The sequence below is a fragment of the Serratia sp. Ag1 genome (genome assembly GCF_000743355.1).
Taxonomy (GTDB): domain Bacteria; phylum Pseudomonadota; class Gammaproteobacteria; order Enterobacterales; family Enterobacteriaceae; genus Chania.
Genome location: NZ_JQEI01000041.1, coordinates 1 through 40,681, shown reverse-complemented (window position 1 = coordinate 40,681; position 40,681 = coordinate 1). Strand labels below are relative to the sequence as shown.

The window sequence follows — 40,681 nt, the reverse complement described above, 5'->3', positions numbered from 1 at the left end:
TAATTACGGGACACACCCTAGACCCAGCAAAAATTGATTCCTCAAAGCGTGCTGCTACTCTCGAAGAATATTTTCAAGCCAAGAATATGATCTGTGATATTGATAACGGTTCGGTAAACTTTGATGTTGACCGCATCCGTAAGTCAGATTTGGTTATAATGGACTATCATTTAGATAACAATGCACCAGATAAAACTATTACAATTTTAAAAGAATTAAAAAATTCAGATCATTTGAATATGATTGTTATTTATACAAGAGAGGAACTCAAAACTGTTTGGATGCAAATTACTTCTTCTCTGAGAGGGATCGAAAATTGTAATGACAAAATACTTGCAACAGAAAACGATGATTTAATTGAATACTGGCAGAGTATTATTTTACCTGATTTAATTCACAAAGGAGATAGGGCATTAACGAGGGATGAAACTGTACTATATATCCAAGATGACTGCCTATGTAAGCGCATTAAGAGAGTAATACGAAATGATGGAACCCTTACAGAGCAAAATGATATTAATTTTATTGCTAAGATGATTTCTGAATATTCAGTCGCTGAAAATGCCGTCATTCCAGATTATGATACAAAAAGTATGGTTGTAGGGGATACTGCCGGTATTAAATGGATTCAAAGTGGTAACATATTTATCAGTGTTTTCCATAAGGATAAAGATGACCATGAAAATGATGGTGAGAGAATTTGGCAAACACTAAATGAATCATTAATTGAATGGAACCCATCTTATTATCAAATCATCAAATCAGAGATTCAAAATACTATTGAAGCAGAAGCACTTTCTTTCAATAACCATTTGGCTAATGATGGTTATGGTCAGGCTGGATGGTTGAATCAAATATTAAATTCCTCGTCTGATGAAATTAAAAGGAAAAACATTGAGTTTGTTTTTAGTAATTTATCTGAAGAACTTTATGAAAGATTGAAGGGAAATAAATCTTTAGTAGGCTTCATTAATGATGTTTTTGAAACTTATACAACTGATTTTAAAAGCAGTGGAGAAGCGAAATCGTTTGAATATTGTTCAAAACAAATGAATTTACCTGCAAATGCAAGCTCATTTAATGAGATGTATCATGCTTTAAACATGAATCTGTCTTCTAAAAACTTTGAAGAAGGACATATTTCGACAGGTACAATTTTCTTCGATACTGAATCTGAAAAATGGTATTTATGTGTTTCTGCTGCTTGCGATCTTGTCCCTACTCAGGGTAATGATCCACACCATAAAAGATTAAGTCCTCATCGTTTAATTAAGGTGTTAGAACTTTTCAATGCTAACCAGAACAAAGCATTACCTAATGCAGAACAATCCAAATATATTTATGTGATCCATAAGAACACCAGAAAGTATTTATCTATATTTGAAGGCGATAAAACTTTACCAGTAGTTGATTATATGGTTGTTTTAAATCATGGGCGATCTGTTCCTGGGGAAGAAAAAAATATACTCTCGGCGGTATTCTTGAGTAGCATGGATGACAACGTACAAAATGTACCTGTTAAACTGAAATTAAAATCCCAGCTTCGAAGCGGTTATGCTGAACGATACCAAGCTATTGCATCGCAATACAGTTCTAGAATTGGTGTGGATTATGTATCTATGATGCCTTAACACATGAATAGCCGATATGATATAGGGGGAAGTCATATCGGCATTTTTACAGTACCAAGTTATTTCCAATACCCTCCAGAATTTTAATTCTTATCTCTGCTTTAATCTCCTAAGTTTCATTGACTCAAGAGAAAATAGCAATAAGGCTGTGCTATAGATAAATCCTGAGTTAGTCAGTAACCTGAGATTTAAAGCATCGGGCTGCTCACTTAAAAAATGAAATGCATATACTAAATAAATGGCTAATGCTGCCGTTCCAATTGTAGGGCCTATATCACCTTGATCATGGGGTTCCAGTGTGACATTGAACCTAAATATAAGCCATTCAAATCCCCATGTTAAAAAGACAACCATTAACATTGCAGATAAAAGATATAATATATTTTCTATATTAGGATTTTTTAAAGCTGATTTGTCTTGGAAAAACTCACATGCTGATAGGCCAAAAAATATATAATAAAGTGGCCTGGAACTGAATTTCTCAAAAATCTTAAATATTGTTTCCATATTAATTTATCTCCATTATGATATTAATGGTAGGGCGACTTAGGCTGCAATAGATTTAAATCTTTGAGTTTGAATATAATCACTCCACCACTGCATTAGTATATATCTCTCTTTTAAGTATTCTGCACGATTATAAGCGGCAATTATTTCATCCTTCTTTGAGTGTGCAAGAGCAGCTTCGAGGACATCAGTTCTGAACTTACCGGACTCCTCTGCGGCCGTTCGTGCAATAGATCTCATTCCATGAGCTACAAGCTCACCTCCGAATCCCATTCGAATAATAGCGGCATTAGCTGTTTGTTCATGCATGTGATTGAGTGGAGCCTTTATGCTTGGAAACACCCATTCACGATGTCCACTTATCGCTTTCATTGAATCCAAGACTCGCAAAGCTTCTTTGCTTAGTGGAACTTTGTGAGGCTTCTTCATTTTCATAAACTCAGCAGGGATGTTCCACATTGAGTTGTCAGTATCTATATCAACCCATCTCGCACGAACCGCTTCACCAGGGCGAACCCATGTGAGAAGTTGCCACTCAATCAGTAGCCTTGTTTCTAAACGGATAGAAGCATTGGTTAGAACAACCAGGAAGCGGGGGAGTTCGGAAGGGGGTAATGCTGGCATATTCTGTTTTTTAGGCTTACTGAACCGTTGCCCAAGGTTGTCAGCCGGATTGAATTCGATAAGTTCCTCAGTAGCTGCATAACGGAAAATTTCATTTAATCGGGAAATGATTCGCCGTAAAGTTTCGAGGACTCCTCGTTGCTCAATAGGATCAAGATGTTGCTTTAAGAGTTTGGGGCGGATCTCATTGACAGGAACATGACCTAAGCCGGGAAAGATATTTCTCTCTAGACTTCGCCAGATGTCTTCTGCATGGTCTTGTGAGATACCAGAGGTCTTTACCTTCTCATCTAACCATTTCCTTGCCACGGTTTGGAGAGTGTGTTCAGTAGCATTCTTTAAGGCATTAGCTTTATTGTTGTTATGGACTTGAGGATCAATGCCATTGGCAAGCAAGGAAAGATATTCATCTCGTAAGGCTCTTGCTCTTGCTAGTGTGAGGTGAGGGTAGGTCCCAAGGCTCATTTTGGTTCTTTTCTTACTCACCGGCACAGCATACCTGAAATACCAATTCTTCTTCCCTCCTTTCGAGAGGGGAGCGATTCGTAGGATCAAACCATCACCGTCAAACAAGTTGATTTCTTTGTCGGCTGGCTTGGTGCTTTTGATTTCAGTGTCAGTGAGCTTCTTAGCGATTTTTGCCATTTTGGGACCCTCGGTTTTTGGACCCTTCGTTGTGGGTCCCATTCAGGGTGCCATAAGTGATAGTTCTCAGCAATTCTCACTAGACTACAATAGACGTAAAAAAGCCCGCAAGGCTGGTTCCATGCGGGCTTAGTAGACTTCATTGTACTTCAAACAACTAAAAATTGGTGGAGCTGGGGGGATTTGAACCCGCGCATTAATTGATATTAATAAATTGATAATTATGATTTTATTTTAATCTCATTTTTAAAAGTGCATAAAAAGTGCATTTCACTGTCCTTGTTTTGTCTTAGTTTAGTCTCCTTCTCATTAATATTTTGTTACGTGCGCTAATTGGATAATTCAGTTTCCTTATAGGGAGTTGAATTGGCGTCCTGAATTTCCATCGTACTCAGCAAGATAAGAACCATAGTGGCGGAAGAGCATTTCTGGCCCTTTGTGGCCCATCTGTCCCGAAAGCCAAAACAGATTTACCCCCTGACTGATTAGGCGAGTGGCGTACGTGTGACGTGTTTGGTAGGCGTTACGGTACCGAACCCCGGCTTTTTTCAGTGTTGGCACCCAGGCTTTTTTCCGTATGGCATCAGCACCGGCCCACGGCTCACCTGTTTTTGGATCTTCAAAAATAAAAGCACCCTGTAAGAAGGTGAATGGCTTTTGTTCCGCCAGAGCCTTCAAGGCCTCGCTATCCAGTTCGATGCTTCTTTTCCCCGCCTTAGTTTTAGTGCCTTTTATCACCCCTGACACACTGGCCGATTTCACATGCGCCACTTTTCCAACAAAATCGATGTCATCCCAGCGGAGAGCGCACAGTTCAGAACTGCGCATTCCGGTATGCAGTGCAAAACGAAACAGGTTTTCCCACTGTTTATATTTAGTACCTTTATATAGAGCTTCAACTTCCAAGGGCGAGAGCGGATCGACTTCGTATTCCGAACTGGTTTCCGCTGTTTCCGTGCTATACCTAGCTGCGCTAACAAGTGTCACTGGATTTATGCTAATTAACCCATCCGTGACGGCTTCATCAATGGCGCTGCGGAGGAATGACAGGCGATTCCTAATTGTTTTCAGCGTGGTTTTTTGGAGAGTAATCCAGTTCTTTAATATTGCCGGTGTAAGTTCGGTTACCGGGAGTTTATGCAGCGCTGACAGTGCTGATTTGCATTTCCTGTAACCATCAATGCTTGAAGGTGACAGGTTCCGCTTTTCACAGATAACCAGGTATTCCGTCAGGTACTCGTGAATAGAGCGGCTTCGTTTGACGCTGCCGAACAGTGCCAACTTTTTTGAGTTGGGAAAGTATTCGGCATAAACAAATTGACCAGAGCTGATTTTATTTTGGATCTCCCCTAAAAGCCGCTCGGCGTATTTTATATTTTTCCCGCTGACATCGGTCTGGGAAAGGGATTCCCGGCAGAGAACCCCTTTATATGTGAAGGTAATAACCAATGTGCTTCCGGTTTTATGTTTCCGGATTGTTATCCCTCTTGGGAGTGAAGGCGATCCTTGTTCTTTCTTGCCCATTTTGAAACCTCGGCTAAGTCAATCCATCTTTCTTTTACGCCATCGACTTTTAATACATGGATACCCTCAAGCCATACTCCCCTTTGTATCCGTTTGTTAATGGCTTCTACCGTTTCGCCCGACTCCCGGCAGTAGGAGGAAATGGGTACACAATCAAGGTTCATCGCTTCATCTCCTGCAGTACAACGCGGTAAGCTCGCATCACTATCGGCGTTTTGCCACTGATTACGGTTTTCATGCGGAAGAAACCAGAGTGCGCCGCCGTAACGCTGGTCAGAAAGAGGGCGGTATCGACCACCCGGTTATGCTTACGGAATTCAAACACCGTGCTGGTGATCGTGAGGCTGGCGGTAACGCCATGATCCTGATAATCGATTTTCATTGCTTTGGCTCCACCGGGTTTAACTTTATGCCAATGTGCTTGGCATAGCGGCGCATGCTGCGATTCAGCGGCATCTGCACATTGCCGTCATTGGTGCGGTACTCCGCCACCGACTGCTGAACGTTGGCGTATTCATGAACCGGCTCCCTGGTCAGCCGGTGACCCTGCGCCAAGGTCACGCCGCACAAACCTTGGCGCGTTTTGCTGTTGCGTCTCTTTGGCATGGTTAACTCTCCGGTTTGCCAGTGTATTTCGCCTGCCCTGCACACAAATCGGCGTTATGAACACACAGATCACGCTCTTGCTCTGTGAGTCCTGCTGAGGTGTGCCCTCCACGCCAAACCTCGGCGGCCCGACGATAAAGGCTGCGTTCTGCCAAAGCTCCGGCCTTGGTGTGCAACTGCTGGAATGCGCTGCTCGGGCTTTTGGGCGTCTTGCTGTTGTAGACCTTTGCCATATCACCGCTCCCCGCTGGTGGTCTTGTTGATGTGGTTGCCGAGTGCCTCGGCCATCTTCTTCGCTTCTTTTTCGGCAGCAGCCTTCTGACGCCATGCCTCATAGCGTGTAGACAATGTGCGGCGCTTATCACAGCGGTCAGCTCTGCGGTCGGCCCATTCACGATTAACGAGCTTTACGGCGACTGCGCTGGCCTGGCGCCAGAACGTGGCCGCAAGGTCTAACTGTCCAGCCTTCTCGAATTTGGCCGCTTGGATCGCGTTGAGCATGTAGGGGCTTAAGTTCATTTCGTCTCCTCCACCGTCTTGCTATTGATGTAACCTTCAATAGCTTCGGGCACATCATCGAGGAGGGAGCTGAGCGCTCCGACCAACTTAATCAGTTCTTTATCCTCGGCGGTGCATGTCTCCAGCCAGATACCTATGACTGCTTGTGCTTGCTCCACCCGGCACTGAACGTCAATTAATTGCATGATCCCCCCCCCTCCGTTATGGTGCTGGCGATGTCATGGATAACTCCGATAAGTTCGAGCTGTACGCCTCGTTCGGTACTGTTTGCGGTGAGGCATAAAGCGGCCTCAGCTAGATCTTTGATCTTTGCCAGAGCATCAATTGCGCCCAGGTTGCATGGTGCTTTTTGAGAGTCAGTTGCCATCAGTGCACCACCTGCAGGGTCGATTTCCCTGGGTTTTCCAATGCATCCGATACAGCGGCTTTCATCATTTCTTCCATGACCGTGGTGCCGAGGGCTGTTAATTTGTGCTTGCAAGTCAGCATTCCGTGATAAAGGGTGGTTATGTGGGTGTTTCCAGCTTGCCGGCCAAATTCTTCATAGCCTGGATGCTCAATCAGGCTGACCATGCATTGCTCAAGGCTTTTCTGCGTTACGTAAACACGCACTACATTGTTTTTCGGCAGAACGATATCAGCCCACCCACCGCCATAATGGCCTTGGCAGAAACCTAAATAGGCGGTGATAATCCGGCGTCTATTTATTTCGATTAGGTTAATTCTCTCTGACATAGCTAATTACCTTTTCCTGAGTTTAGGCCGAGCGAATCCCTCAGCCTGATGGCTGTTATTAAATTTATTTCTGAGTTGCTTAATTAATACGGACGGCGTTTCATTAATTCATCGTGCTTGCTAGCCCAAGCGTCATATTCTTTTTGCCAATTAACTATCTCTCGGCGCTTGGCAAGTAATCGAAGAATTCGGCGCTTGGCGCGATCTCGGCAATTGAGGTATTCAAGCGTTAGATTGCCAAGCACCCATACATTTTTTTGCGGGTCAAAAGCAGAGTCATAACGAATCTCAAGCCCTTGGCGTTTATATACCTCTGTCGCCATAATGCGTGCCAAATTGTCGATGGCGGCGCCACGACTTAAAAAACGTTTATAAATGCCGTGGCGATATATAACGTAAACTGGCATATCAATTTTGCGCATTGCATCTTCAATGCCACCAGCATCCGCCACGTAGTCCTCACCCATACGGGCATAATCAATAACTTTATGGTTATTCATCTTTGCTTTCCTTCGGTGGTATTACCTTCCAACCTGCCTGCTTTGCGTAATGCAGGAACGTATCAAAAGAAGCTGTAATTTCGTCCTCACGAATATTGCGGAACGCTACGAGTTTCCCGTTTTCAATACTGAGCACAATCTTGGTGGTGGCGTCAGGAATTAGAGGGGTTATCACTTTTTCCTTGATGGAAACGATGAGGCTTGCGTGTAGGCTGCTCATGATTCAGCCCCCCCCCCCTTGACGCTTTCTCAATTCAAAAGCAGCGTTATCGCTATTTTGTTTTAGCACCTGACTCAGTCTCGGGAGACTCCTAAGCACTGAACCAATTAAAAGTAAATCTCGCTTCGCCTCGCTATCTAAATACTCCTCACTTTCTCCAGCTTCGAGAAGTAAATTACCAATGACACGCAATGCTGAGTTAACGCCTGAAGCAGTAGCGCTATAGACATGCTCAATATCTAGCAATTCTTCGTTGCTCACGGCTTTAAAATTATTAACCGACAGTAAATGGTAAATATCACGCATGGCTACCCCCTGAACTATATGCTTCCCAAGCCTCAAGGCGGCGCTGACTGCCAGGATCAAAGTATCCGCAACCTACCGACGCAGCTTCTTGCTCGATGCTTTCAGCGGTTTCTTGAGCCCTGTAAGAGATAAGGGTCAGTGTGTCTGCTATTACGCTCATGCGCTGATAGCTTTCGGGTGATTCCATCCAGTGCAGCAAAAGATCAGCAGCGGCGGCAATCTCCAAAAAGGCGCGCTTCGACAGTGCATCCATATCCGTAATCGCGGTACGCAGCCTATTTAAGTCGTGGCTGTCTTGATGATTAGACATGGCGCACCTCAATATTCTTAACTGGCAGGCAACCAGCGAATGCCAAAATATAATCACGCACCAGTTGGCGACGAGCCTCTTTCTCGCTGGTGGCTTTTACACGCTGCATGAAAGGACGTGACTTCATGTCACTGCGTAAAACTGATGCGAATAGATAAACCTTTGTGGGTTGGCTATTAGTTTTCATCTCACTGGCTCCGTTGTTGGCCGATGATTGAAATCTAACTTAACTTAGCTTTTAATTCAAGGTTAAACACCAAACTTTTCTTAGTATGGTGTTATGGCAATAACAATCAGAGATTAGAGTTCGTACTGAACGCCTTTAACAACGCCGATGATCAGGCAGTTACCGTTTATAGAAATGTTTGGATAGCGAGGATTTAAGGGGACTAAAAATTTTTGAGATCCATCAATTACTAATTTTTTTATGGTAGCTTCGCTAGTGCCATCCACTCTAGCAACAACAATTTTTCCGTGCACCGGCTCCACATCTGGATCGACGATCACTATGGCCCCTTCTGGTATAGTTGGTATGCCATGTGGATTTGTCATCGAATCCCCTTTCACCACTAATGCGAACGAATTATCGCCTGTTTTGAGGGATGTTTCTATCCACAGGTCTGTATCGTTACTCCATTCTACTGAATTGGTTTCTGTAAATCTCCCCGCCTGCACCCACGAAATAACCGGAACTTTACGCATCTTTGTTATGAGGTTGCCCTCAAACTCTGTGCCGTAAAGAATGTAATTTATTGATGTATTGAAAAATTTTGCCAGTTTAGCAAGGGATTCTCCACCAGGGGAGTTAATATCCTTCTCCCAATAACCAACTGCAACATCACTCACCCCGCAAAATTTACCTAACTCTTTTTGGGAGGTTTTAGTAACTCTCCTGAGGGCCCTTATGCGCTGACCAACCGTTTCCATCTGAACACCATTTTTATTGATAACTAAGTTATCTTAGTTTTAATTGACCAAAAATAACTTTGCAATTAATATCTAAAAAAACTTAGTTTTGAGGTTCGTATGACAACTGATGACATTGAAGGCTACTTCGGCAGCGCTGAGAAGGTCGCTGCGTTTTTCGGTATCACAAGCGAAGCTGTTTACCAGTGGAGGGGGAGACCTGGCCGTCTGATTCCAAAAGGGCGCGCCGCAGAGGCGGCATACAGAACAAAAGGGGAGCTGGCATTTCGTCCGGAACTTTACAAACGGTCAGTTAATCCCCCGAAAGGTGTATGACGTGACCCCCGAAGAATTCATTCGCAAGCATATCACCGCGACGCTGGTGGCTGAGGGCTTTCCTGAAAGTGTTGCCGGGGGGGGGGGCTGACTACGGCCTCGACCACTACCGCCGCATGTCGCAGGCAAGCAAGAAGGGCGCTGCGTTCGATGATTGCCTCTACCGCGCCAGAGTGTGGGCGCAGGGGCAGGCCGGTAAGGTCGAGCGCAAGACAGCCAGAAAGCAGCGTAAAGGTGATCTGCTGTGAATCAGCCTGACTATCTCACAACCATCATGCCTCGAGTGTACTGCCAGGCTGATGCAGCGTGGATTCAGGAGCAACTGCAGAAATTTACGGTATCAGCCAGGCATAAAATCGTGGCGCTGTATGCGGACGTTTATCAGGCGGCCTGGGATGAAGAACCAGTGTCATTCAAGCAGGAAAACAGGGCACGGCATGAGGCCAACACCCGACTGCGAAAGTTTGTAGAAAACCATGGCAAGGCATTGCAGGGGTACACAGCCGAACCACCCCTGGCAGGAAAAGTTAATCGTTCCTGAGGATAGCCAGGCTTAAAGGTGCTTGGTTTGGATGGCTAGATGTTTTTATCTCCAGACTCCTAAACCCCTATTTTACGGGGGAGAGGGAAGAGGGGGGGTAAGGGGGGGAGATGGGAGTAGGGGAAGGAATAGCCGCCTTTTCCAACAGACAACTCCATAGGTTAGGTAGATCTCGATCTGAGGGGTTAGCCCTTAAAGCGCCACTGCACTGTCGTTTGGTTTGCAGGGCAAACCGAAACCCGAGATGGGTTTTCCTTGGAAAAGTGAATTGGTGGGAGGTTGCACAATGCTGAGTATTACACCTAACTTCGCACAGGAACGCGCATTGAACATGCTGCGCCGTGATTGGAAGTCATTTAACTCTTTCATGGTCTATGCACCCACAGGCAGTGGTAAGACCGGGCTGGCGGCTTTCATCACAGCCGGTTTTGTTAGTCGTGGTATGCGTGTGCTTTTCGTTGCCCCGTTCACTGTGCTGGTTAACCAGACATCGCGCCGCTTTGTTGAATACGGGCTACCAGAGGATGAAATCAGCTTCATCTGGCGCGACCATCCGAGCCACGATCCAGCGCTAAAAATTCAGATCGCCAGTGCCGACACGCTGATCCGCCGTGATTTTCCGGACAATATCGACCTGCTAATCATTGATGAAGCCCACCTGCGCAGAAAGCAAATCCTGATTGAGATTGAGCGCCTTACACGTGAAGCAGGCGTGAAGGTCATTGGCCTGTCTGGTACGCCATTCTCGTCATTTTTGGGGCGCTACTACCAGCGACTGGTAAAGCCAACCACCATCAGTGAATTGATCCAGCGCGGCGACCTGAGTAGTTACGAATTCTATGCACCGTCCAAGCCTGACCTTAAAGGGGTAAAAACAACCAAGTCTGATGATTGCGGGCGAGACTACAACGAAGCGCAACTGGCCGAGATTATGTGCGGCTCTGATCTTGTTGGTGACATTGTCGATAACTGGCTACAGAACGGCAGGGATCTACCCACGGTGGCGTTTTGCGTTGATGTTGCTCATGCCAACTTCGTTACGCTTCAGTTCAACAAGGCCGGAATCAATGCCGAAGTGATGGTGGCCGAAACGCCCCATGAAGAACGTCAACTTATCATTCATCGCTTTGAAACGGGCGCAACGAAAATCATTGTCAGCGTCGGTGTGCTGGTAGCTGGCTTCGACAGTGATGTCCGGTGCGTGATCTATGCCCGTCCAACAAAAAGCGAGATCCGCTGGTTACAGGCTTTGGGAAGGGGATTGCGCACAGCTCCGGGTAAAGAGTCATGCCTCATCTTCGACCACTCAGGTACCGTGCACCGCTTGGGTTTTCCTGACGCCATCGAATATGACGATCTGCCATCCAAAAGTGACGGCATGAAGGAGGCTGCCGCCCGTGCAGCCGAAGAGCGCCAGGAGAAATTACCCAAAGAGTGCAGCGAGTGCCACTTCATGAAACCCGCTGGTGTGTATGTCTGCCCGAAGTGTGGATTTAAACCCCTCGCCGGGCAAGACGTGGAAACAGATACCCAGCGTGGACTGAAAAGGCTTGGCAAAGGAAAGCGCGTTCCCACCGATTCCGAGAAACAAGCCTGGTGGAGCCAGATCAAGTTTTATCAGCGTCAGCGTGCCTCGATGGGGAAACCCGTCAGTGACGGTTGGTGCTCTCACACCTTTCACGACAAGTTCGGCGAGTGGCCGAATAACCTGAGTGATTTTCCGATGGAGATCACCCCTGAGGTCAACAGCTACATAAAACACAAACGGATCGCCTTTGCGAAAGGGCGTGAGAAGGCTGCGGCGGCAGTTCAACAATCTCATGCCGGAAGCGCCAACACCACTATGAAAGTGATTAACGCCAAAAAACATCTTGAAGAAATGCGCAAAAGTCTGAGGAAGGCAGTATGAAGACATCCGAAGCGGCAAAGGGCCGGTGGGCTGAAATTTTTGAACATTTTGGGCTGCCGCCTATCACCGGAAAAAATCACTTTAAAGGCGAATGCCCTTTATGCGGTGCTCGCGGGAAATTCCGCATTGATGATCACCAAGGAACGGGATCATGGATTTGCATTTGTGACAGCGGCGACGGGATGAAGCTGCTTAACCTCACTCAAGGCAAATCGTTTGCTGAGTTATGTACCGAGGTAGATCAACTCCTTGGCAACAACTATCGACACATGAGTTTACCCGTCAACAGCTCGGCGGCAAAACAGCGGCAGCGCGTGATCAGCAAGTTTTCCAAGCTGGTGGGTCTGCGTGGCACGACAGCGGCCAGCTATTTACGCCAGCGTGGCATTAATCGATTGCCTGCTGAGGCTATCCGCTTTAATGACCGCCAGCGGCACGCCGGGCGGGTTTATCAGGCGCTATATTCACTGGCCACCGATGATAAAGGGGAGCTGTGCTACCTGCACCAGACGTTACTGGATGGTGAACGAAAGGCCGACATTGGCGAAAGCGCCAAACGCCTCAAATCGTTGCAGGAACAGAATTACCTAGATCATGCCCGTTCAGTAGCGATACGCATGTTCCCTGTAGCTTCAACGCTGGGTATCGCAGAGGGCATTGAAACCGCGCTTTCCTGCTATCAGGTATACGGCGTGAACACCTGGGCGACTATCAACAGCACATTCATGAAGAAATTCAGGGTACCGGCCGGCGTAAAACACCTGATTATTTTTGCTGACATGGATCTCCATTCAGCAACCGGCCAGGCAGCGGCCTTTGAGTGTGCTCATGCCAACCTATTGGCAAAAAACGATTTGATATCTGTAAGCGTTCGATGGTGTGACGCTGGTGATTTTAACGATCTCCTGATGAATGGTGATCAGGTTCGCGAGTTGGTTTATTACAAAAAGGTGGCCGCATAATGCGCAAAGACAATCCAGAGCATAAAACGTTATTCACGATCCCTACAGCAAAATACAGCACCGCACTGGCGACAACCAAACCACTCCCGCCACAGCGCGTTATTACCGGCCATAAGCAGACGGATGCGTATTTATGGGTGTTGGAGGTTATTCAACTGAATGAGCCGGCACACCTGCAGGCGGCGGAAGATGCGTTGAAAAAGCTAAAGATCACCCCCAAGCAGGCGCAGGAACGCTACAGCGCTTACCTGATGAAATCGGGCGTCCAACCATTCCAGATCGCCTTTGGCACAATGTCGATGGATAACCCGCAAGGCTATATCAATGGCGCAAAGCGGAATATTGAAAAGGCCAGCCAGGTACGGGCAACATTTGGCAGTTATGCTGCAGCCCTTGAGAATGTTGAGGCAGAGCGGCTGATTCAGTCATCAATAAACTATATCAGCGATCACCTGTGGGGATGGAGCCAGGAAGAGCGGGAGGCTAAAAGTATTGAAGGCGGTCGAAGCACGGAGATCGACAGAGAGCGCCGAGGGTATGTTGCCGGATACCAAGACGTGCTGCCAAGCCCCCACACCCTTTCGGACATAATTCGCGAGTTTGAGTATTGGGATTGGTTGTATTTAATGCGTGACAGCGCGGCACATGAAGAGGGCTGGGAGTATGGATACTCAGGGCATCATGAGTCAGTTTATGACCGGGAAGATTATCTCGAAACGCTGATGGCCACCATAAAGCCAGTGAGCCGCCAAGAGGCAACCGATGCATGCCGATGGGTGTTGAACAGTGAGAGATTGAATGATCGTGGAGAACTAACGGAGTCCATTATTCTCAATCTGGTTGGGGAGTGCGGCTGATGAAGCTTGAAGCATCTTTAAAGCATTTCAGCCCTCAGGGACTGACCATTACCGACACGCCAAACAGCACTAGCGCCGAACGGCTTACGGGCACCGATGTTATGGCGGCGCTTGGCGTTGTGCAATCAAAGGCCCGTTTCGGCATGGCGGCGTTCTTGGGTAAAACCGGTATCAGTGACGGCGATCGGGAGCAAGCCATTCATGCGCTGACGCAATACGCCAAACAGAATGCGCCAAAGCACGTAGGCAAGGTAGCAGGGCGAAAGATGGCTCAGTGCATGGTGATACTGGCTACGATGGCCTACGAAGAATATTCGCACTCTGCTGCTGGTGGCCGTGAGTGCGAGCATTGCAACGGCAAAGGCCTGCTGCCGGTTTACCGTGATGTCGTGAAATACCCTGGATACGTTGGTGCAGATGGTGAAGAGAAGATCCCACCACGAACTGAAAAAGAGCTGGTGCAGGAATTCTGCCAGCACTGCAACGGGAAGGGGGTAATCGCCAAGCGTTGCCGCAACTGTAAAGGGACGGGTAAAGCCATAGATCGAGAGGCCACCACGGCAACGGGCGCACCGGTAATCAAGGATTGCGAACGGTGCAACGGGAAGGGATTCAGCCGCATGCCTTCCTCGGTGGCTTATGGGGCTATCACGGCGCTGCTGCCAGAATTGACACAATCATCCTGGTCACGCAACTGGAAACCGTTCTATGAAGCGCTGGTGGCGAAATGCAACACAGAAGAGAGCGTGGTTGCCGCAGAATTCCAAAAAATAACTAAGTGAAGACGGCAATACTCAGCATGGACGCCGAGTGTAGGTGTGGAGTTTTTACTTTGTATTGTTTTGATTTCATTTGTTTTTAATGGATTGTTAATTTATACCATTCTGGTATAATTACTACCGATAATAATACTGTATAAATATACAGTTGTTTTTTTCTTGACTTTATGCTCATTAAACCCCATATCTATTTTGCATAACCCTTAACACTTGAAGGAGGTAAGTATGGCGTACCCAACTGCTGCTGTAGCTAACGCCTTCATTGATAAGGCTTTGGCAGGTCAAATTGATGACCTATCGCCCATGAAGCTTCAGAAATTGATTTTTTTCGTTCAATCATGGCATTTAAAAATTTATGATGAACCACTGGTTGATGAGTTTTTCGCCAAATGGCCTTACGGGCCAGTGATCCCTTCCCTTTACCATGACGTAAAGTCATACGGTTCAAGGTCGATCACCACACCGATTAGTACGTTAGTAAACGCCGAACCCGGTTTTAAGATTGTTACACCTAAGGTTCCGAGTAGCGATACACGGACAAACAAGCTCATAGACAAAATTGTGAGTGTTTACGGGCCTCTACGAGGCACTCAGTTATCTTACTTAACTCATCTTCCTGGAACGGCATGGTCTCGCACTGATGAGGACGGGGCTGTGATTGACAACCAGTTGATGAAAGAGTGCATCGAATAAGGATTGTTACTTGCAGTCACTGGATGACATCACTCTACCTGGTACCGCCGCAACAATTCCTGATGCCCCATCAGGGGATGAAATTCAACCATCCTCTGATGGTATCGGCAAACACCCCGCACTTATTGTCCAAGATATTGAAGATCGTAAAGCGGATCGCGCCCTTCGTGAAAAATTTGGAGAAAAAGCATATCGAGTGGCTAAAAAGTCTCTGTATGGCTGGGCGTGGCTGCTAATTGCTTATGCTGTATTCAAGTTTCGTTTTGGGAAAGAACTATTTTCGGACAATGTACTTATTGCTATCACCTCCGCTGTCACATTGAATGTATTTGCGGCGTTCCTTGGTGTTATCAGGGGATTATTCCCTGCAGCAAAAAACGGAAAACCTGAAAATTAATTCGTAGGTTGCATTTTGCATAAACATGGCGTAGATTCTTTAAAGAGTGGCATATCTCGCCTGAACACTACAGATAATTACCAGAACCCGCACCCAAGCGGGTTTTTGCGTTTCTGGAGGGAAGTAAAAATGATGCATTGCCCTTTATGCGGACATACGGCGCACACCCGCTCAAGTCGCTATTTGAGCAAGGAAACCAAAGAGCGTTATCACCAGTGCCAAAACGTTAATTGCAGTTGCACGTTTGCAACTCACGAAACGGTGGCGCGTCTTATTGCTCAACCGCAGTTGGTAGCAAAAAAATGCCCTGACTCGCAAGGGGGCGATTCGGGGCTAAATGTTGGTTCCAAAGTTTCTCATGCTGGCAGGGCGCCAACACACCATAGAGTGTAATAAAGAACGCGGTAATTGCACAAAGTATTTTTTGATTTTGAAAAATGATACCTACAGGCTCTTGATCAACTTACGCTTCTCCATCTCAAGCACTTCAGCGCTAATATGTGGTGATTCATATTTGAACTGCTCAATTTTTTGTTTTATTTGGTCAGCACCCAACTGGCTTGTGGGTATGATCGCAGAGATAAGATGAAGGGATAACTCAGATCGAACGAGAAGATGTTCTATCACCTCACTTTGTATAGATAACTTATTACGTAACTCATTAATGGCCTTTTCTGACATATTACCCTCCCACCTTTGGTTTAATTGCTTAGAAAATACCACTTCTCTATTTATCTGAAAACATGAATGTAAATCATTAGCTGCCTGAGGCAGCTTTTATCATATCTAACGCCCGGCGTTCGTCGAGCGACGAACAAAGGAGCAAAAATGGCAGAGCCTGTTACCACAACAACAACCGTGGCAGGCGGAGCAGTAACGGGGGTAGCGATCATGACGTTTTTCGCTGGGCTACCAGCAGACGTTGTACTGGGCGCTTTTGCTGGCGCAATCCTATTTGTTGCATCCGCTTCGGAATATGGCATTCGTTCCCGCTTAATCCTGGCTCTCGGAAGTTTCATTGCTGGGATAACCATGTACAAACCTGCTGCCGCATTAGTAATTGTGGCACTCCCTGCAACTTATGATCGTGGTGCCGATGCTGCTGGCGCTTTGTTGGCTGCGGGGTGCGTACTTGGCGTGTTGATGGGAATCAACAAAAGAAACGCAAAGAAAAAAGGGGGCGATGATGCTGATAACTCATGATCCAGAAACGTTGATTAATGCTGTCGTCTGCGCAGTGATCTTTCTTCGCCTGTTTTCTTTCCGTCGAAACGGTGCCGAATTCGTCCTGTGGGGTGGGTTCCTTGCGTGGGGACTGATGTTTGCCACCGGTTCGGTAACGCTCCGCATTGTGATGGGAGCATATGAGGGAACTACTGACCCCGCCGAGCTTTTTATAAACGTTGTGCTCTGCCTGCTTGTGTTGAGGGCAAAGGGCAACGTAGTGCAGTTGTTCAAGGTAAGGAGAGGTAGCGATGCCTAATTTCAGATTCAGCCAACGCAGCGAGGGCAACCTTGTTGGCGTAAACCCCGCGCTGGTAAAAGTGGTGCGCCGGGCGCTGGAGCTTTCGACCGTCGATTTTTCAGTGATTGAAGGTAAGCGCACGATGGAGCGGCAAAAGCAGTTAGTGGCCGCAGGCGCAAGCAAGACGATGGCCAGCCGCCACATCACCGGGCATGCGGTGGATCTCTTTCCCGTTGGTGGTGACTGGAATGATTATAAATGCTGGCTGCCAGTGCTTGATGCCATGCACCAGGCAGGAAAGGAACTGGGCGTTCCACTGCGTTTCGGTATTACTTGGACGGGCAACCCGCGCGATGTACCGGCCAAGTTTTTGGATGCGCCCCATGTGGAAATGCCAGCATAAGCAAATACGGATTAATAGGCCTGCTACTGGTGACTATCTGCCTCGGCTGGCTGGCATTTCACTATCATGGAAAATACACCGCCGTGCAGGACGATATATCCAGCCAGGAAACCATCACCGGTAACATCCTCACTACTATCAATCTGATGCAGGACATCGCAAAGGCCACTCATGATGATAAAAACGCGATCGCACTGGAGTCACAGAGAGCCAAGGCTGACATCAAAGCTGCTGTTACGGGTGATGCTTGCGCTGATAGCCCTGTGCCTGCTGGCGCAGTTAACAGGCTGCGGGACTACGCGAACAGTGTACGTTCCGGTACCAGCAGTTCCGCTACCCACTGAGTTAACCAGTACCACCCCAATCCCTGATATTCCCCCAGCAATGACATGGAGCCATAGCTTAGCGTTAAACGCTGAACTGATTGGGCTACTAGGGCAGTGCAACCGGGATAAGCGGGGCATCAGGGCTATTGAAGATAAGCGCAATGGCAGTTAGCTGCCGGGAGAAACCAATGAACGAAGCTAAACCGCAAGATGGCAGCACCGTAAAGGGTTATCGCACGTTGAATGACGCCGAAATTGATGCAATGAACCGCCTGAAGAATATCAGCAAGTTGTTCATTAAAGAGCTCGATTTGTTGGTGGAGTGCGCTTCTGCTGAGCCAGTAGAGCGAGGCAGTCATCGCGAGCTTGAGCGCCAGCAAACACTACGCTGGTTGGCTATTGCTCGCACTGATATGCAAACCGCGTGCATGGCTGCATGTCGGGCTGTAGCTCGCCCTGATGCCGATAGCTAATCTGCCAGCATCACAGGTGGCACTCAATGAGCGCCATCGATAATGCTGTATAATCCTCTCAACAGGAGGATCTATGACTCAATCTTACAATCTCGGCAATCTGCCAAAAGAAGAAATGGACAAGGTAAACGTCGATATGGCGGCGTCTGGCGTTGCGTATAAAGAGCGGATGAATATGCCAGTAATACCCGCAGAAGTGGCGGCACAGCAGCCTGCACACCTGCGCGATTACTTTCTTGAACGCCTAACCCATTATCGTGAGGTAAGCAAAACGCTGCCGGGTGGCACGTCACCGGTTTACCAACAGATGGCTGAGCAAAACGGCAAGAAATAATAGCGCCTGCATTTAGCGGGTACCGATACACAGCAACCAAGAGCCTCGGCATTGTCCGGGGCTTTTCTATTTGAGGTGATAATTATGGCAATAATTAAACCCGGCACTGAGTTTGTTGGTGTAGGGCTAGAAGATGCTGTTAGAAAGTCTGCGACGCTAGATCAGGTGATCGCTGGTACCGTGATTTTTAAATCGAACGTGTATTCCTATGGCGAGGTAATGATCCAGGCAGCGGCGGGCAAGCCGAATACACTACTCCGATTCCGCGATGAGTCCGGCGCTGACAAAGGAGGGATTTACGCGCAGACCGATACAGGGCAGCTAAACCTGCGATGGAATGGCTCAGCAAATGCTGCGCAATTCAAGCCAGATGGTACCGTTGTCTTCCCTTCCACCGTGTACTCTGGAACTACTGCGTTGATTAAGGCTGGTGAGTATGGCCTTGGTGGTTCAGCATTACATCAAGCGAACGCACTGCAGAATATCTACAAGATGTACAGATTGACTGCCGCGAGCATAAACGTCCCGACCGCCACGACATACGGCGCCATATCAATCCCTATCGATGGTAATGCAATCCCGACGGTCACTTATCTTTTTGTTGATCAAAAGGGGCGACTGAGGACGGGGTTGTCTGATGCGTCAACGGGGACGGGATTAATATCGTATAGCATCTGGGGTGACTACAATACTACAGTAGACGCCAACGGCTTCATCAAGAAAGCCTCTCCGGTCGTCAAGCTGTTCGGTGACGGTAGCAGCGAACTCAACGAGCAAAGCCAGAACGTGACAACTGAGCGCATCAGCGAGGGTGTTTACCGGGTTTCCGGGGTGATGGGTTTTAACAGCGATCCGGCGTGGGGTGGCCCGAATGGTGGAATTGGGTTGCCAAAGGACAATAACGATCTGGCGCTGCTTTGGGTGGATTATGAAGTCGATGAGACGGGTGATCTGCTGATCAAGACCTTCCACCGCATCAATTCTACCGCGCCGAAGTTCGCACAGAACATTGTTGCCGGCTACAAGGAAGGCCAGCCGATCGACATTCCTACTGGCCGCTGGATTGACCTGCGCGTAGAGATGCCTGCAAGCGACGAGCCAGAACCAGCCCCAGAAACTGAGTCCGCGCCAGAGACTACCCAGCAGCCCGAAGTGGCGCTAGAGCCCCAGGATTCAGTAATCAACACCAACAAAGAAGAGGAATAGTTATGGCGACGCGAGTTTTAGATCTGACCGCTGCATGGGTCAAGGTTACCGATGGCACCAATACGGTAACGGTGCAGGTTAAGTCAGGCCTGGTGCGCCTGGTTGATTCACCGACTGCTCCTGCTGTTGATGCTCAGGGCCATGTTGTTGATGACTGGGTGACTATCACGCCGCCCACCGTTGGCTGGATTAAGTCCGAATCTGCGGCCAGTACGGCTGCGGTGGTGAGTTAAGCTCATGCCACCAAGGACACCCAAGGCATGCCGCAAGCGTGGTTGTCGCAATACCACAACGGACTCCAGTGGGTTTTGCAGTGAACACAAGGGCGACGGTTGGCGTAATTACAAGCCAGGACAGAGCCGCCACCAGCGCGGCTATGGTAGTCAGTGGGATGGTATCAAGCTGCGTATTCTTAGGCGTGATAAGGGGTTGTGTCAGGAGTGTCTTCGTAGAGGGGCGGTAACCGAAGCAACCTGCGTGGATCACATAGTACCTGTGGCGCGCGGTGGTGATGATAGAGGGGGCAACCTTCAAAGCCTATGCACCCCCTGCCACCGGACTAAGACGGCCAGAGAGCGACTGTCGGGGCGGTAGGGGGGGTAAAATCCCTGCAGCCCTCATCCTTCCGTACTGCCCGCCTCGTCGTATTTTTATACCCGCGAAAAATGAAATTTAATCTGGAGCGCTTATGGCCGGAACGGCGGGCCGTTCTGGGCGACGACCAAAACCGAATGCCCGCAAGGAATTGGCCGGTAACCCAGGCAAACGAGCCCTAAACAAAGATGAGCCGGTGTTCACACCCATCAAAGGTGCTGATCCGCCCTCGTGGTTTGAGGAGGAGGGGCTGCACCTTGCCACGGTGATGTGGCAGATGACCACCAAGGAACTTTGCGGCCAGGGGATCCTTTGCGTAACTGATTTGGCGGTACTGGAGCGCTGGTGTGTGGCGTATGAGTTCTGGCGCCGGGCGGTGAAGTCCATAGCCCAGCAGGGAAACGTCGTGACCGGCGCTACGGGTGGACCAATAAAGAACCCACAACTGACAGCCAAAAAAGAGCAGGAATCGGAAATGAGCAGCACCGGCGCCATGCTCGGCCTTGATCCTGGCAGTCGGCAGCGCCTGATTGGCCTGGCCGGGCAAAAGAAATCCACAAACCCTTTCATTAAGTTGATCACGTCATGACAAGAAAATCATACCCCAACGTTAACGCGGCTAATCAGTATGCGCGGGACGTGGCGCGCGGAAAGATTGTGGCGTGCCAGTTTGTTATCAGCGCCTGCCAGCGCCACCTTGACGATCTGGCAGAAGAGAAGGGCCGCAAGTTCCGGTACCGGTTCGATCGCGACCTGGCAGAACAGGCGGCGCGATTTATCCAGCTACTGCCTCACACAAAAGGGGAGTGGGCCTATAAGCGCATGCCGATCACACTGGAGCCGTGGCAGCTCTTCATTGTCTGCGCGGTGTTTGGCTGGGTGCATAAAGGTACCAAACTGCGCCGATTTCGTGAGGTCTACACCGAGATCCCTCGCAAGAACGGCAAATCGGCCATCTCGGCTGGGGTGGCGCTCTATGGCTTCACTTGCGACGGTGAGTTTGGTGCCGAGGTTTACTCGGGTGCCACCACTGAAAAGCAGGCGTGGGAAGTATTCCGCCCAGCCCGGTTGATGTGCAAGCGCACGCCGATGTTGATGGAGGCTTTCGGGATAGAGGTTAACGCTTCAAACCTGAACCGGCCGGAAGATGGCGCTCGTTTTGAACCACTGATCGGCAACCCTGGCGACGGCTCATCACCCAGTATGGCAATAGTGGATGAGTATCATGAGCACCCGACCGATGCGCTGTATACCACCATGCTTACCGGCATGGGTGCCCGGCGGCAACCGCTGATGTGGGCGATCACCACGGCAGGTTACAACATTGAAGGGCCGTGTTACGACAAGCGCCGAGAAGTGATTGAAATGCTCAATGGCACGGTACCTAACGATGAGCTGTTTGGCATCATTTACACCGTTGATGAGGGTGATGACTGGACGAAGCCCGCGGCGCTGGAAAAGGCCAACCCCAATATGGGAGTGTCAGTCTACCGGGATTTTCTGCTTAGTCAGCAGCAGCGTGCGATCAATAACGCCAGATTGGCTGGACCATTCAAAACCAAGCATCTGAATATTTGGGTGTCGGCCCGAAATGCGTTTTTCAATCTGGTCAGCCTGAAACGCTGTGAAGATACCACGCTGACGCTGGAGCAGTTCGAGGGGCAGCCCTGCATCCTGGGGTTTGACCTGGCGCGCAAGCTCGACATGAACAGCATGGCGCGCCTGTTTACCCGCGAGATTGATGGCAAGCGGCATTACTACAGTATTTGCCCGCGCTTTTGGGTGCCCTATGACACCGTGTATAGCGTCGAAAAAATTGAAGATCGGCGAACGGCTGAGCGCTTTCAGAAGTGGGTGGAAATGAAGTTGCTTTCCGTCACGGAGGGGGCTGAGGTTGACTACCGTTACATTCTGGAGGAGGCGAAGGCCGCTAACCGCCTGAATCCCGTGGAGGAGTCGCCGATAGATCCCTTTGGTGCAACCGGTATTTCGCATGAATTGGCCGATGAAAACATGTCACCCATCACGATCATTCAGAACTACACCAACATGTCTGACGCCATGAAGGAGTTGGAGGCCGCGATCGAGTCTGGGCGTTTTCATCATGACGGCAACCCGATCATGCTCTGGTGCCTCAGTAACGTGATTGGCAAGTTCTTGCCGGGTAATGATGATGTCGTCAAGCCGATAAAGGAACTGGACGCAAGCAAAATTGACGGCGCAGTCGCTCTGATTATGACCATTGGCCGCGCCATGTTGAATGAGCCCGGCGACTTCCTCTCAAGCCTCGACCCAGATGAAGAACTATTAATCTTATGAAATCACTCATTATCGACCTTTGCGGGTTGGCCGGTTTTGGCTCGCTCGTGGCAGGGCTTTACCTGCAATATGGTACCGCCATCGCGTTAATGGCGGGTGGCGGTTTAATGCTGGCGTTTGCGCTGGCGGCGGCCAGGAGGAATAAACGTGCTACTTGATGCCATTTTCCGTAGTGAGTCGCTGGAAAATCCCGCCAACCCGATCACGGGCGACAGTCTTGATCTGGGGTTTCGGGCAGGTGACGTGTTTGTCAGCCCGGAAACCTCCATGAAACTGGCGGCGGTCTACGCCTGTATTTACGTTCTGTCATCCACGATCGCACAAATGCCGCTGCACGTAATGCGCAAGACTGGCGACAAAGTGGAGCAGGGCAGAGATCATCCGGTTTTTTACCTGGTGCATGATGAGCCTAACGTGTGGCAGACCAGCTACAAGTGGAGGGAACTGAAAGAGCGGCATGTACTGGGGTGGGGGAATGGTTACACCAAGATTGTTCGATCTCGGCGCGGGGAGGTTACTGCTCTTGATGCGTGCATGCCGTGGGAAACCACGCTGCTCAATACCGGCGGTCGTTATACCTACGGGGTATACAACGAGGAGGGCAGCTTTGCCATCAACCCCCACGACATGATCCACATCCGGGCGCTGGGCAATAACCAGAAAATGGGGCTCAGCCCGATCTTGCAGCATGCCGAAACCATTGGGTTGGGAATGAGCGGGCAAAAGTACACCAGTAACTTTTTTAGCGGAAACGCTCGGCCAGCCGGGATTGTGTCAGTGAAAGGGGAGTTAAACAAAGACTCATGGGCCAGGCTGAAGGAGATGTGGCAGAAAGCCGCGCTGGCCTTGCGGGGCCAGGAAAACAAAACGCTGCTACTCCCTGCTGATTTAGATTACAAGGCCCTGACTGTTTCGCCAGTTGATGCCCAATTGATCGACCTGATGAAGATTAACCGCTCACAGATTGCGGGTATTTTCAACGTCCCTGCGCACATGATCAACGATCTGGAAAAGGCAACATTCTCCAATATCACCCAGCAATCCATCCAGTTTGTACGTCATACAGTGATGCCGTGGATCGTGAACTGGGAGCAGGAACTTAACCGCCGTTTGTTCACCACCGCCGAGCGTGCTGCAGGGTATTACGTCCGGTTTAACCTGGCTGGCCTGCTGCGTGGCACACCGCAAGAGCGCGCTCAGTTCTACCACTTCGCGATCACGGATGGGTGGATGAGCCGAAACGAGGCACGCGCCTTTGAGGACATGAACCCGGTTGAAGGCCTGGATGAAATGCTGGTCAGCGTCAACGCGGCCAACCCTGCCAAAGACATTACCGATTTAAACAAAGAGGACAAACCCAATGAGTGACAGAGAAACACGCTGTTACGGTGGCGAGGTGCGCGCCCAGCAGGAGGAGAACCAGCCTACGCACATTATCGGCTATGGCTCGGTGTTCGACAGCCGTTCGGAGGTGCTGTGGGGCTTTCGCGAAATCATCAAGCCCGGCGCTTTCGATGATGTGCTGAAGGATGACGTTCGCGGCCTGTTTAACCACGATCCTAACTTCATTTTGGGCCGCAGCTCGGCGGGCACCCTGTCGTTATCTGTCGATGCGCGAGGGCTGCAATACAACATCGTGGCACCAGAAACCCAGACCATCCGCGATCTGGTGATCAGTCCAATGCAGCGCGGCGACATCAATCAATCTTCCTTTTCCTTCCGCGTCGCCCGTGATGGCGAGGACTGGTATCAGGACGAGCAAGGGGTGGTGATCCGCGAGATTACCAAGGTTTCACGCCTGTTTGACGTAAGCCCGGTGACCTACCCCGCCTATCAAGAGGCGGATTCAGCCGTCAGATCCATGAAAGCCTGGCAGGAAGCGCGTGACAGTGGCGCGTTGCAGAAAGCCATTAACCAACGAATGGCGCGCGAGCGCCTGCTGACTTTACTCAATGTGTAAGGAATGACCATGCCTACTATTATCAAGTTGCACGAACTGAAGCAAAAACGTAACACCATCGCCACCGACATGCGCGCTCTGAATGAAAAGATCGGTGACAACGCCTGGACTGAAGAACAGCGCACCGAGTGGAACAAGGCCAAGGATGAGCTGACAAAGCTGGATGAGCAGATCACCCGCGAAGAGGAGCTGCGTGCTATGGATCAGCGCTTTGTTGATGATGTTCAGGAGGAACAGCGCCAGCAGTTGGACAAAGACAAACCAGAGCACCAGCAGCAGGAGCGCCGTGCTGCTGCATTCGATAAGTTCCTTCGTCAGGGGCTGGGTGAGCTGAGTGCAGAAGAGCGCGCCGCTCTGCGTGAGCTCCGTGCTCAAGGCACCACGCCGGATGAAAAAGGCGGTTATACCGTACCCACTCAAATGCTGGCAAAAATCGTTGATGCAATGAAGGCTTATGGCGGTATCGCCAGCGTGGCACAAGTCCTGAACTCATCCAACGGGCAGGATATCACCTGGTCAACCTCTGACGGCACGGCAGAAGAAGGCGAACTGCTGGGCGAGAATACCGCTGCATCCGAGCAGGATGTGGAATTCGGTACCGCGATCCTGGGGGCGAAAAAGCTCAGTTCCAAAATTATCCGGGTTTCCAATGAATTGCTGCAGGATAGCGGGGTGGATATTGAGGCCTATTTGGCAGGCCGGATTGCTCAGCGCATTGGCCGCGGCGAAGCCAAATACATAGTTAAAGGCACCGGCACCGGTTCTCCAGTTCAGCCGAAAGGGCTCGAAGTCTCTGTTACCGGTACGGTGGCGGCCAAGGCGCTCACGCTGGATTGGACGGATGTGAATACCCTTAAACACAGCATTGATCCGGCCTACCGTAACGGACCCAAGTTCCGCCTTGCGTTTAATGACTCTACGCTGAAAATGCTTTCTGAGCTGGTGGACGGTAACAAGCGCCCCCTGTGGTTGCCGGATATTGTCGGTGTAGCACCCGCTTCGGTGTTGGGTATGCAGTACGTTATCGATCAGGCGATCGACAGTATGGCGACGGGTAAGAAGTTTATTTACTGCGGCGACTTCGATCGCTTCATTTTGCGCCGTATCACCTACATGACGCTGAAGCGCCTGGTTGAACGTTATGCCGAGTACGATCAAACTGCCTTCCTGGCGTTCCATCGTTTCGATTGCGTGCTGGAAGATACCGCGGCTATCAAGGCGCTGACCGGTAAATAATTGCTATTTTGCGCATCCCTGCACCGCTTCGGCGGTTTTTTTGTGCCCGCAATCTGGCGGGCATTGGAGAAAGTATGTTGCTGAAACTGGATGAAATAAAGGCGCAATGCAGGCTGGATCTGGATTTTACCGAAGAAGATGCCCTACTTGATCTGATTGGGAGGGCGGTACAGAAGCGCACGGAAACATACCTGAATCGCACACTGTATGCGCCAGACAGTGAAATTCCAGATACCGATCCAGACGGGTTGCACCTGCCTGATGATGTCAAGATGGGCATGCTGCTGCTGGTGACTCATTACTACGAAAATCGCTCATCCGTCTCTGACTTTGAAAAGTCTGAGCTACCGATGGGCTTTGTGTGGAATGTTCAGCCTTACAGGCATATCCCGCTATGAAAATTCGCCAGGCACAAACCAGTGCAACCTACTTGTTTCCGGACCCTGGTGAACTCAACCGCCGCGCACAATTCCGCACCCGCGAAGATGTGCCCGGCTCTGGTCATATGGGTGTCGATACCGTGTATCACAACACGTTCAGCACCTGGGCGAAGCTGGCGGCGGTCGGTGATTCTGTTCGTATCGATTCTATGCAGGCTGATGCCGCCATCACTCACCGAATTATCATCCGGTACCGCCGTGGTGTGACCACTGATGAGGAGGTGGTGATCGACGGCATGGTTTACCGCATCAAAGGTACCAAGGATCTGAATGACAAGCGCCGGTTTTTGATGATCAGCGTTGAGGAATTGGGCACCGTTGAGGTTATAGGGGGTGATAGTGGGGGTTGAGAACTCAAACAGCGGTCTGTATTTGCATGTCGATTTTGACCAAACACCGGAAATTACCTTCAACAAAGCCAGAGTGCGCCGCGCATTCGTTACCGTTGGGCAGAAAGTGATGGCGGAATCTCGGCGCATCGTTGCCCGCAGAGCCATCTCAAAAGCAGGTGAGGTACCCGGTTTCCGTACTGGCCGGCTGGCAAAATCCATTGGCTATCGCGTTCCCACGGCAACTGCTACCCGGCCTGGCTTTATGGCAAAAATTGCGCCAAACCAGAAAGGTGGTAAAGGGAACCGGCTGATTAATGGTGATTTCTATCCAGCCTTCCTGTGGTACGGCGTCAGACGCGGTGCAAGGCGAGGCAAGAGCCATAAAAAAGGCGCATCCGGTGGCAGCAACTGGAAGATTGCCCCGCGCAAAAATTTTATGGAGCAAGCATTGCTGAATAAGCAGGCGTGGATCGAGCGTGTTCTTTTCGAAGCGCTCCAAAGCTCAGTGAGGCCCGTCAAAAAATGAGACTGTCATTAATCATTGCTGCCCTGCGGCTGCGCTGCCCGTCATTTGAGGGGCGCGTGTCCGGGGCGGCTGAATACAAGCCCATCCCCGATAATGCAAAAATGAAACTGCCGTCAGCCTGGGTTATCCCGCTGGATGACAATGTTGGCGAGCAGCGATCGCAAACCGACTATTGGCAGGAATTGACGGAAGGTTTTGCGGTTATTGTTGTGATGGACAACACGGCAGATCAGCGCGGTCAGGCGGCGGCATTTGATGTTGTTCACGACATCCGTGCCGAATTGTGGAAAGCGTTGCTGGGGTGGGAAATGGAGGGCTACGACCCGCTTCAGTACGATGGCGGCAACTTGCTGGACATGAATCGCGCCCATCTTTACTACCAGTTCGATTTCTCCGCCAAGACAGACATTGCGGCGGAAGACACCCAGCACTGGGAAGATCTGCAGCAACTTGAAGATCTGGCACTTGTCATCACCGATGTTGATTTCATGAAGCCCGATGGCGACATCGAGCACACGTTAAGAATCCCACTGAACGAGTAACCCCTTATGTATGTGATCCCCAGCAATGGCCGGTCAGTGCCTGATCCGGTCAAGGGCGACTTTTTGCCGAAAGAGGGCAGAAACGTTGCCGACACCAATTATTGGCATCGTCGTTTGGCCTCCGGTGAAGTGGTACTGAAGGACGCCGCGCCAAACCAGAAACCTGAAGAGGCTGAGAGCAATGAACTTTAACACCATCCCAAATGATTTACGGGTACCGCTGTTCTATGCCGAAATAGACAATAGCGCAGCCAACACGGCGCAAGACACCGGCCCGGCGCTGATCATCGCGCACGCCCTGGCTGGTAGCACGATTGAGCCCAATAAGCTGGTTATCATGCCAAGCGCAGGGCAAGCCGGGCAGGTTGCGGGGCGTGGCAGCCAACTCGCGCGCATGGTGTCCGCTTATCGTGCGGTAGATCCGTTTGGCGAATTGTGGGTGATCGCCACTCCTGAGCCTGCCGGTGCTCCTGCGGCGGGCAAGCTGACCATCACTGGTACCGCCCAGGCCGCTGGTGCACTGTCGATTTACGTCGGCACGACGCGCGTGCAGGTGATTGTTGCTGCACTCGATAGCCCCCTGGTTATTGGTGCCAGTATTGCCGCCGCCATCAACGCACTTCCGGATTTGCCTGTCCGCGCCGAGGTGCAGACCAGTAGCGTTGTTGTTACAGGGGCGGGAGTACAACCGCTGGAGCCGGGCACCTCATTGAGCATTGTCAACATTACCGCCAAAAACAGCGGGCAGACGGGCAACACCATCCCGATCACCATGAACTATCGCGGCTCTCTGGGGGGCGAGCAAAACCCGGACGGCGTCAACGTGGCGATCACCCCAATGGCTGGAGGTGCTGGCGCACCTAATCTGTCAGCGGCCATTGCTGCAATGGGTGATGAACCGTTTGATTTTATCGCCTTCCCGTTCTGCGACTCTGCCTCACTGTCAACTATCGGCGCAGAGATGAATGACGATACAGGCCGGTGGTCATGGTCGCGCCAACTTTATGGTCACGTCTATACCGCCAAAAAGGGCGCGCTGTCTGATCTGGTGGCGTTTGGCTCAACGTTTAACGATCCGCACCTGACCATTGCCGGTTACGAGCTGGGCGTGCAGGTGGCCACAGATGAATTGGTTGCAGCACGCACGGCCCGCAATGCGGTATTCATTCGCAACGACCCGGCCAGACCCACACAAACCGGCTTGCTGAATGGCGCATTGCCAGCACCGGCAGGCGATCGCTTTATCTTGACCGAGCAGCAATCCCTGTTAACCCACGGCATTGCTACGGCGTACAGCGAAGGCGGCGTGATGCGCATTCAGCGCGATATCACCACGTACCGGAAAAACGCTTACGGCAATGCGGATAACAGCTTTCTGGACAGCGAAACCTTGCACACCAGCGCCTACGTGCTGCGCCGCCTGAAATCGGTGATCACCAGCAAGTATGGCCGCCACAAGCTGGCGAATGACGGTACCCGCTTCGGCCCCGGCCAGGCGATCGTGACTCCTAATGTGATCCGGGGGGAAATCCTTGCTGTTTACCGTCAGTTGGAGCGCGCGGCGATCGTTGAAAACTTCGATCTGTTCGCTCAATACCTGATTGTGGAGCGTAACGCGAACGACCCGAACCGCCTTGATGTGCTGTTCCCGCCTGATTATGTCAATCAGTTGCGTGTGTTTGCCCTGCTTAATCAGTTCCGCCTTCAGTATCAAGAGGAGTCAGTGTAATGGCCCGAAACAAACGCATTGGCGGTACCTGCTATTTCAAGATTGACGGTCAGCAATTATCGCTGACTGGCGGCATAGAGGTACCGATGAACACGGCAGTCAAGGAGGATGTGGTGGGCATGGATGGCTCCGTGCATTACAAAGAAACCCACCGCGCGGCGTATATCAAAGGCACCTTTAAAGTGCCGGGTGATTTCCCGATCAGCAAGCTGACCTCATCCGACTCGATGACGATCACCGCCGAGCTGGCCAACGGCAAGGTCTATGTACTTTCCGAGGCCTGGTTGAACGGCGAGGCAAACCACAACGCCGAAGAAGGCACGGCGGATCTCGAATTCCACTCAGAAGAAGGGTTTTATCAGTGAAAACAATTAAGCTAACGAAAGAAATCACCGTTTCGGGTGAGCCAGTTATTGAGCTGACATTGCGTGAGCCCACTTACGATGAAATGGCGTCATGTGGGATCCCGTTCACCATTACGGAGGAGGGTGAAATTAAGGTAGATCTCAAGTCTACGCTGCGTTATCTGCCAATTCTGGCGGGGATCCCCCCCTCCTCGGCAAAACAAATTGCGCCAAAAGACGTCATGACAGTTTCTATGTCGATTGTCAGTTTTTTTACGGTATCGGCAGCGTAAAAAACTTCACCACCCGAGTTTATAACGTCGCCTATTTCTGGCGCATCAACCCCCTAACTTTAATGACCTGCCCGCTCTCCAAGATAATGGAGCTTGAAGAGCAGGCGGAGCGCATTGATTCGGAGATAAATAATGGCTGATAGCTTTCAACTAAAGGCGATCATCACTGGCGTTAATAAGCTGTCGCCACAATTAACGACGATGCAGAAGGATCTGCGTAAGTTTAAGGGGGAATTCAAGGATATTATTCAAGGTACCGCTGTTGCCGGTGCGGCAATCACTGCGATGTTTGCTGCACCGATAAACCAGGCCATTGAGTTTGAATCAACAATGGCTGATGTCAAAAAGGTTGTTGATTTTGATACTCATCAGCAATTTAAACAGATGGCTGATGATGTACTGGAGCTGTCTACAAGATTACCAATGGCTGCCAATGGGATCGGGGCTATCGTCGCTGCAGGTGGACAGGCGGGTATTGCCAAGAGTGAGCTGATGGCGTTTGCCGAATCTGCGATAAAAATGGGGATCGCCTTTGATCAGACGGCAGAACAATCCGGCCAGATGATGGCGCAGTGGCGAACCGCGTTTAAAATGACCCAGGCCGAGGTGGTAACACTTGCTGACAAGGTTAACTACCTTGGCAACACCGGCCCCGCCAATGCTGCGAAAATATCAGATATCGTTACCCGTATTGGCCCGCTGGGTAGTATTGCTGGCGTTTCGTCTGGTGAGATTGCCGCTCTCGGGGCGACCATTGCAGGTATGGGGGTAGAGTCCGAAGTATCCGCCACGGGCATCAAAAACTTTATGAAGGCGCTTACTGCCGGATCTTCTGCAACAGCAGCGCAAAAAAAGGTGCTCAAACAGCTCAGAATAGGCCCGAAAAGGCTGGCCGCAGAAATGCAAAAAGACTCCAAGGGTGCAATGCTGAAAGTGCTATCTTCGATGGCGAAGCTCTCCAAGGCAGATCAGTCCGCGGCAATGAACCAGTTATTTGGCAGCGAGTCTGCGGGGGCTATCGCGCCGCTGCTGACCAACCTTGATTTGCTGGAGAAAAACTTTGGTAAAGTTACTGATGCCCAGCAATACAGTGGTTCAATGCAGAAGGAATATGCGTCGAGAGCAGCGACAACAGCCAACTCTATTCAGTTACTTAAGAATGAGGTTGCTTCTGCAAGCATATCTATCGGCGATTTATTTTTGCCCGCAATAGTTGAAGGAACCAAGGAGCTAAAACCGCTACTTGGTGGCATCCGGCAGTGGATAAAGGCCAATCCAGAACTCATTAAAACTACTCTCAAGCTAGGTGTATATCTAATGGGGGTAGCGTTCGGTGTGACTGCTGTAACTAAAGCCATTGGCTTCATGAGTTTTGTGACAAAAATGTCACCATTGGGCAAGTTGCTCACCGTATTGATCGCTGCTGGTGGGCTAATTATCGCCAACTGGGATACGGTTGGCCCGATGTTTAAAGAGGTATGGAGCCAGATTAAACCCATCGTAGATATGGTAGGGGGGTGGGAAGGTGCAATGAAAGGATTTGCTTTGTATATGGCGGGCGATTTTGCGCTCTCATTTTTGAAAGGTATTAACTCTGGTGGTGCCGGGGTGAGAGGGCTTAACAGCGCGCTAAAAACACTTATCTCTTATGGTGGGAAAACGATCGCTATCGGTGTAATGATTAGTCTGTTTAAGCAACTGGATGACCTGGATAAAGAAGCGCAAGATACCAAAAAATCCAAAGGGGAAATTTTGGTCGATAGATTGAAAAAAGGAGAGGAAGACAGGGGCTACACTGGCTTTATCCCCCGCATGAAAGAACTGCTAAATATGGATGGCAACCAAAACTCTAAAGTACCATTAGCATCTGTCCGGCCTCAGGCTGTAAATGGAGAGATTACAGTTAAGTTTGATAATGCACCGCCAGGGATGAATATTGTGAATGCTAAAACCAATAACTCAGGGCTTGGCATAGGTTATGATGTTGGCTATAGTCGATTTTCCAATAAGTTACCTTAGTAGCAACAGTTAACTTGCCTTCATGACCTCGGGGGATTAAATGAGAAGAGTTATTTTTATTTTTGCGCTCAGTATATTTCTTTCTGCATGCGACGATGGTAAAGACAGTGGCACGCCTAGCTATGTAAAAAACGCGGCAAGTGATATTGAATCCGCTATCATCGCGAATGTTATAAGAAACTCGGATTTTCAGTGTGGAAAGTTGCTTGACGAGAAAGAAAATGTTTGGACTATAGGCTGTTCTCTCCCTGAGAGGAATCCATCCCCCTTTCTTTTATTTGAAGTAAGAGAAGATCATGAAGGTACGAATCCGCCATTTAAATATAAATTAGTAGCAGTTAATGGCAAGGCCAAGCAATACGCAGAAAACAATGCACTTCGAATGTTTAAGATAGATACCAAGAGTTCGTCAGATATTAATATTGATGAAATGATGGGAAGGTATACTGCGGGATTTAAATAAACGCTAAGCACTCAAGCATAACCCACCATCAGGTGGGTTTTTTATTGGTGGTAACCATGAGCTGGAAAGACAAGTTATTACCCGCGTCTTTTCGCGGTATACCTTTCAAGACGCTGGATGATGAGGCCACGGTAGGCCGCAGAACGCAAACCCACGAATACCCCAACCGCGACAAACCCTATTCCGAAGATCTGGGCCGGGTCACCCGGCGCGACAGAATATCGGCCTATGTGATCGGTGATGATTACCAGGCGCAGCGCGATCAGCTTATCGCCGCCATTAACCAGGGTGGCCCCGGCAAGCTGATACACCCGCAGTATGGGGAGCTTAACGTCTGCATCGATGGCGAAGTGACCGTGAGCCACAACTCATCAGATGGGCGGATGTGCACGATCAGCTTTGCATTTGTCGAGGCTGGCGAACTGTCATTTCCTACCTCTGGCGTGGCAACCGGGCAAAAGCTGATTTCTTCCACCGATGCGATGACTGACAGCGCATCTGACGCTTTTGGTAAATCGTTCGGGCTGGATGGGCTACCGGATTTTTTGCAGAACGGCGTACTTGAAAATGCCCACGACATGATGGGCGTGGCTATCAAGACGCTCGACAGGGTGAATTCTGCAATGGGTGATGCCGGCCGACTTTTGGATGGTGACCTGTCTGTACTGCTAATGCCGCCCAGTTCGGGCATGGATTTCACCAACCGGCTACAGCGTATGTGGCGATCGGGTGATGCACTGTTCAGAAACAGCGGCGACATTATCAGCAAGATAAAGGGGCTGTCTGGGCTCACTGTTGATCGCGGACTCGCCCCGCGTGGCGTGTGGAAAACAGACAGCAAAACCACCCAGATCCAGACCGAGCAAACCAACGCTGTTGCTCAGGCCATGCGCACGACAGCGTTAGCGGAGGCGGCCCGTAGCGTTTCCAGTTTGCCGCAACCGCCCATCTCACAGGCGGGGAATATCATCACGCCAGTGCGCTTGCCGCAGCGCGCCGAGGTGGGTACCGATGCGCCACCTGTGAAGATGCCGCTGCTCACGCACCCGGCTGTAACTTCGTTGGACGATGGAGGGGTGATTGAACCCCCGCTGAGCTACGACACGCTGACGGAGATCCGCGACACGCTGAATAATGCTATCGATCAAGAACTATTGCGCGTTACGGATGATGCGTTGTTTTTGGCCCTCAACACTGTCCGAGCCGATGTTAACCGGGACATTAGTCAGCGGTTGGAGCAGACAGAGAAAACCGCGCTTCTCACGCCCACTGATGTTGTGCCAGCGCTGGTGCTGGCCGCTGACTGGTACGACTCCGCAGCACGGGAGCGCGACATCATTGGGCGCAATCCAATCACACACCCCGGATTTGTTCCGGTGGCCACATTAAAGGTACCTGTGCGATGAGTGACAACAATGTGACATTGCGCGTGGGGGATCGCGAGTGGGGCGGTTGGACGTCCGTTTCAATATCGGCGGGCATAGAGCGCCTGGCGCGTGATTTCAATATCGAGATAACCCGGCAGTGGCCGGGCTCGGAAGATGTTGGAAACTTGCAGCCAAAGATAAAAAAGGGCGATCCGGTTACCGTGCTGATCGGTACCGATTTGGTTATCACCGGCTACATCGACGCCACGCCAGTGCGGTACGACGCCCGCAGCGTGTCTGTCGGCATTGTCGGGCGTAGCAAAACTGCTGACCTGATCGACTGCTCAGCCATGACAACGCAATTCACAGGCCGGACGTTTACACAGATTGCCGAGCAGCTCGCCAGGCCGTTTGGCGTATCGGTGGTTAACGCTGGCATAGAGAGCACTCCGGTCATTGGCCTGCAGGTGGATTTTGGTGAAACCGTGATCGACGTGCTCGACAAGATGATGGGGCTGCAGCAGGTGCTGGCTTATGACAACCCGGCAGGTGAGTTGGTTATCGGGCCAGTGGGTGCCTCCCATTGCGTCACTGCGCTGGTGCTGGGCGAAAACATTATTTCCTGCGACACCGAGCAGAGCATTAAGGAGCGATTCTCCGAGTACCAGGTAGCTGGGCAGCGCGCGGGCAATGATGATGACTTTGGTGAGGTCACCACGTCAGCTATCCGAGCCAGAACCGTCGATGGTGGCGTGAGGCGTTACCGGCCCATGGTGATTAAGCAAGTTGGCAATGCTACTGGGGGATCGGTCATTGAGCGTAGCCAGTTCGAGATGTTGCGCCGGGCGGCCAGAACGGATGAGGTGACCTATACCGTGCAGGGTTGGCGGCAAGGTAACGGGAAGCTATGGGAGCCAAACCAACTGGTGACGGTTTACGATCCTGTACTGGGATTTACCAACCGCGACATGCTGATCGCTGAGGTGACCTACAGCAAAAGTGAGCAGGGAACCACCGCGCAGTTACGGATCGGTCCGCCCGATGCCTACCTCCCCAAACCTCCCAAGCAGAAGAAAGGCAAGAAAAAAGCCGATGATAATGAGGACGATTGGTGATGAATAGAATGATCAGCAGCCTGCAGCGTGGGTTGTCCAATCTGCTGGTACGTGCCGTGGTGAGGCGCAGCGACAGTGAAAGCAAAAGCCAGTCGCTGCAAATCCAAATGATCGCCGACGAGCTAAAGGACAATATCGAGCACCTGGAGCCTTACGGCTTTACCAGCGCTCCCCATGTTGGCGCGGAAGCCGTTGCGGCATTCCCTGATGGCGATCGCTCTCATGGTGTGGTGCTTGTTGTTGCCGATCGTCGCTATCGCATTACCGGCCTGAAAAATGGCGAGGTGGCGCTGTACTCCGACGAAGGGGATAGCATTATCTTGCGGCGAAGCAATACCGTGGAAGTGAACACAAAGCACTACGTGGTTAATGCTCAGGAGAAGGTCACCTTTAACACCCCGCTGTTCGAGGTACCCAGCGGAGAGGTTAGCGACAAAACCGGCACAATGACCGGGATCCGTGACACCTATAACGAGCACAATCACCCGCACGGCGATCCGACAACGGGCGGCCCAAACCAGAAGATGGGGCAATCATGATACTGATCGTCAATGGCAAGCAGCAGGCTGTTCATGCTCCCACAGACCCATTAACTCGCTCGGTCATTATTTCGCTGTTCACCTGGCGGCGGGCCGAGCCTGATGATGATTCAGTGCACCCCATGGGATGGTGGGGCGATACCTACCCCACCGTACAGAATGACCGCATCGGCTCTCGCCTTTATCTGCTGAGGCGTGAAAAGGTCACCAGCAAAACCACTGAGCTGGTTCGCGGCTACATTGAGCAGGCGCTGGCATGGATGAAAGAGGATGGTGTAATCACCCGCTCATTAATCACGGTGCAGCGCCACGGCACGGAAACCATCACGGCAGAGATAACGTTATACCGTACCGGTGGTGCAGACCATCGGATCACATTAACCGACCTATGGAGTGCGCCCGATGGCTGACAGCGGATTTACCCGCCCAACCCTTCCGCAGTTAATCACCCAGATCCGCAGTGACCTCAATTCCCGATTTCAAAATGATGCCGTTCTGCGCCGCACTGACTCTGAGGTCTATAGCCGAGTGCAGGCGGCAGCGGTGCACACGCTTTACGGCTATATCGATTACCTGGCGCGCAATATGCTGCCGGATCTGTGCGACGAGGATTGGCTGGTGCGGCATGGCAACATGAAGCGCTGCCCTAGAAAAGAACCCTCAACGGCAACCGGCTTTGTCCGCTGGGAGGGGGTAACTAACGGTATCACGGTACCCACTGGTGCAGTTATTCAACGTGATGACTTGATGGAGTACACCACGACAGCGGCGGCCACATCCGTTGCAGGCATTCTGCTTGCCCCGGTGATCTGCTCATCGGCTGGCATTGCAGGTAACACCGATGACGGTATCGGCATGATCCTGACACAACCGATCAGCGGACTGCCGTCAGCGGCGGTGGCTGATGGCATTGAGGGCGGCACTGACATTGAGTCTCTGGAGGAGTGGCGGGCGCGGGTTATCGAACGTTGGTACTACACCCCGCAGGGAGGCGCAGACGGTGATTACATCGTGTGGGCCAAAGAGGTGCCCGGCGTGACTCGCGCCTGGACGTATCGTCACTGGATGGGGGCAGGAACAGTAGGCGTCATGGTGGCGAATAGCAACCTTGAAAACCCGATCCCGGATGGTGGTGTTGTGGCTGCTGTTCGTGAGCACATCTTGCCGCTTGCACCTGTCGCCGGCTCAAGCCTCTACACCTTTCCGCCTGTGGCTAAGGCGGTGCCGTTCCGTATCCGTATCACTCCTGATACCCCAGCAGTGAGGTATGCCGTGATAGCGGAATTGCGGGCCATGTTCTTTCGTGATGGCGTACCTGGCGGAACGCTGGAGCATTCGCGCATTGCCGAGGCGATCAGCATTGCAACGGGTGAGTATGACCATACGCTAATCAGCCCGGTAGGTGATGTTGCTCTCGGTGCCACGGAGTTGCCCGTTGTCGGGGAGGTCACGTGGAGCTAAGAGACTACGAGCATCTACTTAAAAATCTGCTTCCGCGCGGCCCTGCGTGGGATGGGGATGATCCGTTGTTGCTCGGTCTGGCCTCATCCCTTCATCGAGTACACCAGCGCGGCGATACCCTGATGCTAGAAATTGACCCGCGAACCACGGCGGAGTTGATAGACCGCTACGAGCAGATTTGCGGGCTGCCTGATTCATGCGCGCCTGTTGGCGTGCAAACCTTGGCGCAGCGCCAGCAGCGACTGGACGCCAAGATCAATATTACAGGCGGGATCAACAAGGCGTTTTATCTTGCGCAGCTATACGCCCTTGGCTACGAAGGGGCCACGATCACGCAGTTCGAAAGTGATGTTTTCCGTTGCACCTCTACCTGCATCGATGCGCTGTACAGCGATGATTGGCGCTTCTGGTGGCAAGTCAACATGCCTGGCGCAACGCAGATCACAAACATGACATGCCTATCCGCATGTACGGACAGCCTGAGGACGTGGGGCGACACAGTGGCGGAATGTGTCATTAACAAGCTCTGCCCCTCACATACTTATGTCATTTTCAAATACCCGGAGTAACCAACCATGCATCGTATTGATACGCCCACCGCCTTGCGAGACAAGTTCGGAACAGGAAAGAATGGCTTTACGCGCGGAAACCCGCAGACCGGCGTCCAGGCCACTCAGCTTGATGATGATTACTGCGACTCCCTGCAGGAAGAAATTTGCAATGTTATCGAAAGCGCAGGGATTGCGCTGGATAAGACAAAGAGAAACCAGTTATCGGATGCCATTACTAAATTGGGTACCGGCAGGCTGGTTAATATCAAGACATTCACGGCATCTGGTACCTACACACCAAGCACGGGGGTAAAGAAAATCCGTGTGAAAGTCTGGGGAGGTGGTGGGGCCGGTGGCGGCACACAGGCCGTTTCAACCACTCAGGCGGCAGTTGGCGGTGGCGGCACCGCTGGTGCTTATGCTGAGAGCTTTATCACGGTCAGTGGTGCCTTGTCGGTAACCGTTGGGGCGGGCGGTGTCAGCTCAGTCGCTGATGGCACCAATGGTGGGGCATCATCTGTGGGAACGCTGACCGCCCCCGGTGGTGTGGGTGGCGCCCTGGGCGTGGCCAACAGCTCATTTCCCTTTGGTGCCCAGCCGCGAAACCCCACAGTAGGAACAACGGGGAATGTTATCAACACCCCTGGCGCTACGGCATCAGCCGGATTCACCTGGTCTGCCAATGGCGCGATCCGCTCAATGGGTGGGCAGAGCGCCGTGGGGGCCAGTCAGTACGCGGCTAACTCGGTTGGCTATGCTGCTGGCGGCTCAGGTGCAATCGCGGCAGGCGGTGCAGGTGCGGTGGCTGCTCTATCTGGATTTAATGGTGCCCCCGGACTGGTAATCATTGAGGAGTACGCATAATGAGACACTGCTTGATCAAGGGCGGGACCGTTGAAAACGTGATCTTGTGGGACGGTGCGACACCTGTCGATTTTGGCGATGCCGAGGTGGTTGGTGTTGATGATGATTGCTATGTTGCCCCTGGTTTTCTGTATGACGGTAAAGAGTTCTCTCCACCCCCAGAAACCAAGGAGTAACGACCAGGCCGGGAGAAATCCCGGCCATCACTCAGCCGATCGGGGAGCTAACTAGGTGGTGATCACAGTTGCGCATAGTTGGGGGGATAGGCAGACATAAAAAACCGGCTCAGTGATCGGGGGGGGGGTCATGGTTTTGATATTGTAGATGCGTTACCTTTCTCTATGACACCTGCGCGAATTGTGTAACTGCCCAATATTTTAACGGATTTATTTTCCTTCATCGCATCAAACAGCAAGGAGATCTCATCTTTGTCGTCGATGAATGAAGTGTCAACGGACACAGGGAAGTTCTCATCGCTTGATGGCTCTCGACAGCTAAGTGTTAACTTTTCTGAGGTTCTCTTAATGCTGTCTATAACCACTTCAAGATTTCGCTCTTCCTTCTTGGCTTTTTCGATAGGGTTTTTGATAAGCTCATGAACATCTTTTTGAGAAAGATTAACCTTGGTCGCGCCTTCGATTTCAATTCTATCGGCGTCGCTGGCTGACTTAAGTACGCCAGTATAGGCTTTAGTTACATGTTCCTGTATGCCTTCGGCTCTCTCAATGGTATCTACGCCAGCATTGTTACGCATGGACTGAAGCATTCCATCCTTAAGGATTGTAAGTCTCTCGTTCTCAGATTTTATCTTGTTTTCTTGTTGCTTTGTCTCTTCTTTTTTTACAGCAACTTCAGCCTCTGAGTTAAGATATGACGTGCCAACCCATGCCCCACCGAATAGAGCTATGGCAAAGAGGAAGCATGTTGTCTTCTGGGTTGGGCTCATCCCTTGCGTCACCTTGTCAAATGCATTGCCACAAGCCTTGATTAGATCAGTAAGCGCAGTGATAATCTCTGTGCATCCTGGGTTTATGTAGAAGATTATTTCAGCATCTTCTCTGTCATCACTGCCTAGTTTTTGAAGGTTGTCGGTTTTGTACCTGATTAAAGTATAGACTTTATACATCTCTGTTTGAAACTCGCAAAGCCCTTGCGCGAGCGATGCGGGTAGCGACCCATTGTAACGTGTGAGATCGCCAAAAATCTTGATTTTTACAGAGTCAAACAGCTCAACTTTTAGTTGTTCAACCAATATTTCCTCACCTGATTGCAAGCGGTTAAATACGCTCTCAAGTGAGTCGATGCTGTTTATGCATATTGTATTATTCACTTATAATCCTTCTTCCTTTCCCGCTCCAAAATATCTCCCCCCAACCATCCCTAAACCAACCTCACCATAGTCTCTATCCCGGCACTAATGAATAGTTACCGATATCAGCATGATAGAACATAAGCTTTTCTTCTCATATGCTGGAATTTTATTCAGTGGTTGTAACCATCGGGATTGGTTGGAGTTCTAGCAGTAGTGATAGCGAACGGCAGCAATGATGACAGCAGAGGGGGTAGCTAGTGGCTGGTTGTAAGCCAGATGCCAGCCCCCGTTACGGTAAGCATAAAGCCAATACCAGCCACCAGCAGGCCGAATGGTGAACGATGGCATTTGCGGATCTGGTGCAGGCATTGGCTCTGCCGATGTGGGGTAATAAATCCTTACCCCTTCAATGATGGTGCTACTGATCGGATTCATTATGGTTGAAACCAGTCATCCGCACTTTCCCACGTATCTTGCAGCACCTCTTCGATCACCTCCCTGTCAGCCGTGGTACCACCGCGCACCGATAGCCCATCACCACCAGCCAGTCGAACGGTAGCTTCAACATCAGAAAATTTTCGCTGCAGGCGCTTGTTGAGTTCAACGGCCAGCGCAGCAGCGGCACCGTCAGGCAGCTTCTTTTTCTTATCGATTGTCACTTCAACATGAAGCATGATTTAACCCTCATACTATGACTGTTTATTCATACAGTAATAATAAAGCAAGGAGGGTGAGATATGTATGTTTTTTTGTTTCACTTAGTTACAAACAGAAAAGCCTCAGAGGTGAGTCTGAGGCTTTAATCTGGGGTCACTTTCAAATGCACGTGCATTTTAAGTGCATTTTTTTGTCCATTTTGAGTAGTTTCTCTGTCTGGGCAGTGTCGCTAACTCGTTGTTTCTATTCGTGCTGTCCTTGCACTGTCCTGCTTAAATTGGTGGAGCTGGGGGGATTTGAACCC

The 40,681-nt window shown here is 50.6% G+C and carries 63 protein-coding genes; 43 read left to right on the top strand and 20 right to left on the bottom strand.

Annotated elements, in window-relative coordinates:
• The first annotated feature begins 2 nt into the window (after positions 1-2).
• Positions 3-1,631 carry a response regulator receiver domain gene (locus tag IV04_RS26890; protein ID WP_235212867.1) on the top strand — a complete coding sequence of 543 codons (1,629 nt, stop codon included), beginning with the start codon at positions 3-5 and terminating at the stop codon, positions 1,629-1,631.
• A gap of 90 nt (positions 1,632-1,721) precedes the next feature.
• On the opposite strand, the gene IV04_RS21180 is transcribed toward IV04_RS26890, so the two are convergent.
• The 16 genes from IV04_RS21180 to IV04_RS21100 all read right to left on the bottom strand — a co-directional run bounded on the left by IV04_RS21180 (position 1,722) and on the right by IV04_RS21100 (position 9,054).
• Positions 1,722-2,138: a hypothetical protein gene (locus IV04_RS21180; protein WP_037396628.1), complete on the bottom strand. Its 417-nt coding sequence runs from the start codon at positions 2,136-2,138 to the stop codon at positions 1,722-1,724.
• Positions 2,139-2,177: 39 nt separating this feature from the next.
• A complete protein-coding gene (locus IV04_RS21175) occupies positions 2,178-3,407 on the bottom strand; it encodes an integrase domain-containing protein (RefSeq protein ID WP_005130445.1) in 1,230 nt (409 codons plus the stop codon).
• A 351-nt stretch (positions 3,408-3,758) separates the two neighbouring features.
• Positions 3,759-4,931 (bottom strand): site-specific integrase, encoded by a 1,173-nt coding sequence (locus IV04_RS21170; protein ID WP_037396625.1) that lies wholly within the window; start codon positions 4,929-4,931, stop codon positions 3,759-3,761.
• Positions 4,886-5,095, bottom strand: a complete 210-nt coding sequence (locus IV04_RS26885) for a hypothetical protein (RefSeq protein WP_037396623.1) — start codon at positions 5,093-5,095, stop codon at positions 4,886-4,888. The genes IV04_RS21170 and IV04_RS26885 overlap by 46 nt, the downstream gene beginning before the upstream one ends.
• On the bottom strand, positions 5,092-5,313 hold the full coding sequence (locus IV04_RS21160) for a hypothetical protein (protein WP_037396619.1): 222 nt from the start codon (positions 5,311-5,313) through the stop codon (positions 5,092-5,094). The genes IV04_RS26885 and IV04_RS21160 overlap by 4 nt, the downstream gene beginning before the upstream one ends.
• Positions 5,310-5,537: a hypothetical protein gene (locus tag IV04_RS21155; protein WP_037396616.1), complete on the bottom strand. Its 228-nt coding sequence runs from the start codon at positions 5,535-5,537 to the stop codon at positions 5,310-5,312. The genes IV04_RS21160 and IV04_RS21155 overlap by 4 nt, the downstream gene beginning before the upstream one ends.
• A gap of 2 nt (positions 5,538-5,539) precedes the next feature.
• Entirely contained in the window at positions 5,540-5,770 is a 231-nt protein-coding gene (locus tag IV04_RS21150; RefSeq protein ID WP_037396614.1) for a hypothetical protein, read from the bottom strand.
• A gap of 1 nt (position 5,771) precedes the next feature.
• Positions 5,772-6,056 carry an ANR family transcriptional regulator gene (locus tag IV04_RS21145; protein ID WP_037396611.1) on the bottom strand — a complete coding sequence of 95 codons (285 nt, stop codon included), beginning with the start codon at positions 6,054-6,056 and terminating at the stop codon, positions 5,772-5,774.
• Entirely contained in the window at positions 6,053-6,241 is a 189-nt protein-coding gene (locus IV04_RS21140; RefSeq protein WP_037396608.1) for a hypothetical protein, read from the bottom strand. The genes IV04_RS21145 and IV04_RS21140 overlap by 4 nt, the downstream gene beginning before the upstream one ends.
• Before the next feature lie 181 nt (positions 6,242-6,422).
• Positions 6,423-6,791, bottom strand: a complete 369-nt coding sequence (locus IV04_RS21130) for a hypothetical protein (protein WP_037396603.1) — start codon at positions 6,789-6,791, stop codon at positions 6,423-6,425.
• Positions 6,792-6,874: 83 nt separating this feature from the next.
• A complete protein-coding gene (locus IV04_RS21125; protein WP_037396601.1) occupies positions 6,875-7,291 on the bottom strand; it encodes a hypothetical protein in 417 nt (138 codons plus the stop codon).
• Positions 7,284-7,511, bottom strand: coding sequence for a hypothetical protein (locus tag IV04_RS21120; RefSeq protein ID WP_037441340.1), 228 nt, complete (start codon positions 7,509-7,511; stop codon positions 7,284-7,286). Before IV04_RS21120 ends, IV04_RS21125 begins: the two co-directional genes overlap by 8 nt.
• 3 nt (positions 7,512-7,514) lie before the next feature.
• The gene (locus IV04_RS21115; protein ID WP_037441336.1) at positions 7,515-7,817 is read right to left on the bottom strand and encodes a hypothetical protein; all 303 of its coding nucleotides are present in this window, start codon (positions 7,815-7,817) and stop codon (positions 7,515-7,517) included.
• Positions 7,810-8,127: a hypothetical protein gene (locus IV04_RS21110; protein ID WP_051916926.1), complete on the bottom strand. Its 318-nt coding sequence runs from the start codon at positions 8,125-8,127 to the stop codon at positions 7,810-7,812. Before IV04_RS21110 ends, IV04_RS21115 begins: the two co-directional genes overlap by 8 nt.
• Positions 8,120-8,314 carry a host cell division inhibitor Icd-like protein gene (locus IV04_RS21105; RefSeq protein WP_037396599.1) on the bottom strand — a complete coding sequence of 65 codons (195 nt, stop codon included), beginning with the start codon at positions 8,312-8,314 and terminating at the stop codon, positions 8,120-8,122. The genes IV04_RS21110 and IV04_RS21105 overlap by 8 nt, the downstream gene beginning before the upstream one ends.
• A 113-nt stretch (positions 8,315-8,427) precedes the next feature.
• Positions 8,428-9,054, bottom strand: a complete 627-nt coding sequence (locus IV04_RS21100) for a LexA family transcriptional regulator (protein ID WP_037396598.1) — start codon at positions 9,052-9,054, stop codon at positions 8,428-8,430.
• A gap of 99 nt (positions 9,055-9,153) precedes the next feature.
• Here IV04_RS21100 and IV04_RS21095 point away from each other — a divergent pair, with 99 nt between their 5' ends.
• From IV04_RS21095 to IV04_RS25865, 9 genes are all read left to right on the top strand, one after another.
• Entirely contained in the window at positions 9,154-9,369 is a 216-nt protein-coding gene (locus IV04_RS21095) for a Cro/CI family transcriptional regulator (protein WP_037396595.1), read from the top strand.
• Between the two features lie 274 nt (positions 9,370-9,643).
• Entirely contained in the window at positions 9,644-9,910 is a 267-nt protein-coding gene (locus IV04_RS21085; RefSeq protein ID WP_051916817.1) for a hypothetical protein, read from the top strand.
• Between the two features lie 286 nt (positions 9,911-10,196).
• Positions 10,197-11,819 carry a DEAD/DEAH box helicase gene (locus tag IV04_RS21080; protein ID WP_037441333.1) on the top strand — a complete coding sequence of 541 codons (1,623 nt, stop codon included), beginning with the start codon at positions 10,197-10,199 and terminating at the stop codon, positions 11,817-11,819.
• Positions 11,816-12,781 (top strand): toprim domain-containing protein, encoded by a 966-nt coding sequence (locus IV04_RS21075; RefSeq protein ID WP_037396588.1) that lies wholly within the window; start codon positions 11,816-11,818, stop codon positions 12,779-12,781. The genes IV04_RS21080 and IV04_RS21075 overlap by 4 nt, the downstream gene beginning before the upstream one ends.
• Entirely contained in the window at positions 12,781-13,638 is an 858-nt protein-coding gene (locus IV04_RS21070; protein WP_037396585.1) for a hypothetical protein, read from the top strand. The genes IV04_RS21075 and IV04_RS21070 overlap by 1 nt, the downstream gene beginning before the upstream one ends.
• Positions 13,638-14,420 (top strand): antitermination protein, encoded by a 783-nt coding sequence (locus IV04_RS21065; RefSeq protein ID WP_037396582.1) that lies wholly within the window; start codon positions 13,638-13,640, stop codon positions 14,418-14,420. The genes IV04_RS21070 and IV04_RS21065 overlap by 1 nt, the downstream gene beginning before the upstream one ends.
• Before the next feature lie 222 nt (positions 14,421-14,642).
• On the top strand, positions 14,643-15,110 hold the full coding sequence (locus IV04_RS21060; RefSeq protein WP_037396579.1) for a Panacea domain-containing protein: 468 nt from the start codon (positions 14,643-14,645) through the stop codon (positions 15,108-15,110).
• A gap of 10 nt (positions 15,111-15,120) precedes the next feature.
• Positions 15,121-15,507 carry a hypothetical protein gene (locus tag IV04_RS21055; RefSeq protein ID WP_037396576.1) on the top strand — a complete coding sequence of 129 codons (387 nt, stop codon included), beginning with the start codon at positions 15,121-15,123 and terminating at the stop codon, positions 15,505-15,507.
• A 129-nt stretch (positions 15,508-15,636) separates the two neighbouring features.
• Positions 15,637-15,900 (top strand): ogr/Delta-like zinc finger family protein, encoded by a 264-nt coding sequence (locus IV04_RS25865; protein WP_081893264.1) that lies wholly within the window; start codon positions 15,637-15,639, stop codon positions 15,898-15,900.
• Between the two features lie 51 nt (positions 15,901-15,951).
• On the opposite strand, the gene IV04_RS21050 is transcribed toward IV04_RS25865, so the two are convergent.
• Positions 15,952-16,188, bottom strand: a complete 237-nt coding sequence (locus IV04_RS21050; RefSeq protein WP_037396575.1) for a hypothetical protein — start codon at positions 16,186-16,188, stop codon at positions 15,952-15,954.
• 147 nt (positions 16,189-16,335) lie between these two features.
• On the opposite strand from IV04_RS21050, the gene IV04_RS21045 reads away from it, so the two are divergent.
• The 33 genes from IV04_RS21045 to IV04_RS26460 all read left to right on the top strand — a co-directional run bounded on the left by IV04_RS21045 (position 16,336) and on the right by IV04_RS26460 (position 38,584).
• A complete protein-coding gene (locus IV04_RS21045) occupies positions 16,336-16,710 on the top strand; it encodes a putative holin (RefSeq protein WP_037396574.1) in 375 nt (124 codons plus the stop codon).
• Positions 16,691-16,990 carry a phage holin family protein gene (locus IV04_RS21040; protein ID WP_231566253.1) on the top strand — a complete coding sequence of 100 codons (300 nt, stop codon included), beginning with the start codon at positions 16,691-16,693 and terminating at the stop codon, positions 16,988-16,990. Before IV04_RS21045 ends, IV04_RS21040 begins: the two co-directional genes overlap by 20 nt.
• The gene (locus tag IV04_RS21035) at positions 16,983-17,375 is read left to right on the top strand and encodes a M15 family metallopeptidase (RefSeq protein WP_037396572.1); all 393 of its coding nucleotides are present in this window, start codon (positions 16,983-16,985) and stop codon (positions 17,373-17,375) included. Before IV04_RS21040 ends, IV04_RS21035 begins: the two co-directional genes overlap by 8 nt.
• 29 nt (positions 17,376-17,404) lie before the next feature.
• Positions 17,405-17,719, top strand: a complete 315-nt coding sequence (locus IV04_RS26465; protein WP_051916924.1) for a hypothetical protein — start codon at positions 17,405-17,407, stop codon at positions 17,717-17,719.
• 170 nt (positions 17,720-17,889) lie between these two features.
• Positions 17,890-18,174, top strand: a complete 285-nt coding sequence (locus tag IV04_RS21025; RefSeq protein WP_037396570.1) for a hypothetical protein — start codon at positions 17,890-17,892, stop codon at positions 18,172-18,174.
• 73 nt (positions 18,175-18,247) lie between these two features.
• On the top strand, positions 18,248-18,508 hold the full coding sequence (locus IV04_RS21020; RefSeq protein WP_037396567.1) for a DNA polymerase III subunit theta: 261 nt from the start codon (positions 18,248-18,250) through the stop codon (positions 18,506-18,508).
• An 84-nt stretch (positions 18,509-18,592) separates the two neighbouring features.
• Entirely contained in the window at positions 18,593-19,714 is a 1,122-nt protein-coding gene (locus tag IV04_RS26625) for a hypothetical protein (protein ID WP_051916923.1), read from the top strand.
• Between the two features lie 2 nt (positions 19,715-19,716).
• Positions 19,717-19,947 (top strand): hypothetical protein, encoded by a 231-nt coding sequence (locus IV04_RS21010; RefSeq protein ID WP_037395249.1) that lies wholly within the window; start codon positions 19,717-19,719, stop codon positions 19,945-19,947.
• A 4-nt stretch (positions 19,948-19,951) separates the two neighbouring features.
• Positions 19,952-20,308, top strand: coding sequence for an HNH endonuclease (locus IV04_RS25485; protein ID WP_037395253.1), 357 nt, complete (start codon positions 19,952-19,954; stop codon positions 20,306-20,308).
• 94 nt (positions 20,309-20,402) lie between these two features.
• The gene (locus IV04_RS21000; protein ID WP_037395255.1) at positions 20,403-20,897 is read left to right on the top strand and encodes a phage terminase small subunit P27 family; all 495 of its coding nucleotides are present in this window, start codon (positions 20,403-20,405) and stop codon (positions 20,895-20,897) included.
• Positions 20,894-22,627, top strand: coding sequence for a terminase large subunit (locus IV04_RS20995; RefSeq protein WP_037395257.1), 1,734 nt, complete (start codon positions 20,894-20,896; stop codon positions 22,625-22,627). Before IV04_RS21000 ends, IV04_RS20995 begins: the two co-directional genes overlap by 4 nt.
• Complete coding sequence (locus tag IV04_RS26620) at positions 22,624-22,785, top strand: hypothetical protein (protein ID WP_037395260.1); 162 nt, start codon at positions 22,624-22,626, stop codon at positions 22,783-22,785. Before IV04_RS20995 ends, IV04_RS26620 begins: the two co-directional genes overlap by 4 nt.
• Positions 22,775-23,995 (top strand): phage portal protein, encoded by a 1,221-nt coding sequence (locus tag IV04_RS20985; RefSeq protein WP_037395263.1) that lies wholly within the window; start codon positions 22,775-22,777, stop codon positions 23,993-23,995. Before IV04_RS26620 ends, IV04_RS20985 begins: the two co-directional genes overlap by 11 nt.
• Positions 23,988-24,587, top strand: coding sequence for an HK97 family phage prohead protease (locus tag IV04_RS20980; protein ID WP_037395267.1), 600 nt, complete (start codon positions 23,988-23,990; stop codon positions 24,585-24,587). Before IV04_RS20985 ends, IV04_RS20980 begins: the two co-directional genes overlap by 8 nt.
• Positions 24,588-24,608: 21 nt before the next feature.
• Entirely contained in the window at positions 24,609-25,823 is a 1,215-nt protein-coding gene (locus IV04_RS20975; protein ID WP_037395711.1) for a phage major capsid protein, read from the top strand.
• A 74-nt stretch (positions 25,824-25,897) separates the two neighbouring features.
• A complete protein-coding gene (locus IV04_RS20970) occupies positions 25,898-26,221 on the top strand; it encodes a head-tail connector protein (protein WP_037395269.1) in 324 nt (107 codons plus the stop codon).
• Complete coding sequence (locus IV04_RS20965) at positions 26,218-26,613, top strand: phage head closure protein (protein WP_037395272.1); 396 nt, start codon at positions 26,218-26,220, stop codon at positions 26,611-26,613. The genes IV04_RS20970 and IV04_RS20965 overlap by 4 nt, the downstream gene beginning before the upstream one ends.
• On the top strand, positions 26,603-27,121 hold the full coding sequence (locus IV04_RS20960) for a hypothetical protein (protein WP_037395274.1): 519 nt from the start codon (positions 26,603-26,605) through the stop codon (positions 27,119-27,121). Before IV04_RS20965 ends, IV04_RS20960 begins: the two co-directional genes overlap by 11 nt.
• Positions 27,118-27,663, top strand: coding sequence for a hypothetical protein (locus IV04_RS20955; RefSeq protein ID WP_037395277.1), 546 nt, complete (start codon positions 27,118-27,120; stop codon positions 27,661-27,663). The genes IV04_RS20960 and IV04_RS20955 overlap by 4 nt, the downstream gene beginning before the upstream one ends.
• A 6-nt stretch (positions 27,664-27,669) precedes the next feature.
• Positions 27,670-27,855 carry a DUF2635 domain-containing protein gene (locus IV04_RS20950; RefSeq protein ID WP_037395280.1) on the top strand — a complete coding sequence of 62 codons (186 nt, stop codon included), beginning with the start codon at positions 27,670-27,672 and terminating at the stop codon, positions 27,853-27,855.
• On the top strand, positions 27,845-29,392 hold the full coding sequence (locus tag IV04_RS20945; RefSeq protein WP_037395283.1) for a phage tail sheath subtilisin-like domain-containing protein: 1,548 nt from the start codon (positions 27,845-27,847) through the stop codon (positions 29,390-29,392). The genes IV04_RS20950 and IV04_RS20945 overlap by 11 nt, the downstream gene beginning before the upstream one ends.
• A complete protein-coding gene (locus tag IV04_RS20940) occupies positions 29,392-29,757 on the top strand; it encodes a phage tail tube protein (RefSeq protein ID WP_037395287.1) in 366 nt (121 codons plus the stop codon). Before IV04_RS20945 ends, IV04_RS20940 begins: the two co-directional genes overlap by 1 nt.
• Positions 29,754-30,029, top strand: a complete 276-nt coding sequence (locus tag IV04_RS20935; RefSeq protein ID WP_037395290.1) for a phage tail assembly protein — start codon at positions 29,754-29,756, stop codon at positions 30,027-30,029. Before IV04_RS20940 ends, IV04_RS20935 begins: the two co-directional genes overlap by 4 nt.
• Before the next feature lie 132 nt (positions 30,030-30,161).
• Positions 30,162-32,048: a phage tail tape measure protein gene (locus IV04_RS20930; RefSeq protein WP_037395293.1), complete on the top strand. Its 1,887-nt coding sequence runs from the start codon at positions 30,162-30,164 to the stop codon at positions 32,046-32,048.
• Between the two features lie 40 nt (positions 32,049-32,088).
• Entirely contained in the window at positions 32,089-32,511 is a 423-nt protein-coding gene (locus IV04_RS20925) for a hypothetical protein (protein ID WP_037395296.1), read from the top strand.
• Between the two features lie 56 nt (positions 32,512-32,567).
• Positions 32,568-33,917, top strand: coding sequence for a DNA circularization protein (locus IV04_RS20920; protein ID WP_037395299.1), 1,350 nt, complete (start codon positions 32,568-32,570; stop codon positions 33,915-33,917).
• On the top strand, positions 33,914-34,993 hold the full coding sequence (locus IV04_RS20915) for a phage baseplate assembly protein (RefSeq protein WP_037395302.1): 1,080 nt from the start codon (positions 33,914-33,916) through the stop codon (positions 34,991-34,993). The genes IV04_RS20920 and IV04_RS20915 overlap by 4 nt, the downstream gene beginning before the upstream one ends.
• Positions 34,993-35,532 carry a phage baseplate assembly protein V gene (locus IV04_RS20910; RefSeq protein WP_037395304.1) on the top strand — a complete coding sequence of 180 codons (540 nt, stop codon included), beginning with the start codon at positions 34,993-34,995 and terminating at the stop codon, positions 35,530-35,532. The genes IV04_RS20915 and IV04_RS20910 overlap by 1 nt, the downstream gene beginning before the upstream one ends.
• A complete protein-coding gene (locus IV04_RS20905; RefSeq protein ID WP_037395306.1) occupies positions 35,529-35,942 on the top strand; it encodes a phage GP46 family protein in 414 nt (137 codons plus the stop codon). The genes IV04_RS20910 and IV04_RS20905 overlap by 4 nt, the downstream gene beginning before the upstream one ends.
• Entirely contained in the window at positions 35,935-36,993 is a 1,059-nt protein-coding gene (locus IV04_RS20900) for a baseplate J/gp47 family protein (RefSeq protein ID WP_037395308.1), read from the top strand. Before IV04_RS20905 ends, IV04_RS20900 begins: the two co-directional genes overlap by 8 nt.
• A complete protein-coding gene (locus IV04_RS20895; protein ID WP_037395310.1) occupies positions 36,984-37,562 on the top strand; it encodes a YmfQ family protein in 579 nt (192 codons plus the stop codon). The genes IV04_RS20900 and IV04_RS20895 overlap by 10 nt, the downstream gene beginning before the upstream one ends.
• 6 nt (positions 37,563-37,568) lie before the next feature.
• Complete coding sequence (locus tag IV04_RS20890) at positions 37,569-38,408, top strand: hypothetical protein (RefSeq protein ID WP_037395312.1); 840 nt, start codon at positions 37,569-37,571, stop codon at positions 38,406-38,408.
• Complete coding sequence (locus IV04_RS26460; protein WP_156106822.1) at positions 38,408-38,584, top strand: hypothetical protein; 177 nt, start codon at positions 38,408-38,410, stop codon at positions 38,582-38,584. Before IV04_RS20890 ends, IV04_RS26460 begins: the two co-directional genes overlap by 1 nt.
• A gap of 128 nt (positions 38,585-38,712) precedes the next feature.
• On the opposite strand, the gene IV04_RS20885 is transcribed toward IV04_RS26460, so the two are convergent.
• The 3 genes from IV04_RS20885 to IV04_RS20880 form a co-directional block, all read right to left on the bottom strand.
• Positions 38,713-39,738 (bottom strand): hypothetical protein, encoded by a 1,026-nt coding sequence (locus IV04_RS20885; RefSeq protein ID WP_037395314.1) that lies wholly within the window; start codon positions 39,736-39,738, stop codon positions 38,713-38,715.
• A 186-nt stretch (positions 39,739-39,924) separates the two neighbouring features.
• Positions 39,925-40,155 carry a hypothetical protein gene (locus IV04_RS26240; RefSeq protein WP_152562930.1) on the bottom strand — a complete coding sequence of 77 codons (231 nt, stop codon included), beginning with the start codon at positions 40,153-40,155 and terminating at the stop codon, positions 39,925-39,927.
• Entirely contained in the window at positions 40,155-40,394 is a 240-nt protein-coding gene (locus tag IV04_RS20880; RefSeq protein WP_037395316.1) for a DinI-like family protein, read from the bottom strand. The genes IV04_RS26240 and IV04_RS20880 overlap by 1 nt, the downstream gene beginning before the upstream one ends.
• Positions 40,395-40,681 lie beyond the last annotated feature (287 nt).

Excerpts from the sequence above, each read along its gene's own strand:
- IV04_RS21180 (WP_037396628.1), bottom strand. The coding sequence starts at position 2,138 with ATGGAAACAATATTTAAGATTTTTGAGAAATTCAGTTCCAGGCCACTT.
- IV04_RS21175 (WP_005130445.1), bottom strand. The coding sequence starts at position 3,407 with ATGGCAAAAATCGCTAAGAAGCTCACTGACACTGAAATCAAAAGCACC.
- IV04_RS21170 (WP_037396625.1), bottom strand. The coding sequence starts at position 4,931 with ATGGGCAAGAAAGAACAAGGATCGCCTTCACTCCCAAGAGGGATAACA.
- IV04_RS26885 (WP_037396623.1), bottom strand. The coding sequence starts at position 5,095 with ATGAACCTTGATTGTGTACCCATTTCCTCCTACTGCCGGGAGTCGGGC.
- IV04_RS21160 (WP_037396619.1), bottom strand. The coding sequence starts at position 5,313 with ATGAAAATCGATTATCAGGATCATGGCGTTACCGCCAGCCTCACGATC.
- IV04_RS21155 (WP_037396616.1), bottom strand. The coding sequence starts at position 5,537 with ATGCCAAAGAGACGCAACAGCAAAACGCGCCAAGGTTTGTGCGGCGTG.
- IV04_RS21150 (WP_037396614.1), bottom strand. The coding sequence starts at position 5,770 with ATGGCAAAGGTCTACAACAGCAAGACGCCCAAAAGCCCGAGCAGCGCA.
- IV04_RS21145 (WP_037396611.1), bottom strand. The coding sequence starts at position 6,056 with ATGAACTTAAGCCCCTACATGCTCAACGCGATCCAAGCGGCCAAATTC.
- IV04_RS21140 (WP_037396608.1), bottom strand. The coding sequence starts at position 6,241 with ATGCAATTAATTGACGTTCAGTGCCGGGTGGAGCAAGCACAAGCAGTC.
- IV04_RS21130 (WP_037396603.1), bottom strand. The coding sequence starts at position 6,791 with ATGTCAGAGAGAATTAACCTAATCGAAATAAATAGACGCCGGATTATC.
- IV04_RS21125 (WP_037396601.1), bottom strand. The coding sequence starts at position 7,291 with ATGAATAACCATAAAGTTATTGATTATGCCCGTATGGGTGAGGACTAC.
- IV04_RS21120 (WP_037441340.1), bottom strand. The coding sequence starts at position 7,511 with ATGAGCAGCCTACACGCAAGCCTCATCGTTTCCATCAAGGAAAAAGTG.
- IV04_RS21115 (WP_037441336.1), bottom strand. The coding sequence starts at position 7,817 with ATGCGTGATATTTACCATTTACTGTCGGTTAATAATTTTAAAGCCGTG.
- IV04_RS21110 (WP_051916926.1), bottom strand. The coding sequence starts at position 8,127 with ATGTCTAATCATCAAGACAGCCACGACTTAAATAGGCTGCGTACCGCG.
- IV04_RS21105 (WP_037396599.1), bottom strand. The coding sequence starts at position 8,314 with ATGAAAACTAATAGCCAACCCACAAAGGTTTATCTATTCGCATCAGTT.
- IV04_RS21100 (WP_037396598.1), bottom strand. The coding sequence starts at position 9,054 with ATGGAAACGGTTGGTCAGCGCATAAGGGCCCTCAGGAGAGTTACTAAA.
- IV04_RS21095 (WP_037396595.1), top strand. The coding sequence starts at position 9,154 with ATGACAACTGATGACATTGAAGGCTACTTCGGCAGCGCTGAGAAGGTC.
- IV04_RS21085 (WP_051916817.1), top strand. The coding sequence starts at position 9,644 with ATGCCTCGAGTGTACTGCCAGGCTGATGCAGCGTGGATTCAGGAGCAA.
- IV04_RS21080 (WP_037441333.1), top strand. The coding sequence starts at position 10,197 with ATGCTGAGTATTACACCTAACTTCGCACAGGAACGCGCATTGAACATG.
- IV04_RS21075 (WP_037396588.1), top strand. The coding sequence starts at position 11,816 with ATGAAGACATCCGAAGCGGCAAAGGGCCGGTGGGCTGAAATTTTTGAA.
- IV04_RS21070 (WP_037396585.1), top strand. The coding sequence starts at position 12,781 with ATGCGCAAAGACAATCCAGAGCATAAAACGTTATTCACGATCCCTACA.
- IV04_RS21065 (WP_037396582.1), top strand. The coding sequence starts at position 13,638 with ATGAAGCTTGAAGCATCTTTAAAGCATTTCAGCCCTCAGGGACTGACC.
- IV04_RS21060 (WP_037396579.1), top strand. The coding sequence starts at position 14,643 with ATGGCGTACCCAACTGCTGCTGTAGCTAACGCCTTCATTGATAAGGCT.
- IV04_RS25865 (WP_081893264.1), top strand. The coding sequence starts at position 15,637 with ATGATGCATTGCCCTTTATGCGGACATACGGCGCACACCCGCTCAAGT.
- IV04_RS21050 (WP_037396575.1), bottom strand. The coding sequence starts at position 16,188 with ATGTCAGAAAAGGCCATTAATGAGTTACGTAATAAGTTATCTATACAA.
- IV04_RS21045 (WP_037396574.1), top strand. The coding sequence starts at position 16,336 with ATGGCAGAGCCTGTTACCACAACAACAACCGTGGCAGGCGGAGCAGTA.
- IV04_RS21040 (WP_231566253.1), top strand. The coding sequence starts at position 16,691 with ATGATGCTGATAACTCATGATCCAGAAACGTTGATTAATGCTGTCGTC.
- IV04_RS21035 (WP_037396572.1), top strand. The coding sequence starts at position 16,983 with ATGCCTAATTTCAGATTCAGCCAACGCAGCGAGGGCAACCTTGTTGGC.
- IV04_RS21025 (WP_037396570.1), top strand. The coding sequence starts at position 17,890 with ATGAACGAAGCTAAACCGCAAGATGGCAGCACCGTAAAGGGTTATCGC.
- IV04_RS21020 (WP_037396567.1), top strand. The coding sequence starts at position 18,248 with ATGACTCAATCTTACAATCTCGGCAATCTGCCAAAAGAAGAAATGGAC.
- IV04_RS26625 (WP_051916923.1), top strand. The coding sequence starts at position 18,593 with ATGGCAATAATTAAACCCGGCACTGAGTTTGTTGGTGTAGGGCTAGAA.
- IV04_RS21010 (WP_037395249.1), top strand. The coding sequence starts at position 19,717 with ATGGCGACGCGAGTTTTAGATCTGACCGCTGCATGGGTCAAGGTTACC.
- IV04_RS25485 (WP_037395253.1), top strand. The coding sequence starts at position 19,952 with ATGCCACCAAGGACACCCAAGGCATGCCGCAAGCGTGGTTGTCGCAAT.
- IV04_RS21000 (WP_037395255.1), top strand. The coding sequence starts at position 20,403 with ATGGCCGGAACGGCGGGCCGTTCTGGGCGACGACCAAAACCGAATGCC.
- IV04_RS20995 (WP_037395257.1), top strand. The coding sequence starts at position 20,894 with ATGACAAGAAAATCATACCCCAACGTTAACGCGGCTAATCAGTATGCG.
- IV04_RS26620 (WP_037395260.1), top strand. The coding sequence starts at position 22,624 with ATGAAATCACTCATTATCGACCTTTGCGGGTTGGCCGGTTTTGGCTCG.
- IV04_RS20980 (WP_037395267.1), top strand. The coding sequence starts at position 23,988 with ATGAGTGACAGAGAAACACGCTGTTACGGTGGCGAGGTGCGCGCCCAG.
- IV04_RS20970 (WP_037395269.1), top strand. The coding sequence starts at position 25,898 with ATGTTGCTGAAACTGGATGAAATAAAGGCGCAATGCAGGCTGGATCTG.
- IV04_RS20965 (WP_037395272.1), top strand. The coding sequence starts at position 26,218 with ATGAAAATTCGCCAGGCACAAACCAGTGCAACCTACTTGTTTCCGGAC.
- IV04_RS20955 (WP_037395277.1), top strand. The coding sequence starts at position 27,118 with ATGAGACTGTCATTAATCATTGCTGCCCTGCGGCTGCGCTGCCCGTCA.
- IV04_RS20950 (WP_037395280.1), top strand. The coding sequence starts at position 27,670 with ATGTATGTGATCCCCAGCAATGGCCGGTCAGTGCCTGATCCGGTCAAG.
- IV04_RS20945 (WP_037395283.1), top strand. The coding sequence starts at position 27,845 with ATGAACTTTAACACCATCCCAAATGATTTACGGGTACCGCTGTTCTAT.
- IV04_RS20940 (WP_037395287.1), top strand. The coding sequence starts at position 29,392 with ATGGCCCGAAACAAACGCATTGGCGGTACCTGCTATTTCAAGATTGAC.
- IV04_RS20930 (WP_037395293.1), top strand. The coding sequence starts at position 30,162 with ATGGCTGATAGCTTTCAACTAAAGGCGATCATCACTGGCGTTAATAAG.
- IV04_RS20925 (WP_037395296.1), top strand. The coding sequence starts at position 32,089 with ATGAGAAGAGTTATTTTTATTTTTGCGCTCAGTATATTTCTTTCTGCA.
- IV04_RS20920 (WP_037395299.1), top strand. The coding sequence starts at position 32,568 with ATGAGCTGGAAAGACAAGTTATTACCCGCGTCTTTTCGCGGTATACCT.
- IV04_RS20915 (WP_037395302.1), top strand. The coding sequence starts at position 33,914 with ATGAGTGACAACAATGTGACATTGCGCGTGGGGGATCGCGAGTGGGGC.
- IV04_RS20910 (WP_037395304.1), top strand. The coding sequence starts at position 34,993 with ATGAATAGAATGATCAGCAGCCTGCAGCGTGGGTTGTCCAATCTGCTG.
- IV04_RS20905 (WP_037395306.1), top strand. The coding sequence starts at position 35,529 with ATGATACTGATCGTCAATGGCAAGCAGCAGGCTGTTCATGCTCCCACA.
- IV04_RS20900 (WP_037395308.1), top strand. The coding sequence starts at position 35,935 with ATGGCTGACAGCGGATTTACCCGCCCAACCCTTCCGCAGTTAATCACC.
- IV04_RS20890 (WP_037395312.1), top strand. The coding sequence starts at position 37,569 with ATGCATCGTATTGATACGCCCACCGCCTTGCGAGACAAGTTCGGAACA.
- IV04_RS26460 (WP_156106822.1), top strand. The coding sequence starts at position 38,408 with ATGAGACACTGCTTGATCAAGGGCGGGACCGTTGAAAACGTGATCTTG.
- IV04_RS26240 (WP_152562930.1), bottom strand. The coding sequence starts at position 40,155 with ATGAATCCGATCAGTAGCACCATCATTGAAGGGGTAAGGATTTATTAC.
- IV04_RS20880 (WP_037395316.1), bottom strand. The coding sequence starts at position 40,394 with ATGCTTCATGTTGAAGTGACAATCGATAAGAAAAAGAAGCTGCCTGAC.